Source organism: Chitinasiproducens palmae, assembly GCF_900095735.1.
In the GTDB taxonomy this organism is placed as follows: Bacteria; Pseudomonadota; Gammaproteobacteria; order Burkholderiales; family Burkholderiaceae; genus Chitinasiproducens; species Chitinasiproducens palmae.
The window spans coordinates 288,358-345,286 of record NZ_FNLO01000003.1; the positions used below are offsets into that span (position 1 = coordinate 288,358).

The 56,929-nt window shown below is 67.3% G+C and carries 52 protein-coding genes; 26 read left to right on the top strand and 26 right to left on the bottom strand.

Going from position 1 to position 56,929, the window contains the following annotated elements:
• Positions 1-246: 246 nt before the first annotated feature.
• Both BLU54_RS07025 and BLU54_RS07030 read right to left on the bottom strand, forming a co-directional pair.
• The gene (locus tag BLU54_RS07025; protein ID WP_091906693.1) at positions 247-600 is read right to left on the bottom strand and encodes a BON domain-containing protein; all 354 of its coding nucleotides are present in this window, start codon (positions 598-600) and stop codon (positions 247-249) included.
• A 58-nt stretch (positions 601-658) separates the two neighbouring features.
• The gene (locus BLU54_RS07030) at positions 659-985 is read right to left on the bottom strand and encodes a BON domain-containing protein (protein WP_139169521.1); all 327 of its coding nucleotides are present in this window, start codon (positions 983-985) and stop codon (positions 659-661) included.
• Positions 986-1,431: 446 nt separating this feature from the next.
• Between BLU54_RS07030 and BLU54_RS07035 the strand changes: the two genes are divergently transcribed.
• A complete protein-coding gene (locus BLU54_RS07035) occupies positions 1,432-2,838 on the top strand; it encodes an RNA polymerase factor sigma-54 (RefSeq protein WP_235837844.1) in 1,407 nt (468 codons plus the stop codon).
• 96 nt (positions 2,839-2,934) lie between these two features.
• Here BLU54_RS07035 and BLU54_RS07040 read toward each other — a convergent pair whose 3' ends face one another.
• A complete protein-coding gene (locus tag BLU54_RS07040) occupies positions 2,935-3,936 on the bottom strand; it encodes a YihY/virulence factor BrkB family protein (protein ID WP_091906416.1) in 1,002 nt (333 codons plus the stop codon).
• A gap of 84 nt (positions 3,937-4,020) precedes the next feature.
• On the bottom strand, positions 4,021-4,380 hold the full coding sequence (locus BLU54_RS07045; protein WP_091906418.1) for a hypothetical protein: 360 nt from the start codon (positions 4,378-4,380) through the stop codon (positions 4,021-4,023).
• A gap of 375 nt (positions 4,381-4,755) precedes the next feature.
• Between BLU54_RS07045 and BLU54_RS07050 the strand changes: the two genes are divergently transcribed.
• Positions 4,756-5,187: a hypothetical protein gene (locus BLU54_RS07050; RefSeq protein WP_091906420.1), complete on the top strand. Its 432-nt coding sequence runs from the start codon at positions 4,756-4,758 to the stop codon at positions 5,185-5,187.
• Positions 5,188-5,555: 368 nt separating this feature from the next.
• On the opposite strand, the gene otsA is transcribed toward BLU54_RS07050, so the two are convergent.
• The gene (gene otsA, locus BLU54_RS07055) at positions 5,556-6,944 is read right to left on the bottom strand and encodes an alpha,alpha-trehalose-phosphate synthase (UDP-forming) (protein ID WP_091906422.1); all 1,389 of its coding nucleotides are present in this window, start codon (positions 6,942-6,944) and stop codon (positions 5,556-5,558) included.
• A 69-nt stretch (positions 6,945-7,013) separates the two neighbouring features.
• Complete coding sequence (locus BLU54_RS23650; protein WP_170845058.1) at positions 7,014-7,169, bottom strand: hypothetical protein; 156 nt, start codon at positions 7,167-7,169, stop codon at positions 7,014-7,016.
• Positions 7,170-7,459: 290 nt separating this feature from the next.
• Between BLU54_RS23650 and BLU54_RS24355 the strand changes: the two genes are divergently transcribed.
• The gene (locus BLU54_RS24355; protein ID WP_268874507.1) at positions 7,460-7,585 is read left to right on the top strand and encodes a hypothetical protein; all 126 of its coding nucleotides are present in this window, start codon (positions 7,460-7,462) and stop codon (positions 7,583-7,585) included.
• A 154-nt stretch (positions 7,586-7,739) separates the two neighbouring features.
• On the opposite strand, the gene BLU54_RS07060 is transcribed toward BLU54_RS24355, so the two are convergent.
• The 5 genes from BLU54_RS07060 to BLU54_RS07080 all read right to left on the bottom strand — a co-directional run bounded on the left by BLU54_RS07060 (position 7,740) and on the right by BLU54_RS07080 (position 11,021).
• Positions 7,740-9,134 (bottom strand): sigma-54-dependent transcriptional regulator, encoded by a 1,395-nt coding sequence (locus BLU54_RS07060; protein ID WP_091906424.1) that lies wholly within the window; start codon positions 9,132-9,134, stop codon positions 7,740-7,742.
• A 446-nt stretch (positions 9,135-9,580) separates the two neighbouring features.
• Complete coding sequence (locus BLU54_RS07065) at positions 9,581-9,817, bottom strand: hypothetical protein (RefSeq protein WP_091906426.1); 237 nt, start codon at positions 9,815-9,817, stop codon at positions 9,581-9,583.
• A 51-nt stretch (positions 9,818-9,868) separates the two neighbouring features.
• Positions 9,869-10,192, bottom strand: a complete 324-nt coding sequence (locus tag BLU54_RS07070; RefSeq protein ID WP_091906428.1) for a hypothetical protein — start codon at positions 10,190-10,192, stop codon at positions 9,869-9,871.
• A complete protein-coding gene (locus tag BLU54_RS07075; RefSeq protein WP_091906430.1) occupies positions 10,189-10,566 on the bottom strand; it encodes a phage holin family protein in 378 nt (125 codons plus the stop codon). Before BLU54_RS07075 ends, BLU54_RS07070 begins: the two co-directional genes overlap by 4 nt.
• A 98-nt stretch (positions 10,567-10,664) precedes the next feature.
• On the bottom strand, positions 10,665-11,021 hold the full coding sequence (locus tag BLU54_RS07080) for an ElaB/YgaM/YqjD family protein (protein ID WP_091906432.1): 357 nt from the start codon (positions 11,019-11,021) through the stop codon (positions 10,665-10,667).
• A 623-nt stretch (positions 11,022-11,644) separates the two neighbouring features.
• Between BLU54_RS07080 and BLU54_RS07085 the strand changes: the two genes are divergently transcribed.
• Positions 11,645-12,685: a sigma-54 interaction domain-containing protein gene (locus BLU54_RS07085; protein WP_091906434.1), complete on the top strand. Its 1,041-nt coding sequence runs from the start codon at positions 11,645-11,647 to the stop codon at positions 12,683-12,685.
• Positions 12,686-12,752: 67 nt separating this feature from the next.
• On the opposite strand, the gene BLU54_RS07090 is transcribed toward BLU54_RS07085, so the two are convergent.
• The 4 genes from BLU54_RS07090 to BLU54_RS07105 all read right to left on the bottom strand — a co-directional run bounded on the left by BLU54_RS07090 (position 12,753) and on the right by BLU54_RS07105 (position 18,669).
• Positions 12,753-14,054, bottom strand: a complete 1,302-nt coding sequence (locus BLU54_RS07090; protein WP_091906695.1) for an ABC transporter ATP-binding protein — start codon at positions 14,052-14,054, stop codon at positions 12,753-12,755.
• A 95-nt stretch (positions 14,055-14,149) separates the two neighbouring features.
• Positions 14,150-15,922: an ABC transporter permease gene (locus tag BLU54_RS07095; protein WP_091906437.1), complete on the bottom strand. Its 1,773-nt coding sequence runs from the start codon at positions 15,920-15,922 to the stop codon at positions 14,150-14,152.
• 471 nt (positions 15,923-16,393) lie between these two features.
• Positions 16,394-17,965 (bottom strand): ATP-binding protein, encoded by a 1,572-nt coding sequence (locus BLU54_RS07100; protein WP_235837825.1) that lies wholly within the window; start codon positions 17,963-17,965, stop codon positions 16,394-16,396.
• A complete protein-coding gene (locus BLU54_RS07105) occupies positions 17,962-18,669 on the bottom strand; it encodes a response regulator (protein ID WP_091906699.1) in 708 nt (235 codons plus the stop codon). The genes BLU54_RS07100 and BLU54_RS07105 overlap by 4 nt, the downstream gene beginning before the upstream one ends.
• A 278-nt stretch (positions 18,670-18,947) precedes the next feature.
• Between BLU54_RS07105 and BLU54_RS07110 the strand changes: the two genes are divergently transcribed.
• From BLU54_RS07110 to BLU54_RS07135, 6 genes are all read left to right on the top strand, one after another.
• Positions 18,948-19,535 carry a periplasmic heavy metal sensor gene (locus tag BLU54_RS07110; protein WP_091906439.1) on the top strand — a complete coding sequence of 196 codons (588 nt, stop codon included), beginning with the start codon at positions 18,948-18,950 and terminating at the stop codon, positions 19,533-19,535.
• A gap of 568 nt (positions 19,536-20,103) precedes the next feature.
• Complete coding sequence (locus BLU54_RS07115; protein ID WP_091906441.1) at positions 20,104-20,877, top strand: ABC transporter substrate-binding protein; 774 nt, start codon at positions 20,104-20,106, stop codon at positions 20,875-20,877.
• Positions 20,878-20,913: 36 nt separating this feature from the next.
• A complete protein-coding gene (locus BLU54_RS07120; RefSeq protein ID WP_091906444.1) occupies positions 20,914-21,603 on the top strand; it encodes an ABC transporter permease in 690 nt (229 codons plus the stop codon).
• Positions 21,600-22,316, top strand: a complete 717-nt coding sequence (locus BLU54_RS07125; protein ID WP_091906445.1) for an ABC transporter permease — start codon at positions 21,600-21,602, stop codon at positions 22,314-22,316. Before BLU54_RS07120 ends, BLU54_RS07125 begins: the two co-directional genes overlap by 4 nt.
• Complete coding sequence (locus tag BLU54_RS07130) at positions 22,313-23,104, top strand: ABC transporter ATP-binding protein (protein WP_091906448.1); 792 nt, start codon at positions 22,313-22,315, stop codon at positions 23,102-23,104. Before BLU54_RS07125 ends, BLU54_RS07130 begins: the two co-directional genes overlap by 4 nt.
• Positions 23,105-23,332: 228 nt before the next feature.
• Positions 23,333-24,532: a porin gene (locus tag BLU54_RS07135; RefSeq protein ID WP_091906450.1), complete on the top strand. Its 1,200-nt coding sequence runs from the start codon at positions 23,333-23,335 to the stop codon at positions 24,530-24,532.
• A 238-nt stretch (positions 24,533-24,770) separates the two neighbouring features.
• Here the strand turns inward: BLU54_RS07135 and BLU54_RS07140 are convergent, their stop codons facing one another.
• The 5 genes from BLU54_RS07140 to BLU54_RS07165 all read right to left on the bottom strand — a co-directional run bounded on the left by BLU54_RS07140 (position 24,771) and on the right by BLU54_RS07165 (position 31,069).
• Positions 24,771-25,940 (bottom strand): alpha-hydroxy acid oxidase, encoded by a 1,170-nt coding sequence (locus BLU54_RS07140; RefSeq protein ID WP_235837826.1) that lies wholly within the window; start codon positions 25,938-25,940, stop codon positions 24,771-24,773.
• Positions 25,941-26,380: 440 nt separating this feature from the next.
• A complete protein-coding gene (glk, locus tag BLU54_RS07150; RefSeq protein WP_091906456.1) occupies positions 26,381-27,433 on the bottom strand; it encodes a glucokinase in 1,053 nt (350 codons plus the stop codon).
• Positions 27,414-28,097: a 6-phosphogluconolactonase gene (pgl, locus tag BLU54_RS07155; protein ID WP_091906459.1), complete on the bottom strand. Its 684-nt coding sequence runs from the start codon at positions 28,095-28,097 to the stop codon at positions 27,414-27,416. Before pgl ends, glk begins: the two co-directional genes overlap by 20 nt.
• Before the next feature lies 1 nt (position 28,098).
• Positions 28,099-29,559, bottom strand: coding sequence for a glucose-6-phosphate dehydrogenase (gene zwf / locus BLU54_RS07160; protein WP_091906461.1), 1,461 nt, complete (start codon positions 29,557-29,559; stop codon positions 28,099-28,101).
• 289 nt (positions 29,560-29,848) lie between these two features.
• Positions 29,849-31,069: a Bcr/CflA family multidrug efflux MFS transporter gene (locus tag BLU54_RS07165; RefSeq protein WP_091906463.1), complete on the bottom strand. Its 1,221-nt coding sequence runs from the start codon at positions 31,067-31,069 to the stop codon at positions 29,849-29,851.
• 233 nt (positions 31,070-31,302) lie between these two features.
• Between BLU54_RS07165 and BLU54_RS07170 the strand changes: the two genes are divergently transcribed.
• From BLU54_RS07170 to BLU54_RS07195, 6 genes are all read left to right on the top strand, one after another.
• Positions 31,303-31,779, top strand: coding sequence for a hypothetical protein (locus BLU54_RS07170; protein WP_091906465.1), 477 nt, complete (start codon positions 31,303-31,305; stop codon positions 31,777-31,779).
• A complete protein-coding gene (locus BLU54_RS07175) occupies positions 31,776-32,477 on the top strand; it encodes an AzlC family ABC transporter permease (RefSeq protein WP_091906467.1) in 702 nt (233 codons plus the stop codon). Before BLU54_RS07170 ends, BLU54_RS07175 begins: the two co-directional genes overlap by 4 nt.
• The gene (locus BLU54_RS07180; protein ID WP_139169523.1) at positions 32,474-32,872 is read left to right on the top strand and encodes an AzlD domain-containing protein; all 399 of its coding nucleotides are present in this window, start codon (positions 32,474-32,476) and stop codon (positions 32,870-32,872) included. Before BLU54_RS07175 ends, BLU54_RS07180 begins: the two co-directional genes overlap by 4 nt.
• 220 nt (positions 32,873-33,092) lie before the next feature.
• The gene (gene hemL / locus BLU54_RS07185) at positions 33,093-34,382 is read left to right on the top strand and encodes a glutamate-1-semialdehyde 2,1-aminomutase (protein WP_235837827.1); all 1,290 of its coding nucleotides are present in this window, start codon (positions 33,093-33,095) and stop codon (positions 34,380-34,382) included.
• Between the two features lie 11 nt (positions 34,383-34,393).
• Positions 34,394-35,557: a bifunctional diaminohydroxyphosphoribosylaminopyrimidine deaminase/5-amino-6-(5-phosphoribosylamino)uracil reductase RibD gene (gene ribD / locus BLU54_RS07190; protein ID WP_091906472.1), complete on the top strand. Its 1,164-nt coding sequence runs from the start codon at positions 34,394-34,396 to the stop codon at positions 35,555-35,557.
• A 173-nt stretch (positions 35,558-35,730) separates the two neighbouring features.
• On the top strand, positions 35,731-36,363 hold the full coding sequence (locus BLU54_RS07195; RefSeq protein WP_091906474.1) for a riboflavin synthase: 633 nt from the start codon (positions 35,731-35,733) through the stop codon (positions 36,361-36,363).
• A gap of 15 nt (positions 36,364-36,378) precedes the next feature.
• Here the strand turns inward: BLU54_RS07195 and BLU54_RS07200 are convergent, their stop codons facing one another.
• The gene (locus tag BLU54_RS07200; RefSeq protein ID WP_139169525.1) at positions 36,379-36,930 is read right to left on the bottom strand and encodes a hypothetical protein; all 552 of its coding nucleotides are present in this window, start codon (positions 36,928-36,930) and stop codon (positions 36,379-36,381) included.
• 97 nt (positions 36,931-37,027) lie between these two features.
• Here BLU54_RS07200 and ribBA point away from each other — a divergent pair, with 97 nt between their 5' ends.
• The 3 genes from ribBA to nusB all read left to right on the top strand — a co-directional run bounded on the left by ribBA (position 37,028) and on the right by nusB (position 39,162).
• Complete coding sequence (gene ribBA / locus BLU54_RS07205; protein WP_091906478.1) at positions 37,028-38,155, top strand: bifunctional 3,4-dihydroxy-2-butanone-4-phosphate synthase/GTP cyclohydrolase II; 1,128 nt, start codon at positions 37,028-37,030, stop codon at positions 38,153-38,155.
• 84 nt (positions 38,156-38,239) lie between these two features.
• On the top strand, positions 38,240-38,731 hold the full coding sequence (ribH, locus tag BLU54_RS07210) for a 6,7-dimethyl-8-ribityllumazine synthase (RefSeq protein WP_091906479.1): 492 nt from the start codon (positions 38,240-38,242) through the stop codon (positions 38,729-38,731).
• Positions 38,728-39,162 carry a transcription antitermination factor NusB gene (nusB, locus tag BLU54_RS07215; RefSeq protein ID WP_091906481.1) on the top strand — a complete coding sequence of 145 codons (435 nt, stop codon included), beginning with the start codon at positions 38,728-38,730 and terminating at the stop codon, positions 39,160-39,162. Before ribH ends, nusB begins: the two co-directional genes overlap by 4 nt.
• A gap of 490 nt (positions 39,163-39,652) precedes the next feature.
• Here nusB and BLU54_RS07220 read toward each other — a convergent pair whose 3' ends face one another.
• Positions 39,653-40,822, bottom strand: coding sequence for a transglycosylase SLT domain-containing protein (locus BLU54_RS07220; protein ID WP_091906483.1), 1,170 nt, complete (start codon positions 40,820-40,822; stop codon positions 39,653-39,655).
• Between the two features lie 681 nt (positions 40,823-41,503).
• Between BLU54_RS07220 and ubiD the strand changes: the two genes are divergently transcribed.
• The 6 genes from ubiD (at position 41,504) to BLU54_RS07250 (ending at position 49,397) form a co-directional block, all read left to right on the top strand.
• Complete coding sequence (ubiD, locus tag BLU54_RS07225) at positions 41,504-43,057, top strand: 4-hydroxy-3-polyprenylbenzoate decarboxylase (protein WP_091906485.1); 1,554 nt, start codon at positions 41,504-41,506, stop codon at positions 43,055-43,057.
• Positions 43,058-43,125: 68 nt separating this feature from the next.
• Positions 43,126-44,748, top strand: coding sequence for an SH3 domain-containing C40 family peptidase (locus BLU54_RS07230; RefSeq protein ID WP_091906701.1), 1,623 nt, complete (start codon positions 43,126-43,128; stop codon positions 44,746-44,748).
• A 158-nt stretch (positions 44,749-44,906) separates the two neighbouring features.
• Positions 44,907-47,540, top strand: a complete 2,634-nt coding sequence (locus BLU54_RS07235) for a PAS domain-containing sensor histidine kinase (protein WP_091906487.1) — start codon at positions 44,907-44,909, stop codon at positions 47,538-47,540.
• Positions 47,541-48,197: 657 nt separating this feature from the next.
• Positions 48,198-48,407: a hypothetical protein gene (locus BLU54_RS07245; protein WP_091906492.1), complete on the top strand. Its 210-nt coding sequence runs from the start codon at positions 48,198-48,200 to the stop codon at positions 48,405-48,407.
• Between the two features lie 468 nt (positions 48,408-48,875).
• The gene (locus BLU54_RS23150; RefSeq protein WP_139169527.1) at positions 48,876-49,064 is read left to right on the top strand and encodes a hypothetical protein; all 189 of its coding nucleotides are present in this window, start codon (positions 48,876-48,878) and stop codon (positions 49,062-49,064) included.
• A gap of 12 nt (positions 49,065-49,076) precedes the next feature.
• A complete protein-coding gene (locus BLU54_RS07250) occupies positions 49,077-49,397 on the top strand; it encodes a hypothetical protein (RefSeq protein WP_091906494.1) in 321 nt (106 codons plus the stop codon).
• Positions 49,398-49,763: 366 nt separating this feature from the next.
• On the opposite strand, the gene BLU54_RS07255 is transcribed toward BLU54_RS07250, so the two are convergent.
• Both BLU54_RS07255 and fhuE read right to left on the bottom strand, forming a co-directional pair.
• Positions 49,764-50,663, bottom strand: a complete 900-nt coding sequence (locus tag BLU54_RS07255; protein ID WP_091906703.1) for an SDR family oxidoreductase — start codon at positions 50,661-50,663, stop codon at positions 49,764-49,766.
• A 124-nt stretch (positions 50,664-50,787) separates the two neighbouring features.
• Positions 50,788-53,028, bottom strand: coding sequence for a ferric-rhodotorulic acid/ferric-coprogen receptor FhuE (fhuE, locus tag BLU54_RS07260; protein WP_235837828.1), 2,241 nt, complete (start codon positions 53,026-53,028; stop codon positions 50,788-50,790).
• A gap of 506 nt (positions 53,029-53,534) precedes the next feature.
• On the opposite strand from fhuE, the gene BLU54_RS07265 reads away from it, so the two are divergent.
• Entirely contained in the window at positions 53,535-54,812 is a 1,278-nt protein-coding gene (locus BLU54_RS07265; protein ID WP_235837829.1) for an MFS transporter, read from the top strand.
• A 271-nt stretch (positions 54,813-55,083) separates the two neighbouring features.
• Here BLU54_RS07265 and mctP read toward each other — a convergent pair whose 3' ends face one another.
• Both mctP and BLU54_RS07275 read right to left on the bottom strand, forming a co-directional pair.
• The gene (gene mctP / locus BLU54_RS07270) at positions 55,084-56,601 is read right to left on the bottom strand and encodes a monocarboxylate uptake permease MctP (protein WP_091906496.1); all 1,518 of its coding nucleotides are present in this window, start codon (positions 56,599-56,601) and stop codon (positions 55,084-55,086) included.
• The gene (locus tag BLU54_RS07275; RefSeq protein ID WP_091906498.1) at positions 56,598-56,801 is read right to left on the bottom strand and encodes a DUF3311 domain-containing protein; all 204 of its coding nucleotides are present in this window, start codon (positions 56,799-56,801) and stop codon (positions 56,598-56,600) included. The genes mctP and BLU54_RS07275 overlap by 4 nt, the downstream gene beginning before the upstream one ends.
• Between the last annotated feature and the right edge of the window lie 128 nt (positions 56,802-56,929).

The window sequence follows — 56,929 nt, forward strand, 5'->3', positions numbered from 1 at the left end:
CGATGCGCGATCGGTAATTCGCCCGACACGATTCATACAGACCACATCGCATCGGGCGCATGTGGCGGTGCGCCCTCAGGCCAAAGGGCGAAGGGCGAACGCATCGCACGGTGCATCCTTCCCGTCCGCGCTCGACAAATGGAAAAGGCCGGCATGATGCCGGCCTTGCGCAGAGAAGGCCGACACGCAGCCGGCCCTGTCGTGCAACGCGCCGTCGGCGCGCTGCCGTGCTTCAAGCGCGCATCGTTACGACGCGACCACCTTCAGACGGTTCGTCACCGACTTGACGCCGTTCACGCCACGCACGACTTCTTCCGCGCGCGCCTTTTCGTCGGCCGTGGGCACCGAGCCCGTCAGACGCACCACGCCATGGCGGGTCTTGACGTGGACCTTGGTCGACTTGAGATTCTTTTCGGCAAGCAGTGCCGCCTTGACCTTGGTGGTAACGGTACCGTCGCTGACGCGATCGCCGACCGACTCATGGGTGGCGGTGTTCGACGTGTCGTTGGCGGTCGTGTCGCTGGCCACTTGCGCATGCGCGCCGATCGAAACGGCCAACAGGGCGCCACCAACCAGTTGCATCAGAGCGGTCTTCTTCATATCCATTCTCCCAATTAGAAAAGTTGTTCGACGATCACCGCGAAATCCCCCTCGGATCTCACAGCGCGCCGTTCACTACGAGCTGGTTGTCCCAGCTTTCGACACCATCGCAGTTGGCCATTACATCATCGGCCGCCCGCTTCAAGAATTCTTCCCGTACTTCGCCAGTCAACGTCACACGTCGGCCAGCGACCCTGACATGCACTTTCGACTCGTCGAAGTAATCGGTTTCGAGGAGCCGTTGCCGCACCAGCGACAACACGTCGTCCGCGCTCGTCGTCGCTGTAGGCAACGTCGAGAGGCGCTCGCCTTCCAACAACGCATCGCGGTTTTCCGGCAAAAGCGAGTCCGGGTCGTACGTGTTTACTGCCTTCGGCTTTTCCATGATGCCTTCCACATTTCGTTAGCGTCGTTTTCTCTAATGTCGAGTGAACGCGCTCGGATGGGAAACATTGCAAGTCACACGCAAACAGCCACCTGTTCCGGACCGTGGGACCAAATCAACCGATGAATTGTCGCCGCAGTCCGTCATCCCACAAGATGCAAAACGCGTGCCGACCTGAAAAAAGTGCGTGATCGCCGCGCGCATCGGTCCATTGGACGGGCGTAATTGCCTACTGTGGTGCCAAAAGATCGCCTGCACCTCGTCTTGCGAAAAGCTTTCGAGTAAGTCTTGCATACACCCGGCAATTACTCCGCGACCCTGAAATTTTGGTATGGCCGTTGCTAAAGAAGTCATGAGAGCAAGACGCGCACCATTCATGAGAGGTATCTGTGACGCAGCCATCCATCGAACTTCGCGCCAAGCAAAGCTTGACGCTGACACCGCGCATGCAGCAGTCGGTTCGCCTACTGCAACTGTCGGCGTTGGACTTCACGCAGGAAGTCAACGCAGCGCTCACCACCAACCCATTCCTGGAGTACGAAGAAGCCGCCGCGAACGGCGACACTGACGCACCGACCGGCGTCGATGCCGCCCCGTCCGCGGAAGGCGTGACCACTAGCGAGGCGCCGTCGTCGGCGCTGGAGAGCGACGCCCCCGTCGAGACAGTGTCCGAGGCGGCGCCCGCGGATCTTCCGTCCGAATATATTGGCGAAGGCGGCGGCCGCGCCGGCGGCGATGGTGAGGGCGGCGACCCGTGCGACTGGATGCATGCGGAACCTGATTTGCGTGACCGGCTGCATCAGTCCCTGTCCCTTTCCCCCCTCGGCGAGCGAGACCGCTTTGCTGCGCAGGTGGTGATCGAGTCGCTGGAGGAGGACGGCTATCTGCGGCAGCCGCTCGAAGAATTGATCGGTGTCGGGGACTGCGAGCCACCGCTGTCGGAGGACGAATTGCGCGTTGCCGTTCGGCTTGTCCAGACCCTGGATGCGCCGGGCATCGGCGCTCGCTCGCTGTCCGAATGTCTGATGCTCCAGCTCGAGGCAATGGATGACGATACGCCATGCCGTGACATCGCCATCGAAATCGCGTCGCATCACCTTCCCCGCCTGGCAAAGCGAGAGCACGCAGAGCTGCAACGAGCGTTGGGCTGCGACCCCGAAGCATTGCGTACCGCCTGCGCATTGATCCGCCGTCTCGATCCGAAACCCGGTCACAACTACAGTGTCGATGCGAACAACTATGTTGTGCCAGACGTCATCGTCCGACAGGTCAAGGGTAAGTGGGTTGTCTCGATCAACCCGGCTGTGATGCCAAAGGCGCGCGTCAATCGGATGTACGTCGACATGTTTGCGCAGTCCGACGCAAGTAGCCGCTCGCCCCTCGCGCAGCAATTGCAGGAAGCGCGCTGGCTGATGCGCAATGTGCAGCAACGCTTCGCGACGATCCAGCGGGTTGCCGAGACGATCGTATCGCATCAACGCGCGTTCTTTGACTACGGTGAGGTTGCACTGCGCCCGCTGGTGCTACGCGACGTGGCACAGGAACTCGGCCTGCACGAATCGACCGTCTCGCGTGCGACCGGCAACAAGTACATGGCGACACCGCGCGGGATCTTTGAATTCAAGCACTTCTTCCCCCGAGAGCTCAGCACCGACAGTGGCGGCACATGCTCCGCGGCAGCTGTACGGGCCCTACTGAAGGAGATGATCTCGGCCGAATCGTCGGACGCGCCTTTGTCGGACGTGGCGCTGGCAAAGATGTTGGCCGACCAGGGGGTGATCGTCGCGCGCCGAACGGTGGCCAAGTACCGTCGCCTGATGAAGGTGCCGCCCGCGGAGCTACGGCGCATCTGAGTGCAGGAGGGTGCGGTGGCGGGCCGCGCCCACGAAGCCGGGGCGCCGGGCGAGGCGCCGGCGGCGTCTTACCCGCACCCTATGGTGTCGACACTGCTACGGCGTCGCGGCACCAGTGGATCGACTGGCCGCGCGTTGCGCCGCCGCCGTTGCATGCCGCGCATTCGCCGCTGAAATCTCCGCGCCCAGCAGGAACACCGCTGCGGAGAAATACAGCCACATCAGGATCACCGCCAGTGATCCTGCCGCGCCGAAGGTCGTCGCGGTGCCGGCACTACTGAGATAAACGGCAAAAAGATGCTTGCCGATCGAGAACAGCAGCGCGGCTGCAACGCCCCCGGTAAACGCGGAACGCCAGCGCATCGGCGCGTCGGGCAGCAGCTTCAGCAAGGTGCTGAACGCAAGAAACAACATCGCGAAGCTGACCGTGCGCTGGATGACGTTCGCCACCAACAATGAGACCGCGTCTTCGCCCAGAAACCATCGCCCGAGTATGTTGACCGCGGCATCGAGCAGCAGCAGGACCACGATCAGGAAACCGATGCCGATCACCAGGCCGAACGAAATCAGGCGGACGCGGACCATCCCGAAAATGCCCGGCTTGTAGCCGGCATCCTCGAGCGGCCAGATTCGATTGAGCGCGCTGTTTAGCGACGCAAACGTCGCCGATGCGCCGATTACAATACCGGCGAGCGAGATCAAGGTGACACCGGTCGCCATCCGCGTACGCCAGGCATTGGCCAACATGGCTTGCAGACCCGCCGCCGCATCGGTACCGATCATGCCGCGCGCCTCGGCTATCAGCCGACCCTGCGCGGCTTCTGCGCCATAGAAGAAGCTTGCCACCGCCACGATGATGACGAGTGTCGGCGCCAGAGAGAACGCCGCATAGAAGGCGATGGCCGCGGCGCGCGACGGGCACTCGTTGTCGCTCCACCGTTGCACCGGCTCTGCGATCCGCCACGCCCACTGCATCGGCCCACGGCCCCGGTACACAAAGCGGCGCGGTGGCATCGGCGCCGCCGCAGGATGAGAACGGCCCGCTGAGCGTGCTTCGTCCGCCGCACCGGACAAAGGCTCGGGCAAAGGCGCTTCCATCGTCTCACTCCTTCCGCGGTGGCCTCGCCGGCCACGAGCTTAAAAGCCGCTGTCGACCGGACGGACGTCAGCGGTATGCGTCAATCAGATATCTGGCCCGCGATCCGGACCGTCGAGATCGATGTCTGCCGTGTCGTCGACAATATCCTCGATCGATTCGATCGAATCCGGCAGGATATCGGCGTCCGGGCGGAAACCGCCGTCCCCTTCTGCAAGCGCGCGCTCCCCCGTGCCCGAGGTGTCGGTGTTCGCGTCGAATTCCAAGGGCCCTTCTTCAAGCGCGTGAGCGTCGAGTGAATCGTCGACGTCCATTTCACGTCGGCGTGCGCCGAGCGTGTCGCTGCCGGAATCGCTTGAGTCACTAGGCCCAAGGGACGCAGTGTCGTGTCCAATTCCCAGCGTTTGCTGGCCTTCTTCCGGCGGATTCAGCGTGCTGCCACTCATGATCGACTCCTTGTAATTACTGAGATTCGACCTCCGTACCGCAACAAGCGTACCACTGCCACACAGACCGGCCTAGAGTCCGGCATTCCGTCCTATGGCTCAGCACGGTAAGCATGCGGGCCTGCGCGCGAACTGCCTCGCTCACCCGACGGCTTGCGTCCGCTGGCGTCCGCTGGCATCCGCTGGCATCCTTTTCGCTCTATAGCGCTCGGACGGGCTGAAACCCGATTCGCGATGTCCGCTCCCGGGCAGGCATCGATCGCCGGGGGCAGTCTCCGGGGCGCCGCACTGCACGAGAAGCCCCTTGAGGTCCGGCATGTTACTTGCTGCATAACAGAAGTCTTTCAAGATAAACACAATCCCTCAGGAGGTCTCATGAAACTTGCTCGCACGCTCTCGATTGCTTGTCTGGGTCTGTCCGCTGTTGCCTTCGGTGCGCAAGCACAAAACTCGCGTCCTACCACTGGCACGATGCAGGATTCGGCGACCACCCAGCCGGGCGGCCCGATGGAAAACAATCAAACGATGAACGGTGGCCCGGCCACGAACGGTTCGCTGTCGCAAGGTTCGGTGGCGGGTGGCGGTTCGAAGAGCACCCACAAGGCACGTCGTTCGCATCGTTCGTCGAACAAGACGAGCGGCGCTACCGACACGACCGGCTCGACGGGTAATGGTGGCACGTCCGGCACGATGTCGGGCACGGGTTCCAATATGGGTGGCACGGGCCCGAACGGGGTCGGTGCGGGCGGCGCCGGCATGAGCGGTGCAGGCGGCGCTGGTACGAGCGGCGCAGGCGGCTCGAAGTAAGGCATAGGCATGCATGGCGCGGAGAATCACTCCGCGCCAGTCTCGACAGGGCGCTCCGCGCCCTGTTTTGTTTTGTGACGTTGCAAGCGGTTGATGCTAGCGAGCAGCGGACGGGCGCCAGAGGCGCTGGACGACGCGCTCGGTGCAGTGAATAGCTCCCGTAAAGGAACCGATAACGCACCGCGCTAACGCGTTCCATCAACGCGTTCCATCAACGCGTTCCATCAACGCGCTCAGTCAACGCACTGTGACGACGCATTACCACTACGCGTTGCGACCACGCGTAGTGACAACGCGTAGTGACAACGCGTAGTGACAACGCATCGCGGCAGTACCGGACCACGCGATCCTAGGCAGCCGATGGCGTTTCAGGCGGGCAACGCGACGTGGGCTGCGTCCGCGAGTGCATTCAGAAATGCGTCGCGCCACACGGACAGGTCGGATTCCCTGAGTTTGGCCATCATCGACGCATGTCGTTGGATTCGTTCGTCCAAAGGCATTGTCAGCGCCCTTTCGATCGCCTCCGCGGTCTGCATCACATTGAACGGATTCACCACCAACGCGCCCGGCATTTCCTCTGCCGCGCCCGCGAACTGAGACAGGACCAGCACGCCAGGATCGGTCGGATCCTGTGCCGCGACATACTCCTTCGCGACCAGATTCATGCCGTCGCGCAACGGCGTGACGCATCCGACACGCGCCGTACGAAGCAGTGCCATCAGCAGATTGCGCTCGTACTTCCGATTCAGATATTGGATCGGTGTCCAGTCCAACTGCGCATAACGGCCGTTGATGCGACCGGATTCGGCTTCCAGCGTCCGCCGGATCAGCTGATACGACTGAACGTCACTGCGGGTTGGCGGCGCGATCTGCAACAGCGAGACCCGACCATGCAAGCCGGGCGACGCTGCGAGCAAGGCTTCGAACGCATGGAAGCGTTCAACCAGCCCCTTCGAATAATCGAGACGGTCGACACTGATGACCAGCGCACGACCGTGCAGCGAGTCCCGTAGCGCGCGGACGACCTTCCGTTCCGCACACGCCTTCGCCGCCTTCGCGATTGCGTCGGGATAGACGCCGATCGGGAAAGCCCCGACCGCGCAGGTCCTGCCGTCGAGCGTGGCACTGCGCCCGTCGCTCTGACCGCCTGCGGCGCGCACGACATAGTCGAGGAAGGCCTGCATGTCGACGCGCGTCTGAAATCCGACCAGGTCGTACTGCATCAACGCCTGGATCAGTTCGGCATGCGGCGGCACGGTAAAGAGGATCTGCGGCACGGGAAACGGAATGTGCAGGAAAAAGCCAATCGGATTCTCGATGCCAAGTTCCCTGCAGGCCGCCGCGAACGGAATCAGGTGATAGTCATGCACCCAGATCACGTCGTCCGGCCGCAGCAAGGGCTTCAGTTGCGCGGCCAGCCACCGATTGACGCGCTGATAGCCCGCGTACTCCTGGCGATCGTAGCGCGCCAAATCGTTTCGGTAATGGAAGACGGGCCATAGCGTGGCGTTGGAAAAGCCACGGTAATACTGGTCGTAATCGCGCTTCGCCAGACTGACGGTGGCATATGTGACGTTGCCACGCGTCTCGATCGTCGGCTCATCGGAAGCCTCGGCCAGACACTCGCCGCTCCATCCGAACCACACACCGCCGGTTTCCTTGAGCGCGTCGAGCACGCCGATGGCCAGCCCACCAGCTGCGGGGCCTGCCTCCGAGACGGCGGCGACACGGTTGGAGACCACGACAAGACGACTCATACGACGACCTATTTCATTAGCGAAAACAGCGTTACATCGGCATGCGCGCCGGGCGGCGCGCCACCATCGTCAAGCCCTCGGCACGCTGCCGGGTTGCGCGGGCGGATCGCCCACCGGTGCGACGTCCGGCTGCGGCGGATCGAGCGGCGGCGGCTCGACCGGCGACGGCGTGGGCGGCACTTCCGGCGGAATCGGCGGTTCGGGGGTTTGCAGATGAAGGCTCATGGTGCTCTCCTTTCGATTCAGGATGGATTGCGAAAACACAGTGCGAACGTGCGACCCGGTCCTTTGCAGCGCGCACAAACCACTTACCGCGGATCGCGCAAGGTTCGTGCCGATGAAACGTGGCGACGCGGCGCAACGTGCGTCCCGCTGCCGCGCTTGTTGGCGCCTGCAATGGCATACCGTTTGCATCATGCCCGGCGCGGCAACCACAAAACGGCCGCAATACATTCCAACTCTTTCTGAGACACGAGGATAGCGTCATGGTGCATGCGACCCGCCCTTCGCGCGGCATGTCTAAACGTCATCGCCGCGAGCACGAGTACGAGCGCGATCGGTTCGAGCAACGCCAGCAACGGATGCAGCGACAGAAACGTCGCGAGCGCCACGAACTGCGGGAACTTGATCTCGGCATCTGAAGTGCCCCGCGTCTCTCGTCGCCAGGCAAGGCCAGCCCGGCCGGCCGGCGAAAAAAAGGCGCCCCGACCGGGGCGCCCTTTCCACTGTTTCGTTACCGCGACAACGCAAACGTTTCCCCGACAGGCCGCGCGACGGCACCGGGGAACGGCTCGATCATTCGTCCTCGGCAGCTACCTCGTCGGCTTCGTTGCCCGCACGGCTCTTGCCGTCCTCGCCGTATTCGACGAGGCGGTTGTACAGCGTCTTCAGGCTGATCCCGAGAATCTCGGCAGCGCGCGTCTTCACCCCGCCGCATTGCTCCAGCGTGGCCAGGATCAGCTGCCGATCGGCCTCGGCCAGAGACGTGCCGAACGGGATCGTCACGGAGGCAGCGGCCTGCGGCTTGGACAGCGAAATCTGCAACGGCACGGCGGTCGTATCGACAGAGTCTGACGAGGCCATGATGTAGGCGCGCTGCACATAATTCTTCAGCTCGCGCACGTTGCCCGGCCAGTTATAGGACATCATCGTCTCAATACTGGACGGCGGGAAGGTCTTGTTGGTGCTGTAGCGCTCGTTCAGGCCGTTCAGGAAGCTCTCCGCGAGCAACTGCACGTCCCGTCCGCGCTCGTGCAGCGGCGGCAACTGGATCGGGAACACATTCAGGCGGTGGTACAGATCGAGGCGCAGCTTGCCCTCTTCCACCGCTTGCTCGGGATCGCGATTGGTCGCCGCGACGAGGCGCACGTCCGTCTCGATTTCCTTGGTGGTACCGACGCGCATGAAAACGCCGGTTTCCAGCACGCGCAGCAGCTTGACCTGCAGCTCGATCGGCATTTCGGTCACTTCGTCGAGGAACAGCGTGCCGCCGTTGGCCCGTTCGAAATAGCCCTTGTGCTGGCGATCCGCACCGGTGAAGCTGCCCCGCTCGTGCCCGAACATCTCCGACTCGATCAGGTTCGGCGAAATCGCTCCGCAGTTGACCGCCACGAACGGGTGCTTGCGCCGCAGGCTCAGTTCGTGAACCGTCTGCGCGGCAACTTCCTTGCCGGTGCCGCTTTCGCCGATCAGCAGGACCGATGCGGCCGTCGGTGCAACCTTGTTGATCTGGTCGTACACGCGCTGCATGGCCGGCGAGCTGCCCAGCATCAGGCCGAAGCGGCCGAACCGGCGCAGTTCGCCCCGCAGGCTGCCGATCTCCGCCTTCAGATCGCCGGTGCGCGGCAACCGGCTGAGAATGGCCTTGACGCGCTGGAAATTGATCGGCTTGACCAGGTAATCGGTCGCGCCAAGCTTGAGCGCGTTGACCGCCGATTCCACGGTCGCGTGCCCGGTGATGACGATGACCTCGACACCGGATGCCGGCTCCAGGTCGTCGAACAGTTCGACGCCGTCGCCGTCCGGCAGCTTCAGGTCCGTGAAGATCACATCCGGCAGTTGACGCACCATCTGGATGCGCGCCTCGCGCAGGTCGCCCGCCGCCGCGGTCGTCAACCCATCGCTACGGATCAATTCGACCAAGGCGTCGCGGGTATTGGCGTCGTCGTCGACGATAAGAACATGTGGCATTGAGTGATCGCAAGTAATTGGCGCCGAAGGCCAGGGCGGAGCACCCGAACGACCGGCAGAAATGCTAGGAGGTGCGCAGCGCACGACACGCCCGGCGCTGCGTCCTTTCGACGTAACGCCACACGCGGTACACCAAGCACCTCGAGTGCGGTGCAAGCCACCTGGGCCGCACCGTCACGGTATGGCTCGCCAGCGCGCTCCATGCACCGGCGAACCGAATCCTTTGCCACCAGCCTCGCCAGCGCGAGGGACGGCGCGCAGCGGCATGCCATCTGGCGCCAGCCGATCAACGATCGCGACAAGCGCCGCATGCCAGCGATGCCGTCGCATCGCCCGCTACGGGACTGATATAGATTACAGCTTTTCTCAATATAACAGGAGGCGCCCGGCAAGGGGCGCGGCGATGGCCGCATCCCCTGCCGGGCGCCTCCTGTAGATGCCGCGCGTCAGCTCTTCGGGAACTGCCAGACTTCCGGATCGTCCTGCACCGGGGCAGGCGTCGCGCCGCCGGCGCTGGCGAGCTTGGGCTGCACGTCTTCCGCCTGCGGCACGGCGCCGCCCTCATCTTCCCAACGCTGTACTTCTCGCGGCTCGCTGCGGGGCGTACGGCCGCGTCCCCAGAGATACCCGGCAAGCGCGCCGAGAATGGCCAGGCTGGTCACCACGCTCGCTTTCTTTCCCATCTTTTTTCTCCTTTGTCTGAATATCGTGTTGCTCTGCAGCCGGCTGCCTGATCAGCTCCGCAGGCGCCTGATCAAACGCCACAGCGCGAACGCGCGTCCCGCCAGCGAGATGGTCGTACGCAGCGACGGCCTGAATTTGAGCGCCAACAGCGCGGCAACCGGCGCCAGCGGATACAGCAGGCGGGTCGGCGCCGCGCCGCCGGAACGGAGTTGATCGATGCGGCGCAGCGGCGAGACCAGCGTCAGCGCCGCATGCCGCATTTCGATCCGCTCCAGCTCGATCTGGTCCAGCAAGCGCTCGCGGCGTACCGCGATCGATTCCTTCTTTTTGTGCTTGTCGTCCTTCGGATGATAGCCAGCGGCGTGCGCACTCATTCGATCGTCTCCAGCGCGCGCTGGTCCTTCTCCAGCTCGCCGAGGCTGTGCGAGAAGATCGAGATCGGCTGCTTGACGCGATAGATGAAGAAGGCGACCGCCGCGACTGCGACGATCACCGCACCGATGGCGAGCCAGAGCACCGCGGCCAGCCGTTGCGGCGTATCCCAGTAATGAACGACTACCAGAAGCGCGCCGAAGACGGCCGCCAGGAATACAAAGAAACAGGCCGTCAGTGCCGCGACCAGCAAGGCAATGACCCGCTCCCGCTCCTCTGCCAGTTCCAGTCCCAACAGCTTCAGCCGCGCGCCTGCCTGCGACACCGCGCCCACCGAAAGTTGCCTGACTGCGTCCACCAAGCTCTGCTGCGCCATCGTGATCTCCCCGTCCGTTCTTTGTGTCTATGGTCGCCGACGCCCGCGCGTCGACCTGAGGCGCAGGCGCAAACGCCCGGCGCCGTCGGTGTCCGCCGTCAACGCGACAACAAGGCACCGATCAGGATGCCCACGCCCACGCCGATTCCAACTGCCTGCCACGGCTTTTCCTGCACATACGAGTCCGCGCAGTCGTAGGCAGAGCGGCAGGACGACATCGCGGTGGCATGCACGCCGCCGGCGCTGCCGCGCAAGGTCTGGAAGCGCTCGCCAGCCGTGCCGCGCAGCGCCTGCACCCGCTCGCCGAGCCGCCCGCGCAGTTCTTCGATGCCTTCTCCGGACGCAGTCGCCGTCAAACGCACCAATTCCTGGACGTCGCTGAGCAGGACTCGCAGGTCTTCGCTGATCTTGGCTTTGCCCAGCGACAGCTGGACGGAGGTCGAGGTATCGGACATGTCCGCTCCTTTGGATGTGGATAGGGTTGCGTCGCGGTAAGCACGACACGGTCAGCCCGCGGAACGCACATTCCATGCCTGGCGGAGCGGTCCGCGTGTCGGCAAGCGCACTGCGAGCGCGCCCTGTCATTGCGCCGACGAAGACCGGACGCCGCTTGTTGACGCAATGCCAAGCGCTCCAGCCACGCCATCAGCGGACGCTGAGGGTCTGCAACGGCGCGGCCGCGCCGGGATGGGTGGTACGCGGATCTGCACGGCTTGCATAGCGCATCGCATCGCCGGGAGGCGCACCGCACCGACCCGCGCCGCCACTGCAGCCTACCGCACCGCGCCGCTGGCGCAACGTGCGCTACCACTCAGCTTTGCAAAAATTGCAGGAACGCCTGCATGCCCGGTTTCGGTTAGGATAAAGATACAAGCCGGGATGCCGGCCCCGTATGTAAATGCGGCAAATGCCGCAGTCGCAGCAGTCGCGGCAATCGCCCGCCGGCATCGCCTCATTTATGAGATGCCTGGCGGCGGTGGCCATGGCGACGCTTGCGCGTACGCGGCTCGGGAAGCACCGATGGTAGTCAGCGTCGGTTGGCGCGCCCGCGCGCCCGGTGACAACAGGAACTTCTTTCATGCCCTCAAAAGACCTCGAAGCGAACGGCTCGGAGGCGTCCCGTGAAACGGGCAAGCGCGCCGCGAGCAAACCTGCCGGCCTGAAGGCTTACGGCAGCCTGTTCGGTTCATCCGACGTCATGCTGCAGCTCTACGAACAGATCGAACGTGTCGCCCAGACGGAAGCGACCGCGCTGATCGTCGGCGAGAGCGGCACCGGCAAGGAGCTGATCGCACGGACGATCCACGACCGCAGCGCGCGCCATGACGGTCCGTTCATCGCCGTCAACTGTGGCGCGATCCCGGACAGCCTGATCGAGGCCGAACTGTTCGGTCACGAGAAAGGCAGCTTCACCGGCGCCGCGCAGGCACGTGGCGGCTATTTCGAACATGCGTCAGGCGGCACCCTCTTCCTGGACGAAGTGACGGAGATGTCGCCGGTCAGACAGGTGAAGCTGTTGCGCGCGCTGGAAACCGGCAAGTTCTTTCGGGTCGGCGGCACTGACGAAATCGTTTCGAACGCGCGCGTGATTGCCGCGACCAATCGCGATCCGAACATGGCGGTGAAGGACAACCTCCTGCGCGAAGACCTGATGTACCGGCTCGCGGTCTTCCCGTTGCGCGCGCCGCCGCTGCGCGAACGCGGCAGCGATCGCGAACTGCTTGCGCAACATTTCCTCGACGAGCTGAACGCCGACAACAATGCGGCGAAGACCTTCTCGAAGGGGGCGCTGGACACGCTGCGCAGCTACAACTGGCCGGGCAACGTGCGGGAGATGAAGAACGCGGTCTATCGCGCGTTCATTCTTGCGGAAGATATCGTCGACCTGCCCAATCCGAACGTCGCGCAGCGTGCCAAGCGCGCGCCGGTCAACGGCGACGCGGTGAATGTCTGGGTCGGCACGCCGCTGGCCGAGGCGCAGCGCCAGATCATCCTGGCCACGCTGAAGCACTGCGGCGGCGACAAAAAACGCACGGCCAAGGCACTGGGCGTCAGTTTGAAGACGCTGTACAACCGGCTCGGCACCTACGAGACAGAGGAGTCCGGCGCGCCCCAGTGACAGACGGCGAATGGCGCCGCGCGGCGCCGTTCGCGACGTCCCGCATGTGCGGGACGCGGGGGCAGGCTCAGGCCTCGACGTCCTCCAGGCTGAAGGTCTCGGCCTGGTCGTTATACGAAAAGATCTCGGCGTAGCGTCCCCAGTTGATGACGGCATCGAGCGTCTCTTGTGCCGCGCTGTCCGACAGGAAATCCTCCAGCTCCTGCTCGAACCGCACGCGCGGCGCGCGATGGCCGGGCCGCTCGTTGAGCACTTTCTTGATACGCGCCGCCAGCGGCACGGTGCGCAGCAGATGGTCGGCGAACTGGAGCTTGCGCGCCTGGGTGCCGTGGTCGGCGAATACCTTGGCCGCCGCGGTCAGCAGGATGTCGCCCTCGCGCAGCTCGGCGAAGCCAAGGTTCTGCAGCACCTCGGCCACCGGGAACAGATCGTCGACTTCGAGGTGGAGCGAGCGGGCGATCTCCGGCAGGTCGGCCTTGCCGTGATATGGCGCGGCGGCCAGCGTCTCGATCAGGCCCGCCATCAGATTGGTCGACACATGCGGCAGCCAGCTGCCAAGCACCCAGCCGGTACGCGGCGCGGCCGCGGCGTCGGCACGCGCGGTCATCTTCGCGTAGATCTCGTCCACCAGGCGTCTGAACGCCGGGTCGAGCCGATCGCGCGGATGCGGGAACGGCACCTTGATTTCGGCGGCCACGCGTCCCGGATTCGACGACAGCAGCAGGATCCGGTCGCACATGAACACCGCTTCCTCGATGTTGTGCGTGACGATCAACACGGACTTGATCGGCAGGCGCCCTTCGGTCCAGAGGTCGAGCAGGTCCGTGCGGAGCGTCTCCGCGGTCAACACGTCGAGCGCGGAAAACGGTTCGTCCATCAACAGCAAGGTCGGGTCGACCACCAGGGCGCGCGCGAAGCCGACGCGCTGCCGCATGCCGCCGGACAGCTCGCGCGGATAGGCATTCTCGAAGCCGTCGAGACCGATCAGGTCGATCGCCGCCAGGGCCCGCTCGCGGCGATCACGTGCCGGCACGCCGAGCGCTTCCAGACCGGCTTCGACGTTCTGCAGCACGGTCAGCCACGGAAACAGCGCGAAGGTCTGGAATACCATCGCCACGCCCTTGGCCGGCCCGGTCAGCGGCGCGCCGCGATAGCGCACGTCGCCCTCGGACGGCTGGATCAGCCCTGCGATGATGCGCAGCAGCGTCGACTTGCCGGAGCCGGAGCGGCCGAGCAAGCCGACGATCTCGCCTTCGCGCAGTTGCAGGTTGACGTCGTCGAGCACCATCAGCTCGCCCTGGCTCTTGTTGAAGCCGCGGCTGACGCCACTGAGGTTGAGAATTTCCGCTGCCGGTTGTTGTGTCGCCATGATGGTGTCGAGCGGTAAGAAGGACGGCGGCGCGCCAGGCGCGCTGCGGCAGTGTTGTGCCAGCGGCCGCCCGAGGCGACCCGCCGGACGGTCGTTCAGTCGAAGCGCAGGCGCGATTCGGCCCAGGCGTACAGCGGTCGCCACAGCAGCCGGTTGAAGAGCGTGACGAACAACGACATCACCGCGATGCCGAGGATGATTTTCGGGTAATTACCGGCCGCGGTGGTCTGCGCGATGTAGGCGCCGAGGCCGTGCGCGCTGATGTCCGTATTACCCCACGACACCGCCTCGGCGACGATGCTCGCGTTCCACGCGCCGCCGGACGCGGTGATCGCGCCCGTGATGTAGTAGGGGAAGATGCCGGGCAGCATCGCCTTCAACCACCATTGCCAGCCGCGTATGCCGAAGTTCGCCGTGACCTCTCGGAAGTCGTTCGGATAGGCGGTGGTGCCGGCGATCACGTTGAACAGGATGTACCACTGCGTGCCGAGCACGATCAGCGGTGACAACCAGATGTCCGGGTTCAGGCCGTAGCGGACGATCACGACGACGAACACCGGGAACAGCAGGTTGGCCGGAAAGGCGGCCAGGAACTGGGCCAGCGGCTGGACCTTCTCGGCCAGCGCGGGCCGCAGGCCGATCAGCACGCCAAGCGGCACCCAGATCAGCGACGCGATCAGCGTCAGCGCGACCACGCGCAGCAGCGTCAGCAGGCCCAGCCAGAAGACCTCGCCGACGTCATGCCAGCCGACGCCGGTCGACACGAACCGCACGACGCGCCAGACCAGGAACAGCGTGAGCGCGATCAGCGCCGCGCCCCACAACAGGTCGCCGGCGCGCGCGCGCCACCCGCCGCCGTCCGTCGCCGGTGGGCGAGGCGACCCGCGCCGCGCCGGTGCCGGCATCCGCAGCGGCACGCGCGCCAGTGCTCCGAGCAGCCAGCCGAACGGCTGCAGCAAGCGCCGGATCAGGCGCGTGTGCTGGATCAGGTCGAGCAGCCAGGACGCAGGCGCGTCCTGGCTGCTGGTGTTGTCGAGCCGGAACTTGTCGGACCAGGCGACCAGCGGCCGGAACAGCAACTGGTCATACAGCAGGATGACGATCGCCATCGCAACGATGACGGCCAGCACCGCCGACAGGCTGCGGTGGTCGATGGCCAGTGCCAGGTACGAGCCGACGCCCGGCAGCGTGACCGTGCGATTGCCGACCGTGATGGCCTCCGAGGCGACCACGAAGAACCAGCCGCCGGACATGCTCATCATCATGTTCCAGACCAGCCCCGGCATCGCGAACGGTACGTCGAGCTTCCAAAACCGCTGCCAGCCGGTCAATTGGAAGCTACGCGAGACTTCGCCCAGGTCGCGCGGCACGGTCCGCAGCGACTGGTAGAAGCTGAACGTCATGTTCCAGGCCTGGCTGGTGAAGATCGCGAAGATCGCCGCGCATTCCGCGCCGATCACCTTGCCTGGCGCCAGCGACAGGAAGAAGGTGACGGTGATCGAGATATAGCCGAGCACCGGCACCGACTGGAGGATGTCCAGCATCGGCACCAGCACCTTTTCGGCGCGCCGGCTTTTCGCGGCCAGCGTGCCATAGATCAGCGTGAACACCAGCGCCGCCGCCATCGCGATCAGCATGCGCAGCGTCGTGCGCAGTGCGTACTCCGGCAGCATGCGCCAGTCGAGCGAGACCGGTTCGGCGGCCAGCGTCGACATCGGCGCGAGCGTCTGATGGAAGCCGATCGCGATCATCGCGATCGCGCACAGCATCATTGGAAACGCGACGAAATCCCAACGGTTCGGCGTCAAACGCCAGGCCGCGGCGTTGGCGCTCGCCAGCCGGTCGATATGCTTGCTGAGCCGGCGCATCAGTGGGCGTGTTCCGGCGAGACCGGGCCGGCGGTGCAGCGTGCGGCGAACAGCGTGTGTTTCATGGCGTCATGTCGTTGGGATGCGGGTCCGGCGACCCACCAGTCGCGCGCGGCGGCGGCCGATGGCGGACGCCGCCTTTCGTTCGGCTTGCGTCCAGCACGGCCAGCAGCCCGTTGCGCGACGGCACGACACTACTATAATCCGATGACAGTCTTCAACCGTTGCCGCGTCAGCTTCGCGGGCGACTGTCAGCCGGCCGCGACAGGGCACGGACGGCCCACTGCATCAGTATCGACGCGGTGTCACGGCAGTGCCGCCGGGTGGCCCGAGACCAGCGCGATCGCGCGTGCACGCGGCGCCGAACGGGTCGCGGCCCGCTGCCGGCTGCCCTGTCCCGCTTGCGCGCTCACCTCGCGGTGCCGGCACGCCCGACCGGCACCGGCACCGGCACCGGCACCGACCGGTGAGCTAGCCCAGCCGGGCCTGCATGTCGCGCTCACCGCTTGCCGGTGTCGCGGGCACGGGCGCCACCGCCGGCATCAGCAGGTCGACACGCAGACCGCCTTCCGGGCGATTGCCGATCCGGCATGCACCGCCCGCGCGTCGCGCCAGCCGATCGACGATTGCCAGTCCCAAGCCACAGTGCGCATTGCCGCCGCGCGCCGGGTCGAGCCGCACGAACGGCCGGGTCGCCGAGGACAGGGCGTCCTGCGCGATGCCTCGCCCCGAGTCCAGCACGCTGAGCCGCCAAGCGGCGGCGACCGTCGCACGTGCCGCATCGCTTGCGCCCGGTGCATCGGTCGCCGCGTCGGGCGCCGCCGCCGTCTCGATAACGATCGGCGGCGCGCCATAGGCCCGCGCATTTTCGACGAGGTTGGTCAACACGCGCTCCAGCGTCGCGCGCGGCAGCATGAAACCCGCGCCCGCCGCGGCCCGCAGCGTCAGTGGCGGCTGGGCCGGATGCACGACGCGATCCGACTCGACGAAGCGCGTGCAGAAGGCGTCGACCTCGATCGGTTCGCTGGTGTCCGGCGCGTCGTTGGCGAACACCATGAATTCGTCGACGATGTGCGCAAGCGACTCCGTGTCGCGCACCAGGCCCGCTCGCAAGCCCTCGTCCTCGACCAGCTCCGCGCGCAACCGCATGCGCGCCAGCGGTGCGCGCAGGTCATGCGCCACGCCGGCCAGCATCACATTGCGATCGCGCTCGTTCTCCGCCAGGCCGTCGACCATCTGGTTGAAGGCGCGCGACACGATGCGCAGTTCGCGGGGCCCCGCCTCTTCCAACGGATCGACACGTTCACCGCCACCGACCCGCGCGCTGGCCCGCGCCACCTCGACCAGCGGCCGCTGCAGACGCCAGGCCGCCAGCAGCGCGAACAGCACCGCGGCGGTGAACGACACGCCGAGCCAGGCGATCATCCGGTTCGGCTGGGGTTCGGGCCGGGGCAGGCGCATGCGGGCCATCAGCCAGGGTTCGCTCGGCGCCATCCTGACCCACACGCGCGGGCGCGGCCCGCCGCCGGTCACGCGCAGCTCGGTTGCGGCGGGCAGGCGCGCCTTCAGTCTTCCGACAAACGCCTGCATGCCGGGCGGCAGATGAGGGTCCGACGGCGGCGGCTCGAAGCCGGCCGGCATCCGGCGCACACTGAGCGTGCGGCCGCCATCGGGGCCATGGTCCGCGCCCTGCTCGGGCGCCCCGCCCGGTCCCACGGCGCCACGCGGCTCACGTCCGGCATCGCGCGGCTGCCCGGGCGGCGGCATGCCGTCGCGGATGCCTGACGCCCGCGGGTCGAGCGGATCCAGCGATTCCGGACGCTCGCTCACCGCCGCCGGGTCGTGCAACGCATTGCGCAGCACATAGGCTGTCTCGTCGAACGAGTATTGGTCGAGCCATTCGTTGCGCTCGATGCGCATCAACACGTACCACGCGAAGTGCGGGAACAGCAGCACCACGACGACGAGCACGGCCAGGTGCCCGAACAGCGAATCCAGGCCGAACAGCCATCGCCGCGGCGCGACGGCGCGCGCGACGTTCACACCGAGCCTTCCGGCACGAATACGTAGCCACGGCCGCGCACCGTCTGGATGAAGCGCGGGTTGGACGGGTCCGACTCGAGCACCCGGCGCAGCCGCCAGACCTGTACGTCGATGCCGCGATCCGTGCCGTCGTACTCCGGCCCGTGCAATTGTTCGAGCAGACGTTCCCGTGCCAGCGTGCGCAGCGGATTCGACGCGAAGATCTTGAGTAACGCGAATTCGCTGTCCGACAGGGAAATCGGCATGCCATTCGAGCGGAGCGTGCGCGATTGGAAGTCCAGCGTGTAGGGCCCGAACGCGAGCGGCTCCCGCTGCTCCGGCGCGGCGCTGATCACGCTGCGCCGGCGCCGCAGCACGGAATGGATGCGGGCGAGCAGTTCACGCGGATTGAATGGCTTGGCGACGTAGTCGTCCGCGCCGAGCTCGAGTCCCACGATGCGGTCGATGTCATCCGCCCGCGCGGTCAGCATGATCACCGGGATGTCGTCGCCGCCGGCGCGCAATGCGCGCAACGCGGTCAGACCGTCGGTGTCGGGCATCATCAGGTCCAGCACGATCAGGTCGGGGCGCTCGCGCTCGAGCCGCCGCTGCAGGGTGGCGCCGTCGTGCAGCACGGAGACCTCCATGCCCTGGCGGGTCAGATACTCGCGCAGCAGGTCGCGCAGGTCTTGGTCGTCGTCGACGACGAGGATTTGAGTGCTCATGTCATCCATTGTAGCCGCGGCTCGCCGCCGTGCAGCCTCGCTCGGGCCGCGCGCCGCGACGGTCCGCTTACCGTTGATTACGGCAGACGCGTCTGATGGGCGCTCCGGTAAGTCTGCGTAAGCGAAAGTAAGCGCCGACTGTCAGGGTAACGTCAGGTAATACACCAGCCGGTGGACGTAACACATCGTCGCCAAGCCGCACCGTATCCTTCGGCCATGTCGTCGCACAACGTCGCCTCGGGCGGCGCCGAACGGCACCACTGCAAGGAGAGCCAATCATGTCATTTCGTCAAACCCGCCTCGCCGCCGTCGCCGCTGCACTCGCACTGAGCATCGGTGCAGCCCATGCCGCCGCACCGGCCGCCGCGTCGGACGGCGTGCCGCCGCCCCCGCCGCACGCCCATCCGGCGCCGCCCCCGGGCAAGGGTCCGGCGCCGATGCTGCGCGCCTTCGAGCAGGTTCACGACCAGCTCAAGCTCGACGCGAACCAGGAGAAGCTGTATCAGACCGCGCGTGAGACCGGCCGCCGCAACCACGAGCAGATGCGTGATGCGCACCGCGCCGATTTCGAGAAGATGAAGGCCGCGGGCCAACAGCCGATCCTCGATCTGCGTGCGATGCGCGATGCGCGTGAGCAGGCGTTCGAGCAGGCGCGACAACTGCACCGCCAGACCGAGGATGCCTGGCTGCAGTTCTACGATAGCCTGAACGACGCGCAGAAGACGACGGTCAGCAGCGCCATCAAGGCCGACTTCGCGAAGATGCGCGCCGGCCGCCCGCATGGCCATGGCCCCCGTTTCGACGGTCCGCACGGCCCGCGCGGCGCGTCGGCACCGGCTGCCGGCACCGCGAACGCGAAGCCCTGAGGAACATGACGCGGCGCACCCCGCGCCGCGTCATACGCGTCATACTCATACGCGTCCCATGCGTCATACCGCGGGCTCGTTCGAGTCCGTTCACGGCGGCCCGCGGGCCGCCGCTTTGCATTCCGCGCTTTGTTTTGCATCGGCGCAAGCGTCACGCGCGCAGCGATGCGGGCCGCCAGACCGCGCCGGTCCAAGCCGCCGCGCTGCCCCTGCCGCCCCTGCCCTGCCTTCGATCTGCCTCCAACACGCCGTCGAACTGCCTCGGCCCCTGGCTGTCGGCCGGTCCGGAACACGGCAGCCGCCTCGCCCGACGTGACCGTTGCCGTCGTTGCCGCTGCGCCATGACGCGTGGGCGCGCCCCGGTCCGCCCCGGTCCGCTCCCCTACCGGCACCCGCTGCGATGCATGTAAAACCGATGGCCCGACGGCCTTACGGTAGAATTCGCCGTTTCGTGAGCCCGGCCGCCAATTTTGGTCGCACTAGAATGATGCGCTCGCCGGCGCGGCCGCGTCGGCACCGGCCACTCACGCCGTCATCGAACCCGTTCAGCGAAACCCGAGAACCTAACGTGAAGAAAATCGCAGCTGCCTTGGGCCTAGCCCTGCTCGCGCTCAACGCCCACGCCAAGGACTGGTCCACGGTCCGGATCGGCGTCGATCCGAGCTATCCGCCGTTCGAGTCCAAGGCACCGAACGGCCAGCACGTCGGCCTGGACATCGAACTGGGCAACGCGCTGTGCGCACGCATGAAGGTCAAGTGCGTCTGGGTGGACAGCGATTTCGACGGGCTGATTCCCGGCCTGCGCGCGAAGAAGTTCGACGCGGTGATCTCGTCGCTGTCGGTCACCGACAAGCGCCGCGAGCAGATCGCGTTCTCGAACAAGCTGTTCGCCGCGCCGGCGCGCATGGTGGCGAAGGCCGGCTCGCCGCTGCAACCGACGCCGGAGTCGCTGAAGGGCAAGCGCATCGGCGTCGAGCAGGGCACGACGCAGGAGACCTACGCAAAGACCTACTGGCAGAGCAAGGGCGTGCAGGTGGTCTCCTACCAGAATCAGGACCAGGTGTATGCGGACCTGATCTCCGGGCGGCTCGACGCCGCGCTGCAGGATGAACTGCAGGCGTCGGCCGGCTTCCTGAAGACCGCCCGCGGCAAGGGCTTCGCGTTTGCCGGTCCGGAAGTGAAGGACGCGAAGGTCATCGGCGAAGGCACGGCCGTCGGCTTGCGCAAGGAAGACGCCGACCTGAAGGCGAAGTTCGACCAGGCGATCGTCGACATCCGGCACGACAACACCTACCAGACGCTGCAGAAGAAGTACTTCGACTTCGACATCTACGGCGACTGATGCCCTGGGGGGCGCGCCGCGCCCCTGTCATCTCCTATGTCCCTTTACGGCTACGGTCCTGCCATCCTCGATGGAACCTGGCAGACCATCCAGCTCGCGGTCCTTTCGCTGGTGGTGGCGGTGCTGCTCGGCCTGGCCGGTGCCGGCGCCAAGCTGTCGCGGCTGCGCACGCTGCGTGCGCTGGCCACCGCCTATACGACGCTGATCCGCGCGGTGCCGGATCTGGTGCTGATGCTGCTCCTGTTCTACGGCATCCAGATCTGGCTGAACTCGCTGACCGACGCGCTCGGGCTCACGCAGTGGAACATCGATCCGTTCGGCGCCGGCGTCCTCACCCTGGGCTTCATCTACGGCGCCTACTTCACCGAGACGTTCCGCGGCGCCTACATGGCGGTGCCGCGCGGCCAGACCGAGGCCGGCCTCGCCTACGGCATGAGCGGTGGCCAGATCTTCCGCCGCATCCTGTTCCCGCAGATGATGCGGCACGCGTTGCCGGGGATCGGAAACAACTGGCAGGTGGTGTTGAAGGCCACCGCGCTGGTCTCGATCATCGGCCTGAATGATCTGGTCAAGGCGTCACAGGACGCAGGCAAGGGCTCGCAGGACTTCTTCCTGTTCACGCTGCTCGCCGGCGCGATCTATCTGGCCCTGACGACGGTGTCGAACGGCGTGCTGTACTGGCTCGAACGCCGCTATTCGGTCGGCGTGCGCAAGGTCTCGCCATGATCGACCTGATCCGCGACTACGGCCGCGCGTTCCTCTACTCCGACGGTTTCCAGACGACGGGCCTGGCGATCACGCTGTGGCTGCTGGTCGTCTCGATCGGCCTGGGTTTCTGCCTGTCGGTGCCGCTCGCCGTCGCACGCACCGCGCGCCGCGCCTGGCTGCGCCTGCCGGTCGCGCTGTTCACCTACGTATTTCGCGGCACCCCGCTGTACGTGCAGCTGCTGCTGCTCTACACGGGCTTGTACAGCGTCCAGATCGTGCGCGACACCGAAGCGCTGAACGCCTTCTTCCGCGACGGCATGAACTGCACGCTGCTGGCGTTCACGCTGAACACCTGCGCGTACACCACCGAGATCTTCGCCGGCGCGATCCGCGCCACGCCGCATGGCGAGATCGAAGCCGGACTGAGCTACGGCATGTCGCCGTTCACGCTGTACCGCCGCGTGATCCTGCCGTCCGCGCTGCGGCGCGCACTGCCCTACTACAGCAACGAAGTGATCCTGATGCTGCACGCGACCACGGTCGCCTTCACCGCGACCGTGCCCGACATTCTGAAAATCGCCCGCGACGCGAACTCCGCCACCTACATGACCTTTGGTGCGTTCGGCATCGCGGCGCTGCTGTACGCGTTGATCTCCTTCACCCTCGTCTGGCTGTTCCGCCGGGCCGAGCGGCGCTGGCTTTCCTATCTGCAACCGGCTCGCCCGCGATGAACCGTTCTTCGTCCAACACGACGCACACGCTGTCGGTACAAGACCTGCACAAGCGCTACGGCGATCACGAGGTGCTCAAGGGCATCTCGCTCGACGCGCAGGCCGGCGACGTGATCAGCATCATCGGCTCGAGTGGCTCGGGCAAGAGCACGCTGCTGCGCTGTATCAACTTTCTCGAAAGTCCCAATGCGGGGCGCATTCTGCTCGACGGCAAGGAAATCCGCACCGCCGCCGATCGCGACGGCGCGCTGCGGGTCGTCGATCGCAAGGAACTGCAGGCGCTGCGCACGCGCTTGACCATGGTGTTCCAGCACTTCAACCTGTGGGCGCACATGACCGTGCTGGAAAACGTCATGGAAGCGCCAGTGCACGTGCTGGGCGTGCCGCGCGCCGAGGCCCGCGAACGGGCGCACGCCTACCTGGCCAAGGTCGGTCTGGACGCGCGCGTCGAATCCAGCTACCCCGCCCACCTCTCGGGCGGACAGCAGCAGCGCGTTGCGATTGCGCGCGCGCTGGCGATGCATCCGGACGTCATGCTGTTCGACGAGCCTACGTCCGCGCTCGACCCGGAACTGGTCGGCGAGGTGCTGAAGGTCATGCAGACGCTTGCCGAGGAAGGCCGCACGATGATCGTCGTGACGCACGAGATGGCGTTCGCGCGCAACGTGTCGACACGCACTGTGTTCCTCCACCAAGGCCGCATCGAGGAACAGGGCACGCCCACCGAATTGTTCGGCGCCCCGCGCAGCGAACGCCTGCGGCAGTTCCTGGCCAGCGGCCAGCGCTGAGGCACGCGCGGCCGGCCCCGGCCCAAGCACGGGACGGCCCGCCCCGCCACGCGTGTCAGCGCCGCGCAACACTCGCGGAGGCGCGGCGCATACACCCGGTTTTTTACTCGACAGCCGCTTTTCGGCTCTCTATCGTGCCTTCATTGCGATGCAGCAATCGAGGGCGACGCGCCGTTGCGCGTCGCGCATGGCTGCACACAAACCATAACTACCGCAGAGAGACCTCGAATGAAAAAGACGCTGACGGCCCTCGCCATCCTGTCCACGTTCGCGAGCGCCGCGCAGGCGCAGAGCAGCGTGACGCTGTACGGCATCATCGATGCTGGCATCACCTACAGCAATCTGCAGCAGACCGGCGACACCGTCGGCCGGGCCAGCAAGGCCTTCCAGATGACCAGCGGCAACCTGTACGGCAGCCGTTGGGGCCTGAAGGGCACCGAGGACCTCGGCGGCGGCACCAGCGCACTGTTTGCTCTCGAGAACGGCTTCAACATCTATAACGGCAACTTCGGCCAGGGCGGCCAGATGTTCGGCCGCCAGGCCTACGTCGGCCTGACCAACGAACGCTTCGGTACGCTGACGCTGGGTCGCCAGTACGACTCCTTCTCGGACTTCGTCGGCCTCTACACCGTCAGCAACGACTGGGCGACCGCGTTCGGCGCCCACTTCGGCGACATCGACAACCTGAACCAGTCGATCCGCATCAACAATGCGATCAAGTACGTCAGCCCGTCCTATGCCGGCTTCAGCTTCGGCGGCCTGTTCTCGCTGGGCGGCGTGGCGGGCGACTTCTCGCGCAACCGCGCGTGGTCGCTGGCCGCCTCCTACGCGAACGGCCCGCTCTCGATCGGCGCCGGCTACCTGAACATCCACAACCCGCTGACGGCGACCGGCACCGGCGCTTACGCCCCGGTCACCGGCAATTACGAAGGCAGCCTGCCGAGCAATTACGCGAACCTGCAAGTCGCCTCGTCGATGCGCGCGTTCGGCGCGGGCGCGTCCTACACGTGGGGGCCGGCCACGTTCAACGTGGTGTGGACGCGTACCAAACTGGTCGACAGCCAGTACTTCGTGCTCGAATCGGGCGGCCCGAGCAGCGACGTGCGCTTCGACAACTACGAAGTGGGCGCGAAGTACGCGGTCACCGGCGCCTGGACCGTGGGCGCGTCGTACACCTACACCGACGGCAAGGCCGACTATCTGTCGCTCAAGCCGCGCTTCCACCAGATCAACCTCGGCACCAACTACGCGATCTCGAAGCGCACGTCGTTCTATCTGGTGGGCACCTACCAGAAGGCGGCGGGCGACGGACTCGCGTTCAACGGCACCAACGCCTATGTGCCGCTCGCCGCGACCGCCGCGCTGGGCGCCGCCTCGGGCACCGATCGTCAGGTCACGGTCACGGCGGGCATCAAGCACGCGTTCTGAGCGTCGCTTTCGGGCCTCGCTTTCGGGCCCCGCTTTCGAGCCTCGGTTTCGGGCCTCGGTTTCGGGCCTCGGTTTCGGGCCTCGGTTCGAAGCCTTGATTGCGAGCCTTGCCACTGCACGTAAGGCCGAGCAACCCGGAGACGCCGCGCACGCGGCGTTTTTTTCGTCCATCGGTGGGCGGATGCCTGGGGCGCGCCACGCTGTCGGCACGACGGCCGAAGCGCGCTCCGTCGGCCCGTCACGCGATGCCGCCTGAGACACCGGTGGGCAGATGCGGCACGGCCGCGAGATAGGTCGGATCGAGCGCCGCGACGCGCGGACAGCCAAGCAGCCGCAAGCAGGTGTGCAGCTCCTGGCGCAGCAGCGCGAGCACGTCGGCGCAACCCGTTTCGCCCTCGGCGGCCAGGCCATACAGCGGTGCGCGCCCCAGCAACACGGCACGCGCGCCCAACGCGACCGCCTTGACGATGTCGCTGCCGCGCCGGATGCCGCCGTCGACGATCACGTCGACATGCGACGGCAGCGCCGCCACCGTCTCCTGCAACATTTCCAGCGGACTCGGCACGCCGTCGAGCTGCCGTCCGCCGTGGTTGGACAGCACGATGCCGTCGGCACCGTGCGCGACGGCGAGTTGCGCGTCCGCGACGCGCTGCACGCCCTTGACGAAGATGCGGCCGGGCCAGTGCCGGCGCACCCACGCCAGATCGCCCCAACTGAGCGACATGTCCATCTCGCGGCTCATCGCGGCCGCCTGTTCGGCCAGATCGCCGCTCAGGCCCGCGCTGCGCGCGAGATTGACCAGCTTCGGAATGCCATGCAGCCCGACCGCGCCGCACCAGCGCGGGTGACTGGCCACGTCCCAGATCATGCGAGGCGTCCAGCGGATCGGCAAGGTGAAGCCGGTGCGCCGGTAGTGATCGCGCTGGCCGGAGACCGCCGTGTCCACCGTCAGCAGCAAGGTGGAGAAATCGCAGGCGCGCGCGCGGCGCATCATGTCCTCGGCGATGCGTCGGTCGCGTTGCACGTAAAGCTGCAGCCACAGGTCGCCGTTGCTCGCTTCCCGCACGGACTCGATCAGGCTGGTCGACGCGGTCGACAGCGCGAACGGCAGGCCTGCCGCGTGTGCCTGGCGCGCCAGGCTTTCCTCGGCGCGATGGCGGAACAGGCCATTCAGCCCGGTTGGACCGACGATGGCGGGCCAGGCGAGCGGCCGGTCCGCGACGCGTGTCGTGGTGTCGAGTACCGAGACGTCAACGCCGACGCGCGGCGCGAACAGTGTCTCTTCAAACGCACGCCGATTGCGCCGCATCGTCACGCTCTGTTCGGCGCCGCCCTCCAGATAGCCGTAGGCGAATGCGGGCAGGAACCGCTCGGCAGCCAGCTGGTAATCGAAAACGTTGGCGCGCATCGGTGTCCGTGTGAATTGTGACCGGGGTCGCGACGACATTGCGCGACATCCGCACCCTAGACCGTCCGCACCCGGCCGACGCCTTCATCAGCAACGATGAAACTCGATATAAACGCCGGTGAAATCGCGGCTGCGCGCCAACCGTTACGCCAACCGTTACGCCGACCATAACGCCGACTGTTACGTCGGCCACCATGCCGCCCCGACGCGATCGCAAGCGGGAGCGGTGCCACGAATGAGTGCGCAGGAGCGGCGGCGCAAGACTGCCGCGCCGGAGCGGTCGACCGAATAGGGCGCCAGGTCGACCGGCACCCCGATCGGGACCGAGCCGGCCTGGCGCCGCACGAACCATCGCCGAGCCATGTCCGGACGACGGTGGCACCGCTTACAAATGGCGGCCAGACAGTTCGGCGTGCCGCGCGCGCGTCGGCATCGCCGCTTCAGGCGCTGCGCTGTGCGAGGTGGTCGCGCAACAGCGCGGAAGCGCCCGCGAATGCCGGGTACTCGGCCGTGATCACGAACGTCGGAATACGGCCGAGGTAGTCGCCGAAGCGCCCTTTCGACTCGAAGCGTTCGCGGAAGCAGGAGCGGTCGAACAATGCGCCGAGCTTCGGCACGACGCCGCCGCCGATGTAGACACCGCCGACCGCGCACAGCACGAGTGCGACGCTGCCCGCGAAGCTGCCGAGCACGCCGCAGAACACTTCAACGGTCTCCGCCTCGCGGCATGGGGCGCCATCGCGCAGCGCGGCCTGGGCACGCTGGCCGATGGCGGCGGCATCCAGTCCCTCGTCCGGCACGCCGTCGCGCTCGCACAATGCCGCGTGAATCAATTCGAGGCCCGGGCCCGAGGCCAGACGCTCGTACGACACGTGCGGCCAGCGGCGCCGCGCGAACGCGAGCACGCCGTCCTCGCGCGCATCCTGCGGCGCGAACGACATATGGCCGCCCTCGCTGCTGAGCGGCGCCCAGCGCTGTGGCTCGCCGGTGCCGCCGATGCTGCCGGGAAGGGGCAGCACGCCGGCCACGCCCAGCCCGGTGCCGGCGCCCAGCACCGCGATCACCTGACGCGCCTGCGCCACGCCGCCGCCGACCCGGTGCCGCTCGTGATCGGCCAGGCCGGGCACGGCGAGCGCCAGCGCGGCGAAGTCGTTGACCACCAGAAAGGTTTCGAAGCCGAGCGCGCGACGCAGCCCTTCGATCGAGAACGACCAGTCGTGATTGGTCATGCTGACCGTGTCGCCGGTCACCGGATTGGCGATCGCGATCGCAGCGTGTCGCACGTGAGTCGCGCCGGTATCGGCGAAATAGGCGCGGATCGCGTCATCGAGGTTCGCATAGCGTGCGCCGACGTAGGTGCGGATCTCGCGGACGTCGCCGGACGCGAATTCCAGCGCGAAACGCGCGTTGGTGCCGCCCACGTCGGCCAGCAGGCGCGGACCGTCCGGATGCGGTTGCGACGTACACGGGGGCTCAAGCGAAACTGTAGACATGGAGATCGCGGCCGGTCTGGCCGATCAGTTTGGAGATCGCATTCTCGCCGGGCGCCTGCTCGGCGCGCGCCAGCACCGCCCGCTTCTCGCCGCCGCCGATCTGCAGGAAAAGATGCTCGACCGCCAGCAGGGCGCTGAGCGACAGGCTGATGCGCGCGTGCGGCGCGGCCTTCGGATGGACCGCCACCCAGCGCGCCGAGGTGGTGATCGCGGACTGCCACTCCGGTGCGTCGGCGAACAGCGACGCCGTGTGTCCATCCTCGCCCATGCCGAGCACCGCCACATCCGGCTGCGCCGGGCGTTCGCCCCGGTTCAGCGCGTCGGCACGTTGCGCCGGCTGACTGGCCAGATCGACCAGCGGCAGCACGGTCGCGTGCGCGGCGGCGTTGCGCAGCAGCGTGTCGCGCAGCAGCCGCGCGTTGCTGTCCGGATCGTCGGCACTCACCCAGCGATCGTCCACCAGGGTGACGTCGACGCGCTGCCAGGGCAAGTCGCGGGTCGACAGCGCGCTCAGGAAGCGGCGCGGGCTCTTGCCTCCCGAAACGGCCAGCGTCGCGCGGCGGGCCGGGCCGCCGGCCAGGGTGGCGCGCAAGGCCTCGGCGACCGCATCGGCCAGTGCCTCGGCCTGCGCCGCTTCGTCGGCGTAGTCGTGGTGGCGGATCAAGTCAGTTCTCCTCCTCGAGCCAGGTCGTGCCGTGCTTGGCGAGCATCGCGCTGGCGGCGGCCGGGCCCCAGGTGCCGGACGAATAGAACTTCGGCGATTTCTCCGGGCGGCTCCATTCTTCCAGGATCGGTTCGACCCAACGCCAGGCCGCTTCCTGTTCGTCGCGCGGCACGAACAGCGCCAGGCGGCCGTCGATCACGTCGAGCAGCAGGCGTTCGTACGCCTCCATCCGGCTGGACTTGAGGAACTCGTCGAACTCCAGGTCGAGGTGCACGCTCTGCAGTTGCATGCCCGGGCCGGGCTGCTTCGCAAGGCAGTAGAGCCGGATCGACTCCTGCGGCTGCAGCTGGATCACCAGCCGGTTGCCGACCGTCTGCAGGACGGACGGACCCAGCGCCGAATGCGGCACCGGGCGGAAGTTGACCACGATCTCCGCCTTGCTCTCGGCGAGCCGCTTGCCGGTCCGCAGGAAGAACGGCACGCCGGCCCACCGCCAGTTCTCGATTTCCGCCTTCAGCGCGACGAAGGTCTCGGTGTTGCTGTCCGGCGGCACCTCCTGCTCGTCGCGGTACGCGGGCACCTGTTGCCCGTTGATCACGCCGGAGGTGTACTGTCCGCGCACCGCCACCTTCGAGATGTCGTTGAGCGGCAGCGGCTTGAGCGCGCGCAGCACGCTCAGCTTCTCCTTGCGGATGCTCTCCGAGTCCATCGACAGCGGCGGCTCCATCGCGACCGTCGACAGCAGCTGCAGCAGGTGGTTCTGCACCATGTCGCGCAGCGCGCCGGTCTTGTCGTAGAAGTCGCCGCGGGCCTCGACGCCGAGTTTTTCGGCGATCGTGATCTGGATGCTCTCGACCCACTCGCGGCGCCACAACGGCTCGAACATCACGTTGCCGAAGCGCAGCGCCAGCAGGTTCTGCACCGACTCCTTGCCCAGGTAGTGGTCGATCCGGTAAATCTGCTCCTCGGCGAAAATCTCGCCGACCGCGTCGTTGATGGCCCGCGACGACTTCAGGTCATAACCGAGCGGCTTTTCCAACACGACGCGCGCGCGCTCGCTGAGGCCGTTGTCGGCAAGCGAGCGGCAGATCGGCACGAACAGCGAGGGGCTGGTGGCCAGATAGAACACGCGGACGCCCTCGCCCGAACCAACCGCGCGAGCGAGTTTGTGGAAGTCCTCGGGGTTGGTCGCATCGAGGCGAACGTAGTCGAAGCGCTCCAGGAACGACTGCCAGGCCTCGTCCTCGAACGCCGCCTTCGGCACGTGCGAGCGCACGTGCGAATTGACCCAGTCGAGGTAGCCCTCGCGATCGGGCGCCGCGCGCGCCACGGCGATGAAGCGGCCGGCCTTGCCGAGCACGCCATCGCGGTGTGCCTGATACAGGCCGGGGAGAATCTTGCGCATCGACAGATCGCCGGTGCCGCCGAACAAAACGAAAGTGAATGCTTGATCAGTCTGCATGTCGCTGGACGGAACGCCTCGGAAGCGGTGACGGAAGGTCGCCCAGCGCCCTAGGCAGCAGACTGGACGTCGAAGGCGCACGCGAGCGGTGCGTGCGGCCGGACTCCCTAGTGTAACGACAAAGCGCGATCTTATCGACGCGGCCGGCCGCGCGCCGGCTGCCGCGCTGCCTGCCGCGGCGGGGCGCGGCGCGCTCGCCTTCGCCGCCGCCCGCAGTCAGCCGGCCCGATCCGCAGCCCATCCGCAGCCCATCCGCAGCCGAGCCCGCAAGCGGCCAAGCGGCGAGGCCTCAGCGGCGCAGCGCGGCGCGTGTACGGCCGGCGATCAGCAGGTAGCCGGCGAAGGCGAGCGCGCCGCAAGCCCCGATCAGCGCCCCCATGCTGAACGGCGTGCCGTTCGAGAAGACGCCGACCAGGCTGGCCACGCAGGCGCCGCACACGAACTGCAGCGCGCCGAACAGGGCGGCGGCGGCGCCGGCCGCGCTCGGGTAGCGATGCATCAGGTCGGTCACGCAGTTCGCGCCCAGCACGGCCACGGTCGACACCACGAAGAACAGGCAGACAGCCAGCGCGGGCAGTCCGCCCAAGCCGGTGATCGACACGAAGGCGGTGGCCAGTGCCGCGATCAGATGCACGGTGACGACCACGCGGGTGATCGGCAGGGTGCCGACCCGCCCGACCAGCCGGCTGTTCATGAAGTTGAGCGCAACCATGCCGACGATATTGCCGGCGAACAGCAGCCCATAGTGCTGCGGCGAGACGCCGTAGTACTCGATGTACACGAACGGCGTGCCGGCCAGGTAGGCGAACATCGCCGCGAACGACAGGCAGGCGCACATCAGATAGCCGAGCGCGAGCGGATCGCGCGCGATCCGTCCGTAGGCGTGCAGCGAGTTGCGCAGCGCGGCCTTGGCGCGGCGCTCGGGCGGCCAGGTCTCCGGCACCTTGCGGATCACCGCGACGAAGCTGAGCGCGCCATAGGCGGCCAGCAGGCCGAACACGGCGCGCCAGCCACCGAGCAGCAGCATCTGTCCGCCGATCAGCGGCGCCAGCAGCGGTCCGACCGCGGTGACGATGCCGAGGATCGACATCACGCGCGCCGCCTCCGACGGCGCATGGGCATCGCGCGCAATCGCTCGCGCCAGCACGGCGGCCGCGCCAGCGCCCAGCGCCTGTACGAAGCGCAGGCCGATCAACACGCCGATGCTGGGCGCGAACGCGCAGCCCAGGCTTGCAAGCGCATAGATCGCGACGCCGGCGATCAGCAGACGGCGGCGACCGTAGGCGTCGGAGAGCGGGCCGTAGAGCAGCATGCCGGCCGCGAAGCCGATCATGAACAGCGTCAGGGTCAGCTGCGCGGCGGCCTGGTCGACGCCGAAGCCCTGCGCGATGGCCGGCAGCGCCGGCAGGTACATGTCGACCGAGATGGGGCCGCACGCGGCGAGCGCGCCGAGCAGCAGGATCAGCCGGCGACGCGAGCCGGCGAACGTGGGGGCAGCCGAGTGGGACACGGAGAGGCGGTGCTGGCCAAAGAACGGGATTGTAACGTGCGCGCTGTTCGGGCGTTTCGCGCCCCACGCCGGGCACGGCAGCGGCGCGCCACGCGGTTAGAATGGCGTGCCCGCCGACCATCGCGACACGGAGGCCGTCCCACCGCCCTTGTTCGGCCCGCCACCGCCCTCAATCGGCCCCCTGCCGTCCCTGCCGCCCGTCCCCGGCGGCCGCCCCATAGCCGCCGACGTCAATGACCGCCCATCTGTTGATCTGGAGTCCCCGCAAGGTACCGTGGCCCGAATTGCCGGCCGTGGCCGCGCGCGTCGCCGCCGGTCAAACGGTAAGCGATGTGTGGGGCTGCGGCGTGAGCCGTGCAATCTGGCCGGGCGACCGCGTGTTTCTGCACCGCGTCGCGGTGGCGCCACGCGGCCTGTTCGGCAGTGGACACGTAACGCGCGCGCCCTACGAGGTTGCCGATGCGACGCGCAAGCGTGGCTTCCGTCTGTGTATCGATATCGTCTACGACTGGCTCGACGACGCCCATGTGCGCGTGACACTGCCGCGCGAAGCGCTGAACGCGCACCCGCTTTCGATCCAGACCTGGGATGCGCAGTGTTCCGGCACGCATCTGAAGCCGATCGTCGAAGGCGCGCTGGAGCAACGCTGGCGCGCGCTGACGCGCCCGCTCGCCGTGGACGCGTCGGCCCAGTCAGGGGCGAGCCGATGAAGCGGCCGTTCGCCACCGGCCTGCGCGACAGTCTTTCGATCGTGATCGGCTACCTGCCGATCGCCTTTTCCTTCGGCCTCGCCGCGCGCAATGCCGGCCTGTCGCCACGGTACGCGATTGCCATGTCGGCATTCGTCTACGCGGGCGCGACCCAGTTCATGATGGTCGCGCTGCTGGCTGCCGGCACCGGCGTCGCGGCCGTCGCCGCCGCGGCGCTGATGATGAACGCCCGCCACCTGTTCTACGGCGCCGCCCTCCGCACCCAACTGCCGGCCGAACGCATCCCGCCGGCGCCGGTGCTGGCCTTCGGGCTGACGGACGAAGTCTTCGCGACCGCGCTGGCGCAGTTTGGCGGGATCCCACCGGCCTGCCGCGCGCGCTGGTATCTCGGCCTGCAGCTCGGCGCCTACCTGGCCTGGTGCCTCGGCACGGTCTGCGGCGTGGTGCTGGGCGCCCACCTCGACGGGCAACCGGCATGGCTGCGCGATACGCTCGGGGCGGTGCTGCCCGCGCTGTTCATCGCGCTGTTGTGCGACTACGTTGCCGCGTCCGGGCGCCATGGCTGGCCGGCGTTGGCCGCGTCGCTCGCCCTCGCGGTTGCCGCGCTGGCGGTGCTGCCGGGCCACCTGGCGATCATCGTCGCGATGCTCGGCGGCGCGTGGCTGCTTGGCGGCACGCGCAGCGAGCGCGCGGCATGAGCGCCGGTGTTCATGCGGTCTTGCCCGAGGCATGGTTTCTTGTGCTGCTGGTGGGCATCGGCACATTCCTGCTCAGACTGCTGCCATTCCTGCTGCGCGGCCAGCCCGAGCGTCGGCAACCGGGCTGGCTGCTGCGGCTGGGCCGCGGACTCGGCCCGGCGGCGCTGCTGGCGCTGCTCTGCGCGTCGCTGTACCCAGGCTTCATGCCGGCCGGCGGCGCCGGCGCGACGACCTGGCAAGCGTGGGGGCGGCACGCGTTGCCGCATCTGGCAGGCATCGCCGCCGCCTGCGCGGCGATCGTGGTGGTGCGACGCGTGGCGCGCGGCATTGCCCTGCCGACCCTGGCCGGCGCGCTCGCCTACGGCGTGAGCCACGCGCTGCTCGCCGCCATCTAGTGCCATCTAGCGCCGACGCGGCCGTTCAGCCGCGGCATGGCCGTGCCCGTGCCCGTGCCCGTGCCCGTGCCCGTGCTCGTGCGAGCCGATGCCGACGCCAGCGCGGTCGCCCGCAGCGCAGGGCCTGGCCGCTTGCGACGCCGCGGTTTCGGTACAATTCGTCATCCGCCGCCGGCGCGGCTGCCACGCGCCCGGCCGTCTTCTTCTCCCGCATCCCGCCATGTCCCGCAACCAAGCCCTGTTCGAACGTGCCTGCAAGACCATTCCCGGCGGTGTGAATTCGCCTGTCCGCGCCTTCGGCTCGGTCGGTGGCACGCCGCGCTTCATCGCGCGCGCGCAAGGCGCCCACATCTGGGATGCCGATGGGCAACGCTATATCGACTACATCGGTTCGTGGGGACCGATGATCGTCGGCCATGCCCACCCCGACGTGCTGCAGGCGGTACAGGCGGCGATGGCCGACGGCTTCAGCTTCGGCGCGCCGACCGAGGGGGAAGTGCTGATTGCCGAGGAGATCGCCAAGCTGGTGCCGTCGATCGAGCAAGTGCGGCTGGTCTCCAGTGGCACGGAGGCGACGATGAGCGCGCTGCGCCTCGCGCGCGGCTTCACCGGTCGTGACCGTATCGTCAAGTTCGAAGGTTGCTACCACGGACATGCGGACAGTCTGCTGGTGAAGGCGGGTTCCGGGCTGCTCACCTTCGGCAATCCGACCTCGGCGGGCGTGCCGGCCGACGTCGCGCACCACACGACGGTGCTCGCCTACAACGACGTCGCCCAACTGGAGGAGGCGTTCGCCTCGTTCGGTGACGAAATCGCGGCGGTCATCGTCGAGCCGGTCGCCGGCAACATGAATCTGGTGCCGGGGACGCCTGTCTTCCTGCAGGCGCTGCGCGAACTGACCGCGCGCCACGGGGCGGTGCTGATCTTCGACGAGGTGATGTCTGGTTTCCGTGTCGCGCTGGGCGGCGCGCAGGCGCGCTACGGCATCACGCCGGACCTGACCTGCCTTGGCAAGGTGATCGGCGGCGGCATGCCGGCGGCGGCCTTTGGCGGACGCGCGGACATCATGCAACGCATCTCGCCGCTCGGACCGGTCTACCAGGCCGGCACGCTGTCCGGCAATCCGCTCGCGGTCGCGGCCGGCCTGGCGACGTTGCGGCTGATCCAGACGGACGGCTTCTACGAGCGGCTCGGCACCGCCACCACGCGGCTGGTCGAGGGCCTTGCCGCCGCCGCCCGCGAAGCCGGCGTGCCGTTCGCAAGCGCGTCGGTCGGCGGCATGTTCGGCATTTATTTCAGCGACCAGGCGCCGGCCTGCTTCGCCGACGTGCAGCACAGCGACACCGCGCGTTTCAACGCGTTCTTCCACGCCATGCTCGACGCCGGCGTGTACTTCGCACCGTCGGCCTATGAAGCGGGCTTCGTGTCCAGCGCGCACGACGACGCGCTGATCGACGAGACGATCGCGCACGCGCGGAGCGCGTTCGCCGCGCTGGCCCGCCCGGCCTGAGCAGGCCAGCCATGTACTCGAACGACGACTTCGCCCTGATGACGCGCGCGCTGGCCCTGGCCGAGCGCGGCATGTATACGACCACGCCGAATCCACGCGTGGGCTGTGTGCTGGTGCGCGACGGTCGGGTGATCGGGGAAGGCTTCACGCAACCGGCCGGTTCCGACCATGCGGAGGTGCGCGCGTTGAAGGACGCGCGGGCGCGCGGCATCGACGTGCGCGGCGCGAGCGCCTACGTGACGCTGGAACCGTGCAGCCATGTGGGCCGCACGCCGGCCTGCGCGCACACCCTGGTGCAGGCGGGCATCGCACGCGTGGTCGCCGCGATGGAGGATCCGAACCCGCGGGTTTCGGGACGCGGCCTCGAGATCCTGCGCGCCGCCGGCATCGAGGTGCGTTGTGGCCTGTTGGAGAGCGCGGCCCGGGAATTGAACATCGGCTTCGTCAAACGCATGATCCAGGGGCGGCCCTGGGTGCGCCTGAAGGTGGCGGCGAGCCTCGACGGACGCACCGCCCTCGCCAACGGCCGCAGCCAGTGGCTGACCGGCCCGGAAGCGCGGCGCGACGGCCACCGCTGGCGCGCACGCGCCTGCGCGGTGTTGACCGGCGTCGGCACCGTGCGCGCCGACGATCCACAACTGACGGTGCGCGCGATCGAAACGCCGCGCCAGCCGCAGCGGGTGCTGCTGGACAGCAAACTGGCCGCCTCGCCGGAGGCGAAAATCTTCGACGACGGCGCGGCGCTGGTGATCTGCGCGTCCGACGATGGCGACGCCGCACCGCGTGCCGCGCGCCTGCGCGAGCGTGGCGCGGAAGTCGTGGCCCTGCCGGACGCGGACGGCCGGGTCGATCTGGCGGCGGCGCTGGACCTGCTCGGCGCGCGCGAAATCAACGAACTGCATCTGGAAGCCGGCTACAAGCTCAACGGCGCCTGGCTGCGCGCCGGCCTGGTCGACGAACTGCTCGTCTACATGGCGCCGTCGCTGCTCGGCAATCATGCGCTCGGCATGTTCGGCCTGCCGGCGCTCGACACGCTGGACGCACGGATCAAGCTGCACTTCCATGCGGTGGAAGCGGTCGGCAGCGATCTGCGGCTGCTGCTGCGCCCGACGGACGGCGATGAAACGGTGCCGGCGATCCTCCAGCCGGCCGTGCCGACGCCACCTCGGGCCTAGCCGTTGCACGCCCTGGCCGACGGTCGCCGCGCGCGTGGGGCGGCGCGGGGCGGCGTGGGGCGTCGGTCGGCCAGGGCCTTGTTGCCTCGTATCGGTTGTCCTCGTATGTTTTCCATCTCGCACCCGCTACCGCAAGCGCAGCCGCGCACGGGGACACGGGTCAGGAGTCAGCAGTGTTTACAGGAATAGTCGCGGCCGTGGGCCGCATCGAATCGGTTGCGCCGCTCGGCGACGCGGCCGCCGGCGTCAGACTCTGGACACAGGCGGCCGGCCTGGGCCTGGACGATGTCGCGATCGGCGACAGCATCGCGATCCAGGGCGCCTGCATGACCGTGATCGAGAAGGACGCGGCGGCCGGCCGCTTTGCGGTGGACGTGTCGCGCGAAAGCCTGGTGCGCACCGTCGGTCTCGACCAGCCCGGTGACGTCAACCTGGAGAAAGCGCTGCGGGCCAGCGACCGCCTGGGCGGTCACCTGGTGTCGGGCCACGTCGACGGGCTGGGCACCGTCGAGCGCTTTGCACCGGTCGGCGAATCGCACGAGCTGTGCATTCTTGCGCCCACGTCGATGGCCCGCTATTTCGCGTACAAGGGCTCCGTCGCGGTCGATGGCGTGAGCCTGACCGTCAACCGGGTCGAGGATCGGCCCGATGGCTGCGTGTTCTCGATCAACCTGATCCCGCACACGGTGGCCTCGACGACGCTGCGCCGCCTGTCGCCGGGCGACGCGGTGAATCTCGAAGTCGACATGCTCGCGCGCTACGTCGAGCGCGGCCTCAGCCTGCTGGACGGCCGCAACGCCGCTTGATCGGCGGCGCCAGGCTCAGAGACCGTTCTCGACGCCGTAGCAGTATTGCGACCACGCGACGTCGAAGTGTTCGCTGCGCACCTTGGCGGCGATTTCCCGATCGCGCTGCGAGGCGCTCAGCCCGTCGACGGCCTCGGTGATCTGGTACTGCTCGCGCAGCGCGTTCGTCTCGTCGGCGATCTCGGTCTGGTCGACCTTGATCTTCTTGCCGTCGAACGAGATCGCCCAGGGGTCCAGTCCGTCGATGTAGAACGCCGGCACCGACGGCACGACGATGAACCGCCGCCAGTCGGTCGGCGCCACAGCCACGATCGCGCCGCGGCTGCCGGGGCGCGCCGCGATGCGGTCGCCGCCATCGACGCCGGACACCTCGCCGCACAGCGCGCCGCCCGGCGCAATTGCCTCCCGGCGGAACTTCGGCTCGCCACTGGCCGGCAAGGTATCGCGCATCGGCTGACGCAGCTTCGGGATCACGAACAACTGGTCCCGGTACGAAAAGACCAGCCACGCCACGAGGACGACCAACGTCAGCAAAGCGAGAAGCCAGTTGCGGGCTTTCGGCGTCATCGCCGCCACTCCAGGAAACGGGAACGCCATTCTCGCACGGCGGCCGGCGGCCTTGGCGTAGAATAGCGCTCCTTTCACTGGTCAACGCCCGACGTCCATGCTTGCGTCCACGCAGGAACTCATTACCGAACTGAAGGAAGGCCGGATGATCATCCTGGTCGACGAAGAGGACCGCGAGAACGAGGGTGACCTGGTCCTGGCGGCGGACTTCGTCACGCCCGAAGCGATCAACTTCATGGCGATGCATGCGCGCGGGCTGGTCTGTCTGACCCTGACCGGCGAACGCTGCCGCCAACTGCGCCTGCCGCTGATGACGCAGGCGAACGGCACGCCGTATGGCACGGCGTTCACGATCAGCATCGAGGCGGCCGAGGGCGTCACCACCGGCATCTCCGCGGCGGACCGCGCCCGCACCGTGCGCGCGGCCGTGGCGCGCGATGCCAAGCCTTCGGACCTGGTACAGCCGGGCCACATCTTTCCGGTGATGGCGCAGGAAGGCGGCGTGCTGGTGCGCGCCGGGCATACCGAGGCGGGTTGCGAGCTGACCGCGATGGCCGGGCTGACCCCGGCGGCGGTGATCTGCGAAGTAATCAAGGACGACGGCGAGATGGCGCGCCTGCCGGACCTGCTCGAATTCGGCGCGCGCCACGGGCTGAAGACCGGCACCATCGCCGACCTGATCGACTATCGCCTGCGCCATGAATCGATCGTCGAACGCGTGCGCGAACGGCCGATGCAGACGCCCTATGGCGCGTTCCATTCGGTGCTGTTCCGCGACCGGCCGACCGGCATGCCGCATCTTGCATTGATCAAGGGCACGCCGCGCCCCGACGTGGAGACGTGGGTGCGCGTCCACGAACCGGTGTCGATGCTGGACCTGCTCGACGTCGGCGCCTCCGCGCATTCCTGGCCGCTCGACGCGGCGCTGCGCGAGATCGGCGCTGCGCAGAGCGGCGTGGTGGTCCTGCTCAACTGCGCGGAATCGACCGAGCGCTTCTGCGAAACCTTCGCCGCCCTCGACGACCCCGAGACGGCCGGCCGTCTGCAACGCCGCCCGGTCGACTTCAAGACCTACGGCGTTGGCGCACAGATCCTGCGCGAACTCGGCGTCGGCAAGATGCGCGTGCTGTCTGCCCCGCGCAAGCTGACCAGCATGTCGGGCTATGGACTGGAGGCGACGTCCTTCCTGCCCGGCCCCGGCGCGCAGCCGGAAAGCGCGCACTGAGATCGCGGCGGCGGTCCGGCCCTGCGCCGCGCTGCCGTTGCCCTGCCCGCCGGCACGACTCCCGCACTCAACACGGAACAGAATATGGAAATCGGAAAATACGCTCCCAACCTCGATGGCGCCCAACTGCGCATCGGCATCGTGCAGGCCCGCTTCAACGAGCCCGTATGTAACGGCCTGCTCGATGCCTGTGTGGCCGAACTCGAGTCGCTTGGCGTGGCGGGCGAGGACGTGCTGCTGGTGACCGTGCCGGGCGCGCTCGAGATTCCGTTCGCGCTGTCGCGCCTGGCCGAGAGCGACCAGTTCGACGCGCTGATCGCGCTGGGCGCGGTGATCCGCGGCGAGACCTATCATTTCGAACTGGTCTCGAACGAGTCGGGCGCCGGCATCTCGCGCATTGCGCTCGATTACGGCCTGCCGGTCGCCAATGCGGTCCTGACCACCGAGGATGACGCGCAGGCGGAAGCGCGGATGGCGGAAAAAGGCCGTGACGCGGCACGGGTCGCGGTCGAGATGGCCAATATGGCGATTTCGCTGGCCGAGCTGGCCGACTACGAGAACGGAGAGGAAGAATGAGGAACGCGCGACGCAAGGCCCGCGAACTGGCCACGCAGGCGCTCTACCAGTGGCTGATCTCGCGTTCCGGCTCGGGCGAAATCGATGCGCACATGCGCGACCAGCCGGGCTTCGACAAGGCGGATCGTGAACACTTCAACGCCCTGCTGCATGGCGTGATCCGCGAATTCGACGCGCTCGACAAGGCCCTGTCCGGCAGCCTCGACCGCCAGCCGTCGGAGCTGTCGCCCGTCGAGCACGCGGTGCTGCTGATCGGTGCCTACGAGCTGCGGCATCACCTGGAAATTCCATACCGCGTGGTGATCAACGAGGCGGTCGAACTGGCCAAGACGTTCGGCGGTACCGACGGCTATCGCTACGTGAACGGCGTGCTCGACCGCGTCTCGGCACAACTGCGGCCCGACGAAACGCAGTCGGCACGGCGATCCTGACGGAGACGGGGAGCGCCGACGCGGGGGCCGTGCTCCGCTGACGGCGCTGACGCTGACGACGACGCGAATTGCGCGACTGGGTCAGGCCCGATACGCGCGCGGCCTGCAATGGGCGACGCGCAAGGCATGACCGGGCTAGCTGGGGAAAGTCGGGCAAAGTCGGGCAAAGACATCGAATGCAAGCGGCGATCCGACCTGCTTTCCGTCGGCATCTCGGTCGGCATCTCGGTCGGCGTCGACCGGCGGCCAGCCGGGCGCGCAACCGGCATCGCAAGCTGGAGTTCCAAGTCGCGCCGCAGCGTCTTATGGCGTGCTACCGGGCGCGCAACGAAAACGGCCCGCCGTCCTGGACACCGGATGGCGGGCCACCTCTGACGCCCCTCTCACGCCTCTCACCACGGCCGGCTTCGTCTGCCGGCCATGCCTCACACTACCCTCCCCCAGGCCACCGCGCGCCGACCGTCGTGCTGGCCGTGGTAACGCGCGGCGCTCAGCCAAGCGTCATCGAGGCGCTCTGGCTGCCGGCATCCACGCCACGCGCGACCGGCGCGCCGTGATCGTCGAGCATGCCAGTCGCGCGGTGGGCGCTCTGCCGTTCGACGGCCGGTTCGATGCCGCCCTGGCTGTCGTCCTTCGCCTGCGCCTGCGCCAGCGCCGCCGGTGGCTTGGGCTGGGCTGGCTTTGCGTGCGCGACGATGGTACGCACGGCCGCGCCGCCGCGACGCGCCGCGACCCGCAGACGCTCGCGTTCAGCCAGCACCTTCGCGCCATAGCCGCCGTCGTCGGCCGTCGTCGAGCCGACGTAGCAGTTCAGACCGCCGGCCAGGCTGCCGCGGCGCGCGATGCAGTCACGCAGCACGACGGTGCCGACCTGCAGATTTGCAAACGGTTCGAGCGCTGCGTCGCTGCCGCCGAAGTGCGCGAACTTGTCCGAGTGAACCGTGGCCATCACCTGCATCAGACCCTGCGCGCCGACGCCGCTCTGAGCATAGGGATTGAAGCTCGATTCGACGGCCATCACCGCAAGCAGCAGCAACGGATCGATATCCAGATTCTTGCCGGTCGCGAATGCCGCGTCGACCAGCCGACGGATCGGCGGCGAGGCAACGTGGTAGCGCGTGGCGATGTAGTCCACGACGCGCTCCTGCGCGCGCGAAGATCCCATCAAGCCCGCGTCGCCGCGGGCAGCGACGACCATCACGCCGCCACCGTCGGACGACGCCAGCTTCTCGTTCAGCGTGAAGGCGTCGCCGGCGCCGACCGGCGCGGCCACGCCGACCTGCGCCGCGGCCGCCAGCGCTGCCTTGCCGCCGGCGGCGAGGCTGGCGGACAGCGGCGCGACAGCCGCTTGCGGGTCGTCGCCATGCTCGGAGCCAGCGGCGTAGCCCGGTGCGACCTGAGCCAGCACGGCGCCAAGCGCCGCGTCACGCCAGGTCGGCTGCAGCCAGAGCGCGAGCGCCGCGGCGATCGCGCCCAGCCCGACTGCGCTCGCGCAGTGATGTCCGAGCCGGGTGGTGTGCCGCAGCGTGCGTCGCAGCGTCGGTCCGACGCGTCGGGTCCGCACGCGTACCGCTTCAGCGTCGAATGCAGCCGACACCGCAGCCGGGACAGCGTCGTCGACACCGCACGCGTCGTCGGCCATCGTGACCGTATGAGTCATCGATCGTATCTCCCTCTTGGCGCAGGCGTCCGAAGACTGACGGAAACCGCCTGCATGCCGACGCCGTTCCGCAAGGACGGTGGCCGTCGGCGCCGCGCACGACATGCAATGTCGTGACCACGGCAGGCGCGGACAACGCGGCGCATGCGTGCGCCACGCGTCCGGCTGGACGGAACGATCCGGCAGACTTAAGCATGCCGGGACGAAGCAGCGCGCCGTTTTCGTCGAACCCTCGCATGGGCGAGGGCCGGCGCGCGCCGTTGAAAGACAGGCCGTCTTGCGACCTGTGGAAGACCGCCGCGCATTGACGCGGTCGGATCGCGCCACCTGGGGCGGATAGGGCCACCGCATTGGGTGACCAACGGGTAACCAACGGGTAGCCGACGCGGCGATTGGCAGGGCTGGCCTAGCTCGTCCGATCGCAACGTTCCCGAATTTTAACAGCGCGACCCCTTCCGTCAACTCTGACTAGCCTAACACTGATTACGAAAATGTATTTGTCACCACTTTCATTCTCGGAAACGCCCGTGTTTTCAAGGTTTGCGCCCAGAGGCCCGTGACAATCGTTACATCCGGGTACAATTTACGGTTCTGCCGCTCACGCCTGCGACGCGTCGGTCCGGGCCAGTCCACGGACCAGCCGGCCCGCTCCGGCACGCATGCGGCGCTATCCTGGAACACATGGCCTACAAGGACTTACGCGAGTTCGTCGCCCAGCTCGAAACACTCGGTGAGTTGCGCCGGGTGACCGAGCCGGTTTCGCCCCATTTGGAAATCACCGCGGTCTGCGACCGGGCGTTGCGGGCTGGCGGACCCGCCCTGTTGTTCGAGCAGCCGGGCCAGGGTCGCATGCCGGTGCTGGGCAATCTGTTCGGTACGACACGCCGCGTGGCGCTTGGCATGGGCGTCGATGCAGGCGGAAGCGACGATGCATTGCGTTCGCTGCGCGAGATAGGCACCTTGCTGTCGGTACTGAAGGAGCCGGAACCGCCGCGTGGCCTGAAGGACGCCGCTCGGCTGCTGAAGCTGGCGAAATCCGTGTGGGACATGTCGCCCCGCAAGGTGAGCGCGCCGCCCTGCCAGGAAATCGTCGTCGCAGGCGCCGACGTGGACCTTGGCGCGTTGCCGATCCAGCACTGCTGGCCCGGCGACGTGGCGCCGTTGCTGACCTGGGGCTTGACGATCACGCGGGGCCCGAACAAGCCACGGCAGAATCTTGGCATCTATCGCCAGCAGGTCATCGGCCGCAACAAGCTGATCATGCGCTGGCTCGCGCATCGCGGCGGTGCCCTCGACTTTCGTGAATTCGCGGCCCGTCATCCGGGACAGCCGTATCCGGTGGCCGTTGCGCTGGGCGCGGATCCCGCCACCATGCTGGCCGCCGTCACCCCGGTTCCCGACACGCTGTCGGAATACCAGTTCGCCGGCTTGCTGCGCGGCGGCCGGACCGAACTTTCGCCCTGCCTGACGCCGGGGCTCGAACATCTGCAGGTGCCCGCGCGCGCCGAGATCATCCTCGAGGGCTTCATTCATCCGCGGCCGGACGCCGGCATGCCGGCCGGGGACGGACGGCGCGGACCGAGCGGCCCCACCGCTGCCTATGAGCATGCGGTCGAGGGACCCTACGGCGACCACACCGGCTACTACAACGAGCAGGAGTGGTTCCCGGTGTTCACCGTCGAGCGCATCACGATGCGGCGCGATCCGATCTACCACTCGACGTACACCGGCAAGCCACCCGACGAGCCGGCGATCCTCGGCGTCGCGCTCAACGAGGTGTTCATACCGCTGCTGCAGAAGCAGTTTCCCGAGATCACCGACTTCTATCTGCCGCCCGAGGGCTGCAGCTATCGGATGGCCGTGGTACAGATGCGCAAGAGCTACGCCGGCCATGCGAAACGGGTGATGTTGGGCGTGTGGAGCTACCTGCGACAGTTCATGTATACGAAGTTCATCGTGGTGGTCGACGAGGACGTCGCGATCCGCGACTGGAAAGAAGTGATCTGGGCGATCACGACACGGGTGGACCCGGCGCGCGACACCGTGATGGTGGAGAACACGCCCATCGACTACCTCGACTTCGCATCGCCAGTGGCGGGGCTGGGCTCGAAGATGGGCATCGACGCGACCAACAAGTGGCCCGGCGAGACGCAGCGCGAATGGGGCGAGCCGATCGTCGGCGACCCGCAGGCCGAAGCGCGCGTGGCGGCACTGTGCACCCGACTGGGCTTCTGAGCGCCGTCGGGCGCGCCGCCGGTCGGATGCAGCCGCCGTCACGCAGCCAGGGCGACCAGCGCGCCAGCATGCGCTGGCTGGCCGCAAGCCGTGTCGCGGCACTATTGGCGGCGGCAACGCTGGCTGGCTGCGCGCAGACCGACGGTTCGATGCGGTCGACCGGCGCGCCGTCGCCGCATCGGACCCCGGCAAGCGGCCCGCGCGCCGCTGGCGCGTCCGTTCCGCTGAGCTTGTTTCCGCTCGACGACGTGCCGACCGCGGTGTCCGACGTGCTGCCCGAGAACGCATCGGATCGCGACGCGCCGCTGGTGCCGCTCGATACGCAACTGCGCTGGCGCGACGCGCTCGTGGCGCGCTACGTCGGCACCGAGGCGGACGATGGCTCGCCATGGCTTGCCGAAACCGTCGAGCACGGCGGCGGAATGCTCGCCAGCGTCAGGCTGCGAGCCAAGGTCGCGCGCTACGGCAACGCCGGCAAGTCGGCGCGACGCATCGGCTACGGCGAGAACTTTCGGCCGCACGACCAGGCCTGGATCGAGCGCATCGCGGCCAATATGCGCATCGACGCGCTGGCCGCGGCGCGCGGCGCGCGCTTCGAGCCGGCGCGCCGCGCGATCACGGTGGACAACGCACCGCTGCGCGATCTGCCGACCGACGATCCGCACTTCTACGACTTCCAACTGCCCGGCGAGGGCTACCCGTTCGACAATCTGCAGGTCAGCGCATTGCGCCCCGCCACGCCGGTCTACCGGGTCAGCGAGAGCGCCGACCGGCAGTGGACCTACGTGCTTGCGCCGGAAGCCGAAGGCTGGGTCCACAGTACGACGCTCGCGGACGCCGATCCCGCGTTCGTGCGGCAGTGGCGCGCTGCACTGCGTGCGCGCCCCGCAGCGCCTCTGGCGGCGAGCGTCGCATTGAGCGACGAAGCCGGCCGCTTCCGTTTCGCGGCGCCGCTCGGCACCTTGCTGCCGATGCTCGCGGCGAGCTCCGGTGATGCGACCGCCACCGTGCTGCTGCCAGTCGCCGATGCCGACGGACGCGCGGTCGTGCGCCGCGCCCGGCTCGCCGCCGCGGACATCGCCGCCGTGCCCTGGCCCGCAACCCGCGCGCACTTCGCGAGATTGATCGGCACGCTCGCGGGCCGCCCATATGGCTGGGGCAACGCGAACGGCTACAACGACTGCTCGGCGGAACTGCGCAGCCTGCTGCTGCCGTTCGGCCTGTGGCTGCCCCGCCACTCGTCGGCGCAGGTCGATGCATTGCACGTCGTCGACCTGTCGCATGCCACGCCAGCGGCGCGACTGGCGGCGCTGCGTCGCAACGGGCAAGCACTGCTGACGCTGATCGACATCGGCGGCCACGTGATGTTGTACCTCGGCGAAGCCGACGACCATGGCGTGCGCACGCCCTTCGTGTACCAGAACGTATGGGGATTGGCGCCGGCGGACGGCAGCCGGCGCGCCGTGATCGGCATGGGCCTCGTATTTCCACTGCATCCGGACGTGCCGGGCCATCCGACGCTGCAGTCGCTTGCCGCCCGCAAGCGCTTCCGGCTCGGCCTGCTGGTCGCGCCGTCCGGGACGGCGCGGCCGAACGCCGCCGCGCCCCCTGCGGTCGGTGCGTCGCTCGATGCCGCGCAGGCGGACGATGCAGCCACCGGTCAGCCCGGCAACCCGGCGGAAGGTCATTGAGCGCGTGGCCGAGGGGATGCGGCAGCGATGCGGCGGCGCGACAGTGTGTCCTCGCGAAGCGGCTACAATGGCGCGCTGCGCGACGCCGGAAGGCGCTGCTATGCCGTGCGTCCGGTCGGTGACGGACCGGTCCACCGCCTAATTCGCCATCTGACGCCATGGCCGCCCGTCTTTTCGATCTGATCGTACAGCAGACCTCCGACCTGGCCGTCATCGCGACGGACACCGGCGGCACCGTGCTGGCGTGGAACCCCGGCGCGCACCGGGTGCTGGGATGGTATCCCGACGACGCGCTGCGGCGCTCGATCGAGATCGTCTTCGGAGCCGCCGAGGTGGCGCGGGTCTTCGACGTGTTGGGCAAGGCCGCGGCGCCGCAGGACCGGCGCATCGAGTGCTGGTGCCGGCGGCGCGACGGAGCGCGCTTCTGGGCCGCCGTCTCGGTCACCGCGCTGTTCGACGAAACCGGTCATGTCGGCTACGGCTGGACAATTCGCGACCGCAGCGACGAACGGCGCGCTCGCGAAGCCCTGCGCGACGCCACCGAGCGTGTCGACCTCGCACTGAGCGCCGGCGCCGTGCTGGGTTCGTGGCTGTGGGATGTCGGATCCGACTGCCTGCGGATTGATCGGCGGCTCGGCGAACTGCTCGACGTCGATCCGGACGAGGCCGAGCTCGGCATTCCGATGGACGGCCTGGTCCGCGCGATCGAGCCGGAAGACCGGCGCGCCTTTTCCGACGGACTGGGTCAGGCACTCGAAGTCGGTGGCCCGTTCCGGCTGGCGTTCCGGCTGCGGACCGGCGGCACGTTGCGTTGGATCGAGGCGGTTGGCCGCATCGACCGCGGCGAAGGCGCGGATGGCGCGCGGCGCGCGCGCGCGCCCGGCATCCTGCTCGACGTAACCGCCACCCGGGAGCTGGAGCAGGAGTTGCGCGAAGCCGACCTCCGCTTCAAGCGTGCATTGGAGGCGGGCACGCCGGTCGGCACCTGGAGCTACGATGTGGCGGCGCGCCGCCTGCGCGGCGATGCCCGTTTCGCGCGGATCTTCGGTCTGCCGGCGGACAGCCTGCGCGAGGGCCTGGCGCCGGAAGCGCTGGGCGGAGCGATGCCCGAGCGCCGGGCGATGGCCGACGCCCTGGCCCGTTACCTGGACCACCATGTCGAGGTCCAACTCACGCTGGACTGGTCAGACGACGGCGCGCACCGCTGGGTGCAGATCGCCAGCAACCGGGACCTGCAGGAAACCGCGAGCGAATTCGGCGGCACCGCCCTCGACATCAGCGAACTGAAGCGCGTCGAGACGTCATTGCTCGGCAAGACGCGAACGCTGGAGCAGCGCGTCAACGTCAGCGAAAGCCGGCTGCGCACGCTGTTCGACAATCTTGCCGATGCACTCTTCCTCGCCCGGGTCGAAGCGGACGGCGGCCTGCGCCTGCTGGCCGCCAACCCGGCCTGCGTCGCCTTCCTGTCGCGGCCCGTGGAAACCATCAGCGGCCAACGCCTGGACAGCCTGCTTTCGCCCGCGCTGTACGAAACGACGCAACGACATGTCGCCGAGTGCCTCGCCACCGGCCGCCCGGTCAACTACGAGGTGGCCGGCGATTTCGGCGACGGCGAACGCATCGCCGACGCGGTCCTGATCCCGTTACCGGCCGAAGGGCCCGGCAACGAGGCAATGATGATCGGCAGCGTCCGCGATGTCACCGCGCACCGCGTGCTGGAAGCGCAGCTCAGGCAGAGCCAGAAGATGGAGGCGGTCGGCCAGCTCACCGGGGGACTGGCGCATGACTTCAACAACGTGCTTCAGTTGATCTCGGCCAATCTGCAGCTACTGCAGGTCGAAACCCGCGGCAACGCGATCGCGCAACGCCGGCTGGCCGCGGCGGAGGCGGCCGTGCGCCAGGGTGCTCGCACGGCGATGCAGCTGTTGACCTTCGCTCGCAAGCGAGCCCTGGAACCGACCACGATCGACCTGACGGAACTGATCGGCGCGATGGACGATCTGCTGCGGCATGCGCTCGGCGCCAAGATTCAGGTCGAACTGGATCTGGCACCCGACGTCGGATTGCTGTGCGTCGATCGTTCCCAGTTGGAAAACGCCCTGCTGAACCTGGCGATCAACGCCCGCGACGCGATGGACGGCGTTGGCCGCATCGTGCTACAGGCACGCAATCGGATCTTCCTCGCCGATGCACCGGAGCGGCCGGGCGAACTTCCTGCCGGCGACTATCTGGAGATTGCGCTGTCGGACAGCGGCGCCGGGATGTCACCGGCCGTCCTGAACCACGTCTTCGAACCATTCTTCACGACCAAGCCCGACGGCCGCGGCACCGGGCTCGGCCTCAGCATGGTGTACGGCTTCGTGCGTCAGAGCGGCGGACATATCGCGATCGACAGCAAGGTTGGTGAAGGCACGACGGTGCGGCTCTATCTGCCGCTGGCAGCGCCGCGCGAGGACACGCCGGTGACCGGCGACGAGACGCTGCTGTTGACCGGTGGCGATGACGCGCTCCGCGCGGGCTTCGTGGCCAGCTTTGCCGCACTCGGTTATCGCGTATTGAAGGCGCCCGATGCCGCCAGCGCGCTGACCGTGCTGGGCAGTGGCCTGCCCGTGGCCCTGGTCCTGACGCTGGATGGACCGGACCGGGGTTTCGCGGCGGCGGCCAAGGCCACGCTCCCATCGCTGGCGGTGGTCGAGGCGTCGGCCGACGACCTGACGGACACCACGCTGCCGCGCCTGCGGCGCCGCGTACGCGACGCCCTGGACGCCCGGCGCACGCTCGACGCGCGGTAGTCCCCGCCGGCGGCCGCGCTGGCGACGCGGGCCGTTGCCACACGCCCGACGCGTTCAGCCCGGCCGTCGTGGCAAAAGGGTCACGCGCCGATCGCCTGGCCTTGCGTTGAAATGCGTCAGTCCGTTACGCCGCAGCCGCGGCGAGGACTGCGCGGCAAGATGCTTGCACTGCGCCATGGTGCCGCACCACCACGGACGCCGCCGCGCGCTGCCGCCGCGTTGCTGCGCCGCCGCATCGTGCCACGCCGCGCTCCAGGGGCGGCGTCTCGATGTTGCCGCGCGTGGCTTGCGATCCGCTTGGGCGCTGCTTACCTGCCGCTTGCCTGCCGTCTGCAGGACGTTGATGCAGCGTTCGCGCCGAGCGCTGCACGCGTGGTCGGCCGGGCCGACACGCGCCCGACACATGCCCGACACATGCCCGACACACACCTCCACTACAGTGCCGCACGACACAGTCACGGGTGACTGAGCGGGGCGGGTCGAGCGGTAAAGTTCGCTTACAACTGCACGCAAATTCCGTCACTCGGCGAGGGTAAGATGCACCGCTAGATGTCGACCACCCGACGTTCACCACGCTGCTTCATGGCGCGGCGAATCGGTCGGCAGCCAACGCAAGGAATCACTGCATCCGTGCCCGACTCACGAACGGAGATTGTCATGCCCCGACTACTGAGCCCCCATGAGATCGCTGCCCTGCTCCTGCTGCTGAATGCGCCGCTGCAGGTCTCGGCCGCCACGCCCGACATGTTCGCGCTGCAGGACGACAAGCTGGTCGAGATCGTCCGCACCGAACCGGCCGAAGCGCGACTCACCGTGCGTGGGGAAGCCGTGCTGCGCCGGCTCGGCATCGCTCGCACGCCGACCTGAGGCCGAGCCGCAGACGGCGTTGCGCCGCCTCGACCGTCGAGTCGATCGAATTCGTCTTGTCGTCCGTCAGGCCGATCGCGCCCCGCCGCTCACTGCCTGTCTTACGACCCGCTTCGTCCCTCGCTGCTTCTCATTGCTGCTTCTCATTGCTGCTTCTCATTGCTGCTTCCGCGCGGCCGCCGCTGCTGACGGTTAGCGCGTCACGCGCGCCCGCCTGACTTGCAAGCCAGGGCCTGTCGGCCGGGGCACAGTTGTTTCCGCCGCGTTGCCCCGCTCTCTCGATGTTCCCGGACACCGATCGGGACGACCGGGCCGTCCTAACGCCGCTGCCGTGCATGTGTCGTTTTTACGAAGCGACCACGCAGATTTTTCAAGGATTTGACTGCACCTCAGGCGGAGCTTGGCGGCGCGCGCGGCATAAGCATTGCTGCACATTCGGTCCGACCCGTTCAACCGAGGAGTGCAGACATGCCCGATTCCAAACGCCCTGCTGGTCCGGCCCGCCCGCTTTCCGAACGTCTCGATCGCGCTGCGATTCGTGATGCCATGCAGGAAGACCTGCGCACCACTCGCGGCGAGGAGGCTGAAATCGACCGCCAGGGTGCCAATGCCACGCAATCCGCACAGACTTCGGCAGATTCCCTCAAACAACGGTGAGTTGAGACGGCAATGAGCGACACTTCCCAGAAAGTCACCGGGCAGGCGGCACAGGCCGACCTTCCGGGTGATGAAAACGACGCGCGCACGGCCAATCCGAGCAGCGCGGGCAGTTCCAGCAGCTCCGGCGGCCCTGCCAGCGCGGCAAGTCCAGGCAGCGCGCCCGACCAGTCGATTGCGGAGGGCGGCGCTTCGTCGCCGTCCACCGACGACAGTCGGCGCGGTATCGACAAACCGGGCGGTACCGCGGGCGACAGCGGCACCGCGCCGTCCACCCAGCCTGCAGGCCAGAGAGGCACGCCCGATCCCACCGCGGTCGGCGAAGACGGCTGATGGCCGTCGCGCGGCAGGCAGGGCAGTGCCGCCTGCGTGCCGCGCCCGCCCGGCTTTCTTAGGGGCGGCCGGCGGCATCGGTTCAATGGTCGCTTTGCAAGCCCCTGGTGACCGAGCGCGCGGCGGATCCAATTGCGCAAGCGCGTTTTCTGCAGCGTCCAGACACCGACGCAGGCGTACGGGCGCAAGCCGGTGGCAGCCGACGTCCTTTACAAGCGACAACGGCGCCCGACCGCGCAAGCTGCGCGGTATCGAACGCCGTTTCGAGTGGCCATGCATCAGGTCGTCTGATCGGCTGGCCCACGTGGACGGGATGGGCGCCAGCCTAGTCGGCTCGCGCGCGAGTCCGGCCAGCCCCCGACAGTCTCAAGGCAGCGGGTTGCCACCGGTCACGCCATAGATTTCGCCGGTGACATAACTCGATTCCTGGCTAGCCAGGAAAACGTAGATCGACGCGAGTTCAGCCGGCTGGCCAGGGCGGCCCAGCGGCGATTGCTCGCCGAACGTCGGAATCTTTTCCTGCGGCTGGCCACCACTCGGTTGCAGCGGCGTCCAAATCGGACCCGGCGCGACCGCATTGACGCGGATGCCCTTTTCGGCTACCTGCTTCGCGAGCGCCTTCGTGAAGCCGACGATCGCGGACTTGGTCGAGGCGTAGTCGAGCAGCGTCGGGGACGGTTGATACGATTGGATCGACGCCGTGTTGATGATGGTCGCGCCGGCCGGCAGCAAGGGCAGCGCCGCCTTGCAGATCCAGAACAGCGCGTAGACGTTGGTCTTGAACGTCGCGTCGAACTGTTCGGTCGTCACGTCCGCGATGCTTTTCTGCGCTGTCTGCTTGCCGGCGACGTTGACGACGATATCCAGCCCACCCAGCTTTTCATGCGCTTGGCGCACCAGCTGTGTGGCGAAGGTTTCCTCACTGATGTCGCCAGGCAACGCGATGGCACGACGCCCGGCCTGCTCGATCAGCGCCACGACTTCCTTTGCGTCCGCTTCTTCGCTCGGCAGGTAGTTCAACACGATATCGGCGCCTTCGCGGGCGAAGGCGATCGCGGCCGCGCGGCCGATGCCCGAGTCGGCGCCGGTAATCAGCGCGCGGCGCCCGGCGAGGCGACCAAAACCCTTGTAGCTGTCCTCGCCATGGTCCGGTTTCGGTCGCATCGCCTTCGCCAGGCCGGGCGCCGACTGCGGCTGCTCGTCGAATTCCGGCTTCGGATACTGCTTGGTCGGATCCTGCATGGCGTACTGGTTCGGAGTGCTCATCGGATGCTCCTGCGGTTGTGCAAGCGTGATTCGGCTGACGCGCGCCGCACATGGCGACGCGTCAGGTTGACGCTGGACAACAGCATCCCGCATGCCCGACCGTGTTTCGAACGGGCACGCCGCACTAGAACCTGTACTGGGCGCTCAGCATGAAGGTGCGCGGCTCGCCATACGACGCCTGCGTGTAGAAGCCGATCTGACTGTAATACTTGCGGTCGAACAGGTTGTTGATGTTGAACGCAAAACTCAGTTGCCGGCTGTACTCGTAGCGGGCCATCAGATTGACCAACGCATACGCGCCCTGCCACAGCCGCGTCTTGCCGACCGGCCCGGTGACGTCGGTGTAGTTCGAACTCTGCCAGTTCACGCCGCCACCCAGCGTCACCGGATGCCAGGCACCGCTCAAGCGGTAAGTCGTGAACAGGCGCACCAGCGTGCGCGGAATATTGGTATTCACCGCGTTGCCATCACGGTCCTTGGACGTGAAGTGCGTATATCCGGCGTACAGATTCCACTGGTCGCTGAGCTGCCCGGCGATGTCGAACTCGAAGCCCTCGGTCTTCGTGCCGTCGACGGTGCGATACGCCGCGCTGCCGTCCGGCAGCGTCACGCCGCTCGGGTCGACTTGCGCAAGGTTGTCCTGCCGCGTCTGGAACAAGGCCGCCGTCCCGTTCAGCCGCCCATTCATCCACTCGCCCTTCAGGCCGATCTCGTAGTTCTTGCCGGTCACCGGCTTGAGCGGCACGTCGTTCACGTCGCGGTACAACTGCGGGTTGAAGATTTCGGTATAGCTCGCGTACGCCGCGTAGGTGTCGTTGATGTCGTATACGACGCCGACGTACGGGATGAAGATGTTGTCCTTCTTGTAATGGTAGGGCTTGCCGCTGCTCAGACTTTCGATCTCGTAATCGCTGACGCGGCCGCCGACGATCAACTGCAACGAATTCGCCAGCGAGAAACGACCGGTGGCGTAGAAGCCGCTCTGGTCGATGCTCGAATGCGTGACGTAGTTGACGGTCGGCGAGAAGGTCGGCTCCGGCAGCGAACCGTTCCACAGGAAGTAGTTGCCGGCGGACGCAGGCAACGGTGACACGTTGTTGTAGCCCACCGTGTTGTTGACCTGTCGCGAGCCGCTCCAGCCCAGCACCAGTTCATGCCGGCGTCCCAGCAGCGAGAACGGGCCGCTCGCGTACAGGTCAGCCGAATTCTGCTGGCGGTCGCCCACGTAGTGCACGGCACTGCTCGGCACGACGCCCCCGCCGCTTACCGGGTTTGGAAAGCCGCTCAGGTAAAGCAGCTTGGCATCGTAGTCATTGTTCGCGTGCGTAAACACGCCGCGAACCGTCCAGCCGTTCTCGAAACGATGCTCGATATTCGCGAACAAGGTCTGCGCTTCGGTCTGCCACTTCGTCCAGTCGGCGCCGTTGCTCAGCGAGCGACGGAAATCGGTCTGCGTGCCGTCGCTGTACAGCGCCGCCAGGCCGCCCCAGGTCACGCCCCGCGGCCGCGTGTTTTGATAGCTGAAGCCGACGCTCAGCGTCGTGTCGCGCGTCAGGTCGGCGTCGACCACGCCGTACAGCACGGACTTGTTCTTGCGATAGAGATCCATGAACGAGCGGCGCTGTTCGTAGGCCGCGACGACGCGCGCGCGGATGCGGCCGTCCTTGGTCAGCGGCGTGGAAATGTCAGCGTCGGTACGGTAGAAGTCGTAGGATCCGACCGTCGCCTTGGCGGACGCCGAGAATTCCCGCAACGCGTGTTTGCGTACCAGGTTGACTGTCGCCGACGGGTTGCCCGCGCCGTTCAGCAGGCCCGTGGCGCCACGCAGCACTTCGACGCGATCGTAGATCGCCATGTCGCTTGCGGCGTCACCCAGCGCCGACGTCGTATCGTACAGCGTGGTCGGCACGCCGTCGTATTCATAATTGGTGATCGGAAAGCCGCGCGCATAAAAGCTGACCCGCTCGCTGTCGAGCGTGCGGGTGCTGACGCCCGTCGTGTTGTTGAGCACATCGACCAGCGAGAACAGGTTCTGATCGTCCATTCGCTGCCGCGTGACGATGCTGACCGACTGCGGCGTCTCGCGCAGCGACAACGGCAACTTGGTTGACGTGTTCGTGGCGCCGGTGGTGTAGGCGCCGGTCCCCTCGCTGGTGGCCGGATTGTCACGGCTGCCGCTGACCGCGACGGCCGGCAGGGCCGCGCCCGTCGCAAGGCGCTCGTCGTCTCCCGCCGCCGGCTTCGCTGCCGTCGTTTCCTGGGCGCACACGCTGCCCGCCGCCATCAAGGCGGCGATCAAGACATTGCAGCTCGACCGGCAGCCAAGCGGACGGGCGAATTCACGACGACTGGACAGGCTATGCACGACGACTCCTGGTGACGGCCAGCGCCGGCCCACCGCTGCCTCATGCGGGCGAAGCGACAAGCGAGTGCGAGCCAAATTTGAGAAATAGAATGATAACGAGATTCATTCTCAAATGTAAGCTTTGTGTAACCGGGAGGAGGACGTTGCCGTACAGCGGGGGCGAAGGCGACACCGACGATGTCGAACCCGCTGCTCAGTGCAGTACCAACTGCGGTGCCGGATGCGCACAGCGCTTGTCTCGCGAAGTGGCGACCACGTCCATGCGGGATGCGTCCGCCATCGACGTGGAGTAATGGCACGCGCCTTTTTATAACGGTATGCTTCTGGCGCCGCGCGCCCCATCGGTGTTCGAGGAATCCGCCCTGCGCAGCGCCGCTGGCGGACAGCCGGGCCGCTCGTCGAGACCCGGTCGCCTTGTCCGCCCTAGTCGTTGGTCGCCCTGATGCCCTGGTCGCCGTGGCGCCCGCGCTCCCTGCCCGCTCCGCTTTTCCTGACCGAATGCCGCCATGCTCCAGCAGCCCGCCACGCGCCACCGCTACGTCATGCTCCTGCTCGTGTTCGGTGCGACCGCACTGAACTTTGTCGACCGCGCAAATCTGGCCGTGGTGGCGCCAGCGTTGAAGGAGGCATTCGGTCTCGATCCCGTGGCGCTCGGCTTTGCGTTTTCCGCCTATGCGTGGACCTATGCGCTGTGCAACCTGCCCGGCGGCTATCTGGTCGATCGTTTCGGCTCGCGGACCATGTATGCGGTAGCGATCGCGATCTGGTCGGTCCTGACCTTTTCGCAAGGACTGGTCACGCGCTTCGGCACGTTGTTCGGACTGCGCATGGGCGTCGGCATCGCCGAGGCGCCGACGTTTCCGGTCAACAACCGCGTGGTGTCGATCTGGTTCCCGCGCGACGAGCGAGGCCTGGCGACGAGCGTTTACATCGTTGGCCAGTACGTCGGCATGGCCTTCCTCACACCGTTGATGTTCTGGGTCTTCCACCACTTCGGCTGGCGGGCGGTGTTCTACGCAACGGGCGCGGTCGGCTTGCTGTGGAGCCTCGTCTGGTACGGCTTCTATCGCGACCCCGCTGCGTCGCGCGCCAACGCCGCCGAACGCGCGCTGCTGCGAGCGGGCGGCGCGCTCGACGACACGCAAGGCGCGAAACCGGCGTTCTCCTGGCGCGCGCTGCGGCGCCTGCTGTCGGATCGACAGATCATCGCGGTATGCATCGGCAAGTTCGCCGTGCTGTCGACCTTGTACTTCTTTTTGACCTGGTTCCCGACCTATCTGATCACCGAACGACACATGACGGTGTTGAAAACCGGCACCTTCGCGGCGCTGCCGTTCATCGCCGCGTCGATCGGCGTGCTGTTCGGCGGCATGCTGTCGGATCGCCTGTTGCGGGCCGGAATGTCGGTGAGCGCGGCGCGCAAGACGCCTATCGTCGGCGGTCTGCTGCTGGTGCCGAGCATGACGCTGGCGATCTTCGCCCACTCCGACGCCGCGGTCATCGCGATCATGTCGTTCGCGTTTTTCGCGCAGGGCGTGTCGTCGTGTTCCTGGTCGTTGATGGCCGACATCGCGCCGAAGGGGTTGATCGGCCTTGCGGGCGGCGCGGTGAATTTCGCCGGCAATCTGTCCGGCATCGTGACGCCGATCGCAATTGGCTACATCGTGCGCGGCACCGGCTCCTTCGCCTTGGCGCTGGTGCTCGTCAGTGTGTTCGCGCTGATCGGCGCCGCCTGTTATACCTTCCTGCTCGGCGAGGTGAAACGCATCGAACTGGTCGATTGAACGGGCGCGGATGCGACTACGTGCGCGGTCGAAACACATGCGAGTGAGCGCAACGTCGCCGAGCCGCTGAAAAAGGAAACGCCTGGCCAGTGGCGTCGCAACGACGCACTGGCCAGGCGTTTCCGTTCAGTCTTGCACCGCTGCCGCCGCGCTGGCGGCTGGCATCACGCCCGCTTCACGCGGCCGTGACTCGGTCCACGCGATCTCCAGTCGATACCGACTCGATACCGACTCGATACCGACTCGATACCGACTCGGGCCCGGCGGCGACTCAGTCGCGCAGCGCCACCGCATCCGGGTCGCGCAGCACGCTGGTTTGCGGACGGCCGCGCGACGGCAACACCGCTGACAGTCCAAAGCTGATCACCATGTTGACGATCAACGCCAGCAGACCGATGTACACCGGATAGGTATGTCCGCCGAGCGACAGCGCATACAACGGCTTGAGGCCTTGCGCCAGTGCCAAGCCGGTGCCCAACACCATGCCGACCGCCCAGCCCAGGAACAGCGCGGGCAGCTTGAGGCGCGCGGTGAACAACGTGAACACCACCGCCGGGAAGATCTGCAGGATCCACACGCCGCCGAGCAGTTGCAGGTCGATCGCGAACTTCGCGGGCAGGAAGATGATGAAGATCAGCGCGCCGAACTTCACGATCAGCGAGAACAGCTTGGCCGTCGCGGATTCCTGATGCGAGGTCATCGCGGGGTTCACCAACGGACGCCACAGATTGCGCGTGAACAGATTCGACGCGCCGATCGACATGATCGCCGCCGGCACCAACGCACTGATCGCAATCGCCGCGGCCGCGAAGCCGATGAACCACGACGGGAACAGCTTGTTGAACAGCTGCGGCACCACGTCGGAACTCGAAGTGACCGTCACGCCCGCCGAGATCGCCATGTAGCCAAGCAGCGCGATCAGGCCCAGCAGCAGCGTGTACGCCGGCAGGAACACCGCGTTGTTCTTGATCGTGCGTTCGGAGCCCGAACTCAGGATCGCGGTCATCGTGTGCGGATACATGAACGCCGCCAGCGCCGAGCCCAGGGCCACCGTCGCGTAGGCGGTGAACTGCGTCGACTTCAGCGTGATGCCGGTGGCGCCGCCCTTTGCCGCGAAGAACGCGTCGGCGTTGCTGAACACCGCGCCATAGCCGCCGAGTTTCGACGGGATCAGCCACACCGCCACGATCACCACGATGTAGATCATGATGTCCTTGACGAAGGCGATCATCGCCGGCGCGCGCAGGCCGCTGGCGTAGGTGTACACCGCGAGGATCAGGAAGGCCACGATCAGCGGTACTTCGCCCGAGATGCCGAGCCCCTTGATCACCACTTCCATGCCGACGAGCTGCAGCGCGATATACGGCATGGTCGCGAGAATGCCGGTCACGGCGATCGCCGCGGCGAACCAGCGTCCGCCGTACTCACCCTGGATGAAGTCCGCCGCCGTGATGTGGTTCGCGCGATGGCAGGCGCGCCACAGCTTCGGCATGACCGCGAACACGAACGGATAGACGATGATCGTATAGGGCAGCGCGAAGAAACCGTAGGCGCCCACCGAATACACGAGGGCCGGCACCGCGATCACCGTGTACGCGGTGTAGAAGTCGCCGCCCACCAGGAACCACGTGATGACCGAGCCGAACTGCCGGCCGCCCAGTCCCCATTCATGAAGCTCGCGCAGGTCGCCGCGCTTCCAACGCGAGGCGCCAAAGCCGATCACCGTCACCAGTACGAAGAACGCGAGGAAGACGATGACTGCGGTGGAGTTGAAGTTGGCCGTGATCATTTGGTCACCCGGTAGACGATGTAGATGATCAGCGAGGTCAACGGCACCCAGAGGAACTGATACCAGTAGAAGAAGGGAAAGCCCCACAGCGCGGGACGCACATCGTTGTAGAACGGCACCCAGAGCAAGGCAATGAAGGGCAGGAGCAATAGAAGTCTGATCCAGGCCGGTCGGCCGGACGTTTCTTCGGTACGGGTCATGGCAGTCTCGTTGTAGCGTTTCTTATCGTGTCAGGCCCATGCCCGGCGGTCTCCAGCTGCGCCGGGCAAGACGCGCGCAATACCCCGAAACGCCGGCCGCCTCGTGAGCCGCCGACGCTTGCAAGTGA

Coding starts and splice junctions, on each gene's coding strand:
- BLU54_RS07275 (WP_091906498.1), bottom strand. CDS start 56,801: ATGACCCGTACCGAAGAAACGTCCGGCCGACCGGCCTGGATCAGACTT.
- BLU54_RS07125 (WP_091906445.1), top strand. CDS start 21,600: ATGATCGACCTGATCCGCGACTACGGCCGCGCGTTCCTCTACTCCGAC.
- BLU54_RS07180 (WP_139169523.1), top strand. CDS start 32,474: ATGAGCGCCGGTGTTCATGCGGTCTTGCCCGAGGCATGGTTTCTTGTG.
- BLU54_RS07230 (WP_091906701.1), top strand. CDS start 43,126: ATGCGCTGGCTGGCCGCAAGCCGTGTCGCGGCACTATTGGCGGCGGCA.
- BLU54_RS07050 (WP_091906420.1), top strand. CDS start 4,756: ATGAAACTTGCTCGCACGCTCTCGATTGCTTGTCTGGGTCTGTCCGCT.
- BLU54_RS07085 (WP_091906434.1), top strand. CDS start 11,645: ATGCCCTCAAAAGACCTCGAAGCGAACGGCTCGGAGGCGTCCCGTGAA.
- ribBA (WP_091906478.1), top strand. CDS start 37,028: ATGCTTGCGTCCACGCAGGAACTCATTACCGAACTGAAGGAAGGCCGG.
- zwf (WP_091906461.1), bottom strand. CDS start 29,559: ATGCAGACTGATCAAGCATTCACTTTCGTTTTGTTCGGCGGCACCGGC.
- BLU54_RS23150 (WP_139169527.1), top strand. CDS start 48,876: ATGCCCGATTCCAAACGCCCTGCTGGTCCGGCCCGCCCGCTTTCCGAA.
- BLU54_RS07130 (WP_091906448.1), top strand. CDS start 22,313: ATGAACCGTTCTTCGTCCAACACGACGCACACGCTGTCGGTACAAGAC.
- BLU54_RS07110 (WP_091906439.1), top strand. CDS start 18,948: ATGTCATTTCGTCAAACCCGCCTCGCCGCCGTCGCCGCTGCACTCGCA.
- BLU54_RS07135 (WP_091906450.1), top strand. CDS start 23,333: ATGAAAAAGACGCTGACGGCCCTCGCCATCCTGTCCACGTTCGCGAGC.
- BLU54_RS07090 (WP_091906695.1), bottom strand. CDS start 14,054: ATGGCGACACAACAACCGGCAGCGGAAATTCTCAACCTCAGTGGCGTC.
- BLU54_RS07255 (WP_091906703.1), bottom strand. CDS start 50,663: ATGAGCACTCCGAACCAGTACGCCATGCAGGATCCGACCAAGCAGTAT.
- hemL (WP_235837827.1), top strand. CDS start 33,093: ATGTCCCGCAACCAAGCCCTGTTCGAACGTGCCTGCAAGACCATTCCC.
- BLU54_RS07030 (WP_139169521.1), bottom strand. CDS start 985: ATGGAAAAGCCGAAGGCAGTAAACACGTACGACCCGGACTCGCTTTTG.
- BLU54_RS24355 (WP_268874507.1), top strand. CDS start 7,460: ATGTCTAAACGTCATCGCCGCGAGCACGAGTACGAGCGCGATCGGTTC.
- BLU54_RS07120 (WP_091906444.1), top strand. CDS start 20,914: ATGTCCCTTTACGGCTACGGTCCTGCCATCCTCGATGGAACCTGGCAG.
- BLU54_RS07245 (WP_091906492.1), top strand. CDS start 48,198: ATGCCCCGACTACTGAGCCCCCATGAGATCGCTGCCCTGCTCCTGCTG.
- BLU54_RS07175 (WP_091906467.1), top strand. CDS start 31,776: ATGAAGCGGCCGTTCGCCACCGGCCTGCGCGACAGTCTTTCGATCGTG.
- BLU54_RS07250 (WP_091906494.1), top strand. CDS start 49,077: ATGAGCGACACTTCCCAGAAAGTCACCGGGCAGGCGGCACAGGCCGAC.
- BLU54_RS07060 (WP_091906424.1), bottom strand. CDS start 9,134: ATGCCACATGTTCTTATCGTCGACGACGACGCCAATACCCGCGACGCC.
- ribH (WP_091906479.1), top strand. CDS start 38,240: ATGGAAATCGGAAAATACGCTCCCAACCTCGATGGCGCCCAACTGCGC.
- BLU54_RS07220 (WP_091906483.1), bottom strand. CDS start 40,822: ATGACTCATACGGTCACGATGGCCGACGACGCGTGCGGTGTCGACGAC.
- BLU54_RS07040 (WP_091906416.1), bottom strand. CDS start 3,936: ATGGAAGCGCCTTTGCCCGAGCCTTTGTCCGGTGCGGCGGACGAAGCA.
- BLU54_RS07025 (WP_091906693.1), bottom strand. CDS start 600: ATGAAGAAGACCGCTCTGATGCAACTGGTTGGTGGCGCCCTGTTGGCC.
- BLU54_RS07200 (WP_139169525.1), bottom strand. CDS start 36,930: ATGACGCCGAAAGCCCGCAACTGGCTTCTCGCTTTGCTGACGTTGGTC.
- ribD (WP_091906472.1), top strand. CDS start 34,394: ATGTACTCGAACGACGACTTCGCCCTGATGACGCGCGCGCTGGCCCTG.
- BLU54_RS07045 (WP_091906418.1), bottom strand. CDS start 4,380: ATGAGTGGCAGCACGCTGAATCCGCCGGAAGAAGGCCAGCAAACGCTG.
- BLU54_RS07265 (WP_235837829.1), top strand. CDS start 53,535: ATGCTCCAGCAGCCCGCCACGCGCCACCGCTACGTCATGCTCCTGCTC.
- otsA (WP_091906422.1), bottom strand. CDS start 6,944: ATGAGTCGTCTTGTCGTGGTCTCCAACCGTGTCGCCGCCGTCTCGGAG.
- BLU54_RS07095 (WP_091906437.1), bottom strand. CDS start 15,922: ATGCGCCGGCTCAGCAAGCATATCGACCGGCTGGCGAGCGCCAACGCC.
- BLU54_RS07235 (WP_091906487.1), top strand. CDS start 44,907: ATGGCCGCCCGTCTTTTCGATCTGATCGTACAGCAGACCTCCGACCTG.
- BLU54_RS07080 (WP_091906432.1), bottom strand. CDS start 11,021: ATGTCCGATACCTCGACCTCCGTCCAGCTGTCGCTGGGCAAAGCCAAG.
- BLU54_RS23650 (WP_170845058.1), bottom strand. CDS start 7,169: ATGAGCCTTCATCTGCAAACCCCCGAACCGCCGATTCCGCCGGAAGTG.
- nusB (WP_091906481.1), top strand. CDS start 38,728: ATGAGGAACGCGCGACGCAAGGCCCGCGAACTGGCCACGCAGGCGCTC.
- BLU54_RS07035 (WP_235837844.1), top strand. CDS start 1,432: ATGCAGCAGTCGGTTCGCCTACTGCAACTGTCGGCGTTGGACTTCACG.
- glk (WP_091906456.1), bottom strand. CDS start 27,433: ATGTCTACAGTTTCGCTTGAGCCCCCGTGTACGTCGCAACCGCATCCG.
- BLU54_RS07065 (WP_091906426.1), bottom strand. CDS start 9,817: ATGGGAAAGAAAGCGAGCGTGGTGACCAGCCTGGCCATTCTCGGCGCG.
- ubiD (WP_091906485.1), top strand. CDS start 41,504: ATGGCCTACAAGGACTTACGCGAGTTCGTCGCCCAGCTCGAAACACTC.
- BLU54_RS07075 (WP_091906430.1), bottom strand. CDS start 10,566: ATGGCGCAGCAGAGCTTGGTGGACGCAGTCAGGCAACTTTCGGTGGGC.
- BLU54_RS07105 (WP_091906699.1), bottom strand. CDS start 18,669: ATGAGCACTCAAATCCTCGTCGTCGACGACGACCAAGACCTGCGCGAC.
- BLU54_RS07140 (WP_235837826.1), bottom strand. CDS start 25,940: ATGCGCGCCAACGTTTTCGATTACCAGCTGGCTGCCGAGCGGTTCCTG.
- mctP (WP_091906496.1), bottom strand. CDS start 56,601: ATGATCACGGCCAACTTCAACTCCACCGCAGTCATCGTCTTCCTCGCG.
- BLU54_RS07170 (WP_091906465.1), top strand. CDS start 31,303: ATGACCGCCCATCTGTTGATCTGGAGTCCCCGCAAGGTACCGTGGCCC.
- BLU54_RS07070 (WP_091906428.1), bottom strand. CDS start 10,192: ATGAGTGCGCACGCCGCTGGCTATCATCCGAAGGACGACAAGCACAAA.